The following is a 57,671-nucleotide window of genomic DNA, read 5'->3' as shown; positions in this document are numbered from 1 at the left end:
GCACTAATTACATATGTTTTGCATAGTCGGGACGTAGGCACACTAATAGGTAAATCAGAGCATTTGGAAAAACTTGCTGCCAGCCTTCTTCTATCCCCGACCTGTGCTTATGAGCACTTGAATCAATTAAGTCTTTTTGTAAGTACTGAAAAATTGGTCAACATCATCTTCCAATTGCGAGCCTTGGCCGCTACTTATGCAGCCAATAATCAGGAAAGGCAACACAGCCGCTTTGCCGAAAGAAGACAAATTTATTTGCATAAGTACGATGTGCTGGCAACTGCTCTAACCGTGCGGGCAACCAGTTCGAAAGTAGATTATGAGCATTTAATCTCCGATAACAGTGAATTGGCCAATATCTTATTTTCCAAGCGCCTTAAGGAACAAGGCAATCCAATTCAACAAAAAGAATTGCTTGCTGAGTTCTTTGAGCAGAACGACAAATACGATGTAACTGATCCTCAATTAAAAACAACCCTCTGCTTTTCTTTACTAGCGATTGCTGCCTATCTTCCTCATTCAGAGTTTACTATTTACTTTAAAAACTATGTTTCCATCTTTTGCAAGAAGAGCAGCAATGAGGATATTCGTTTTCTGGACGATTTATTTGACAAACACTTTGACCGAACACAAGTGTTTAGCTGTTTGACAGCAATTGATGATGAAGATAGAACAAAAACCATCAATTACATTACCTACAGCAAATCTCGTGACAACCTTTTAACCGAAGAATGCTTTAAATCGCTTACTGTCTCCCAGCTTATTAACCTGTTTGGGCACATCACAGCGCTGCGCCTAATTTTTCAGCAAGGTTTTGAATCACTATGTGACATTTATTACACTATTTTGTGTGAAAAAATGGTGGCTCTAAGTACGCCTGAGAAAGCCTTAAGTAATCTTGCTCAAATGATAAAAGTGTTTCCTGAAGAAGTAACGCGGGAAGCCATCCAAATTATCTTTAACCATTTTAAATCGCATTCTTCCCTTCGACAAAAATGGTTAATGACCCTCTTGGCCGAACAATTTCCAAAACACCATCTACTCCCTCACTGTCGAGAATTGTTAAAAGTCCTAAAATTACCCGAACAATTGAATGTACTTAAACATTTTAACAGTGATGAATTTCTAGCCTTTTATCTGGAGATGAATCGACTTCATGTTGCAGAGGCAGAATTCCAACCCCTTGTGGAACTATTAAAAACAACAGACAGACAGCCACTTTTGCTCTACCTGTTACTGAACACCCCACAATTCAATGAAGCTTTCCTCGATAAGTTAATGCCATTCATTGATGATAAAAATTTAATTACCTTAATCGAAGAATTGCTAAAAAAAACTCAAAGTGATTCCAATTATTCTTCCACCTTGAATCAGTTACTGAATTACTTTTGTCAAAGACTGCAAACAACCATGGATGAAAAAGCAGCAATCCATCAGTGGACCAGCTGTGAAAATCCTCAGCAACTGATTTCATTTTTACTGGAAAACCCGAGCTGTTTTTTTAATCTATGCTCACGCTCATCCCTGATGCAGGATTACACCCCATCCTTATTACAAGGTTTTGTTGTATTAAGCCCAGCAACGGATTTGAAATTAAGAGCCAATCGAATTTTAAATTTAGCTCATTGTGATGAAAACAATGCCGAAGCAATTGCTCTTAGGCTATTGGGACAATTTCATACCACCCCTAAAAAATTACAAACTTTATTTATCAATCTTGAAACCGCCCAGCAAAGCTTGACTGAGCAGGGAAAAAAAAATTATTTATGCTTAAAGCAAGCATGCTGGAATTTACTCTCTCCAAAACAGCCATTCGATGAAAAAAAAGCCTTTCAGTTCTTAACAACACAATTATGTTCAGCTCATTGTTTTGATCCTTTGCTGGCGAGACTGGCTAGTGATGTTGGGGGGGAACAAGACAGCAATCTGTGTGCACAATATTTAGTGCAAATTGATGTAGAAGCTCTAGAACATATGGACCCCTCCTCGCTGGCTAGAATCTTAGCCAGATCCCTTCAGGAAAACACCAAGGCTAACTGGTTGAAAGTAGCCATTTATTTACAGGGAAAAGAAAATGAACAAACTATTAAGCTGATTAAGCATCTGCTTTGTGAGGTAAGAAAAGCCAGCAATAATCCAGGTTTGCTCAATAAAAGTTTGAGTTTTATTCTTGGTTTGGCCAATCTTGATGCAGTCGTTCCTTTCCTGAGTAATGAAGAATTGCAATGGCTCTTTAAAGAATGCAAATCAGATGAACTCATTAAGCGATTGCCGTCCTGGTTAAACCAGTTAAGTTCAGTGCGTAAATTTGAAGACGTTGATTATGGGGCACTTTTAAGCTTGCTTCCTCAAAATCCTATCTTATTGGAAACAATTTATCAGCGCGAGGATCTACAACCTCATTTGGCAACCATTTTTATCATAATGGCCACCAATGCCAATCAGATGCCACACTCTCTTGCCATTTTCCAGCACTTAAGCAAGCAATCTAGCGCAAAGAAAATAGAATTTGTCCGATTGGTTCAACAAAACATTCAATCTAATCAGCTTACTATTACTGGCTTATTGGTAATTAATTTAACCTTGTTGAGCCTGAGTAACTGGCAGATAAGCCAGTCAGACAACATCAATTTAGTTTTAGAGCATCTGAGACTCATTAAAAACCTGGGTGAGAATCACGTGCAAGCCGAACATCTTTCTCGTTTTCCAGATGAATTACAGCAAATGGCATTAAACCTCCTTTCTTATCTGATTGCACAGGACAATCGCTGGGCCCATGCTGTTTTAGCCAGCCCAGTTTTCGCCCAATTGGCGTTAAGTTGGCTTAAAGAGTTGCGCATTAAATCAATGAGCAGGCACCCCTTAACCATCATTCTTCTGGAGCATGGGCATATAAACTTCCATCCGGAGTTAACCAATGCGAGTGAATATCAGGATTTCATCAAGCAAATTTTGAGCTCACCTCCAATTGATTTGAATGAAGATCAATTTATCCTTTTTTTTAATCAACTAACTGAAGAAAATAAAAAAAAATTAGCGCAGGAATTGCTTCAACGCCCCACATTGGGTGATGTTCAGTGGTCTTCTTTACTGACTTTAGCCCAAGTGCTGCCGGTAGAAGACTTGTATGAAATTTATAGCAAGAGCAAAACTCGCTTTGTATTTGTGGATTTGCTCGCGAGGCATCCCAGAGGCTTAAATAGCCTCAGCTCAACTCAACTCAACATTTTGTTTACTGATATGACGTCAGGAAAGCAGGTCTTAAGAATTCTGGATAGTTATAGCCCGCCAATCCGCAAAAAGGAATTCATTAAAGCCATTTTCGAATATCTTGAAAAGAAAAACATTTCACTAGCCCATTGGTTTGACATCATGAATATCGATGCGCAAACCTTGGCGGCGTTTAGCAATTACACGGTTGAGCAAAAACACTGCAAGCAACTCATGCAAGTTATTGATGAGAGTCATTATCTTAAGCAAGGAGTCATTGATTATTTGCAAAATCCCAGCCTTGATATGCAAGTGGATCCTGAAGGATTGTTGTTTCGCCTTTTGCAGCAGACTGCCTTGCATCCTTGGCGAGGAACTCCAGGCAAACCTCAATTAATTAAACATCTGGAGCCTTCTCTCATCCGTAAAATTGTAGGGGCGCAGTTTGAATTATGGAATACAGTCAATCTTCTACAACAGTTTTATGAACCGTTTATGTCATGTCATGAGGTTGCCCCGCAAATGCTTTGCGCAGCAAGGTGGCTGCAACGCATTCCGATTCTTACAGAAGCTTTATTTGAAATTATTAGAGAATATCTGCGAGCTGACGTTGCAGTTCGAGAAACCATTGAAGGCAGCCCTCTTTATCAGCAAGTGATTAAGCCGCTTTTCTGCGCAAGCAATTTAGACAGTTTTTATGATCTGCAATTTAATGACATGCAAACCATGCTTGAGGATTATTGTCGTAGAGTGGAGAGCTTAAACTCCCCTCATCAGCAAATCATTCGAGGTTATCTTGAATCCTACCAGAAACAAATTGCAACAATCGAATTTTTTTCTGAACCTAAATTAATCCAATTTTTCAGAGCGAATTCCTATCTCGCACGAATCAAGAATGGAGTCATTCATCAACTGCAATCTCAAGACATCGATTCTCTAGCCAATTCCCTCCAGACGCATAACTCTTGGCTTGAGCGAAAAGGAATTAACCCTTCTGTTCAATTTGAAAATCTTTTAAAAACCGTTGTCCCGCAGAAGAAAATCTTTACTCATGATGGCTTTAGGGAATGGTTTTTACAGGTTTGTCTCTTTTCCCCTCTGACGCAATCCATGAAATCTGAATTACTACAATCCATCCTGGCGCAGTATCCAAACGAGGAGTTGTTTAAACAAATTGAACAACTTCATCGAAGGCAAAAGCAACAACAGGCGGTATATAAGACCTTAAAGGAATATGAAAAAATTTCCTCTTTATCTATCCTTATTAAAGAGCTCTCTTCCCAGTCATTCGAAGAGCTTAAGCTTCAGCTCTCCATTTTAAGCCCCGATCAGCAGCCTTATCTCTATCACATTTTAATGATGGTTTTAAAAGCGAAAAGTATCCAGTTAGCAGAGGTTAAATTGCAGCAATTTTTATTACCTCCCTCTCTTGGCAATAATTTCGAAATGGATTGGCTTCGCCTTGAACTGATAAAACTGGCTGACCAAGGCCGTGTATATAGGCACAAACTTAATGAAATAACAAAGCTCGCCATGAGTTTTAATGATGATGCGCAGGATGAAACCAGAATAAAACAGTTAGCTTATTGCCATTTAAAAACCGAAAATACCGATGAACTAGCCTCTATCCTAAATTCTTATCTCCCCCTGTTCAGCAGACAAAAGACCTTGCTTTGTCATGAATTCTTAATGCAACTGCAGAAATTTTACTTTGAATCGGAAAAAACACAGACACTTATTGCAAAATTAAGTCCAACATTGGTTAAGCAAATGATGTCTTTTGCCGTTCAAGACAGCCAAGCCAATGAGAAATTAATTGAAGACACCATTCGCTCCGGTTTTGCTCAAGACTGCGAAACGATCATTCAACAACAGCTGCATGTGGTTCTTGGGCTTAAGGCTCGTGATGATATTGATAAGCCTCTGCTGGCTCAGCTCTCTCTTGAGGAATTTGCCAAGTTGAGTGAAATGGAATGCAAGCAAATTTTGGCTCTTCAACGCCTGTCTTTCCTGATTAAACCTTTACCAGAATTAGCCGCAGAAGCTTATAAAAATAAACAGGAGTTTCAACTGTTTAGTGCTGAGGCTTCTTTGTACAACATACTGCTTAACCAGCGCTCACAAATGATGAAACGGGCCAGGAGTGATTCTGTTGTTGAGCAGGCACAAAAAAATTTTGATGTTTGCCTTAAAGTTCTTTTTCAAAACAACAGAGGCTTTTATTACTACCCATTCATGGAAAAGCTTCAACAAGATACAAACATCCAGGCTCCAGGCCTTTACTTCCATTGGCTTTGCCTCACTTCTTTTTTAACTGAGGATAAAGAAAAATTAATTGCCGATTTTATTAATTGGCTGCAACAAATTTCTGAGAAAGAACTGTCAAATCAAATTTTTTTGGAGAGATTATTAACATACATCGTAGAGGAAAATTTACTGCAGAAACTTTGCCAGGGACTTGCCCTTAGCAAGGGAATCAGTGAAACCAAATCCACATGGCTATTTAACTGCATTTTGCAAATTAAAACCGCCGATCAAGCCCTATTGAAAAACATTGTTCTTGGATTTTCCTGGTCATGGATTCAAGCGCAAGTAAAGGAATCTCCTGAAAACCGAACTCTGTTTTTGCAATTGGCTTTGCAGCAAGAAAATCATCTTAAAGCCATTCGTGAGAATGCTTCTGGAAAACAAGCACTATTCAATTTACTCCGCGAGTGTCAAATTCCCATAAATGAGCTTATTAAACTGCAAAAGGCTGCCTCAGACGAGTTGGTGAGATCCATTATTGCTACGCATTTGGCTACTCGGAAAGACTATATTGATAATTTTTCAGGTGAAGAGTTTTTTAAGCAGATAAGCAAATCCGAAACCATTCAATCCTCCCGTTTACAAGGCATCATCGACCAGCTGCAAATTGCAGCTCTGGAACCAGAGTTCATCAAAGGATTACAGGCTGAAGCCGCAGCCAGTTTATTATGCTCTGTTAAGCATTTTCATCAACTCAGCACCCATACTGTTAATCTTTTGCTTCAACAAGTACATGAACAAATTCCTGGTCTAATCAAGTATTGGCTTAATCTTGCCAGCAGAATGCCAAATCGAGAGTTACCTTTGCTGGCTTTTATCCAGCTTCATCCTAACCTGGTGTTAGCGGAGGTAGCACAAATGCCTGAGGCTAAAAAAAATCAAATCATTTTATCTTTATTGCAAAATTTAGATCAATTACCAAGCAGCACACTGAAAATGTTATTGGCACTTTGCGATGAAGAACATTTAAACCAAATTTGTCATCTTTATTTTTACGGCCGTCAGGCAAGTGATAATGCCATACAATTCATCCGTAATTTAACCAATAAAATCCTTGAAAATAAAAAACCCCTAAAATCGCAAACCATTCAACTGCTAATGAGAATGGGCGAGCGGGATAATTTTTTACCTCTTCAAGAGCAAATTGGGCAGGCCACCAGCAATTACCTACGCAGCAGTGCGCTTTTCGCCGATTGTTCAATATTCTACGATGATGGCCAACTGAATATAAAGCGCTTGCAAAAACCCATACACTTAAGAACTGCGCCGACTGAAAAGCCACAAAGTTATGTTCAAATTTTTAGCAGATTTGCAAAAAAATTATTTTTGGCGGCTGATGAAACTCCCGAGCCAATTACCGATATCCACGTTAATCCCCTGATTAAAATTCTTTCTGAAGAACTGGATCAAATAACATCCATCGACTATTTTCTGGTTCATTATCATGGAAAAAAAGAACCTTTACAGCTTTGCCTTAGTGATTATTTTGACCTGATTGAGACAACTGGTGACCATAAGAAGTTGCAAACCACAGCCTGGCTGTTAACACGAGCAGAAATTGCTCCCAACACCCGGCAAATTCTATTCGATGAATTGCTAAAGCGCCCTGGCTTATTTAATGAAAGCATTTGTGGTTCACTTCTGGAATTTGCTCCCGAACAAGCCATTCAACAATTTACCTTGAAAAAAGATTATCACGGCCTTATTCAACTGTGCACTTTGGGATTAAGAAAATTGGATGCTGATTCCGAAAGTGCCACCATCGCAAAAAGGGCCCTAAGTGAAGCTGAATTTGAATTTTCCATCGCCAATATCTCAGGCTTTCTAGCAAATTTTCGCATCTGGTTAAAACGAAGTTTATTTTATGGCTGGCAAAGCTGGTTTGAACCAAGAGAGCCAAAATACGTACAACCCTTCAATGCTGAAAATCAACAGTTTTACCAGGCGCAAATTCCCACGGAAACACACGCCCCCCTCATTACAAGCACTGTAAAATCTGAGCAGGTTAAGAAACTCCCTGGGCGAGAAAATCTAGGCAGAATCCTTCATGAAGTAAATGCTGAGTCTGATTTGATTTCTTTAAAAATTTTAACAGATGCTCTGGCCATTTATGACTGGCAAATGCCCAATTCCAATGAGCTGAACATTAGAAAAACCGTAGACGAATTATTCGAAGGATTATTACACCGCAGTAAATCAGATAGAGCCATTGATAATTGGCTGCCTCAACAGCTTGAGGTATTTATAAATAATCGCAATAAATTAATTGGCTTATATATTAAACATCAGGAGCAAGAAAGCCTGAGGGCATTGTTGTCCCGCGCAATCAAAGGACCTGGTAATTTTTATCATGTGGCTTCCTTATTATCAGAGTCCAAAGAGCCGGAAACTATTGAGGTGAAAGCCTGTCCAACTCCTACAGAACCCCTGCCATCTGCACAGGCTTCTCTCATTACAAGGGTCTCAGGGACAATTTATTCTTGGTCTTCTTCTTTTTGGTCCTTGGGGAGACTAAATCAAAACACGGGGCCACAAGTCAGCCCTGATCCTTCAAGGCGAGGCTGGTTTCAAGGCATTCTCTACTAAGCTGATGCCCTGGTGCAAAATAGCGCTTTAGCCTTGAAATTTTTAAAAATGCCTCCATGCCTAACAATAGATTTGAATATTGACTTTAGATTCAAATTCAATAAAAACTGGAAATGATATGTTCCATGGGATCATTCAATCAGAACGTTAACAGGAGAGAAGCAATGAACATTATCAGACGTGATTTGTACCCATTGACCAGGGATTTTAATAGTTTCCTGGAAAATTTCTTCCGAAGCCAATCAGACGATTCTTCCTTTGTTGATACGGGTTCCTGGGCACCTGCAGTGGACATCAAGGAAGAAGAAAATCGCTTCCTTGTCATTGCCGATATCCCAGGGGTCAAGAAGGAAGACATGCATATTTCTCTGGAAAATAATATTCTAACCATCCAAGGCGAGCGGAAGTTCGAGAAGAAGGAAACGAAAGACAATTACTCGCGTGTTGAACGCATGCAGGGGCAATTCTATCGCCGCTTTAGCCTACCTCAAACAGTCGATGAGAAAAAAATAAGCGCCAAATGCAAAAATGGTGTTCTTGAAATTTCCATTCCCAAGAAAGAAGCCAGCATGCAAAAAAAGATTGACGTCAAAATCGAAGAATAACTGTCACTCAGCACTCTGTAGCCTTATGTCCTGGATCTCTGCACCGGGATCCAGATTTTTTATCTGAAATAAGCTCTATAAAGCAAATATAAACCTATGATTAGGTAAATTGCTGCAGCTATCCAAAAATAAACTGGCTTTCTAAGCCATGCCTGTGCAATTCTCACGCCGATTTCTGGAAAGAACAGTCTTAACAATCCACCAATAAGCATCAACCAACCCACAATAGTAATGATTACAGGCCATCCCATTACCCACACATTGTGACTGATTACGATCATAAGACCGAGAATCAGCGTAATAATTGCCATGAAAAACAGCAAAGCGCGATGGGCAATCGTTTCGGAGATAATGGCATTTGCCAATTCCTGCCGAATAACAATCCAGAGGGCAACAATGACAAAATACCAGCCAATTACCTTGCCCAGAAAGAGAGTTAATTCCATGATGCTCTCCCAAAAATTTCTTTCTATTTAAGTATAGGCGAAAGCGGATAAGCCGAGACCTTTTGGGAAATCAAATTTAAGCATCTAAATAGTGCTTGTTCCCTAGGAAAAGTATTTCTAATCGGCATTGGCAATCAATTAAATCCTGGATTCAGCCCAAAACAGCCCTTAGACAGTAAATGATAATCCTTTGGCAAATGCCGTTATATGAGGTATTTTGTTAAGGTTTTAGCAAATAATTGGTTGTTTGCTAATATTTTAATATGCCATGTCAAAATTATTTTACAATGCTTGAAAATAATGGAAAAAATACAGCAACCTTGAACGGATACCACCTTTGTGGATCTGAATTGCTTCCGGCAAAGGTTAAGGAGCCGAATGGATTCTATAGCCAAATGAATGGGACAAAACCCAACCCTTTTAATTTTATTTGTCAACCAAAGGCAATCAATCATACCAAATTACTTCAAATCCCTTTAAACTTAGCTGAAAACCAAATGGCATTCCTTGACCGCGATTTCAAAGATTCTCAAGTGAATCAGCTTTTTTTAAATTCAGGCAAAACTGGACCGGCATATGCTGAAATGGAAACAATTTTTGGTCTTTTACCAGGACAAAGCATTTATTCTACGGGAGGAGAGAGCAAGTTGAACAACATTAACAATGAATGCACTCCTCTTTCTACCTACAATGATGCCAAAACAACCAGCCGCATGTTCCTGGAGGAGATTTTGCCTTTTGATTATTTTGCGCAGGGGCGGGAAGGCTCACCTGAAACTTCAGCACAAACCAGGCAATCAGTAGACGAACGCAGCCTATTGCAACCGCAAATACCACATTTGCTTCTTGTGGAAGATAATATAATCGCCTTACGCCTCCTTGAATCCATTACCAAGCAGGCTGGCTGCGATTTCACTTCGACTTTGGATGGTGAGATGGCCTTGGAGTTAGCCAAAACCAAACAATTTGATTTAATTGTTACTGACATTGGTTTACCAGGGATGTCTGGGATTGAAATGACTATTTACATTCGACATTGGGAAAGGGGAAGCAAAAAAGCGCCTACCCCGATCGTAGGGTTAACCGCACATTCCCTGGCAAGTTCCGCAGATGAGTGTTTGGAGGCCGGGATGAATAAAGTCTTTGCCAAACCCATTAATTTGCAAACCATGAAAGATATTATTTCTTCCTTAGTCATTCCTAACGGCAAAGCCATACCTCGAGGGGTCGTTCCCGACCGAGACATGCCTGAAAATGAAGAAGAACTCTTTGCATTAGATGATTTTCCGCTGTTTAATTTGCAACAGGGAATCAATAACCTGGGAAGCATTGCCTTGCTTAAGGAACTCTTGAATCTGATGCTGATCGAGGTTATTCCCAAAGATGAGCATGAAATTGAACAGGCCTATATGCAAGGAGATTGGCCTTCCGTTGAAAAAATTGCTCATAAGATGAAAAGCGGTGCCCTATATTGCGGTACTACACGACTGCAGTACGCTTGCCAATATTTGGAGCGTTATAGCCAAGCAGGACACAGTAATCTTCTGGATAAGCTTTACCATCAATTAATTCAAGTCTTGGCCCAAACTAAAGAAGAAATCAGTCACTGGCTCAATCAAGAAAAGAATCAGAATCGCAGTTTATACTGATTCATGAAATCTTTTTAACCGCATTTAAGGTTTCGGCCTGATGGAATGGATGCAGTATGCTGCTGACAATTAAACTTTTCCCCCTAGATGGGTTGCATCTCTAACTGTTTTTCCTGCTTCTGTTCAGCTCCCGCTAAAGAACAAAGGCTAGCCGCTAAGCGAGTAAAAATACTTAGCATTCCTGCAGGAAGGGATATTAGAGTGGCTAAAGCAAGGCTCGGAATTAACACAAGACCAACGCCCCCTACTACGAGAGAAAGCTCTGCTGTATCCTGAACAGTTCGGGAAAGCGTGCTTGCCCCAAGCAAAGCAGCAGCCTTTCCAAAGGCGTAACTGACTGCATAAAGCAACAAGGCCATTGCCGTTAATGCAGTGCAGCAGACAGTCAAAAAGCCTAAAATAATGGGAGCGCAGAGGGGAGTACTTAAGGTGATGGCAGTATCTCTGATACTGCGGTAGGGTGTAAAAAATCCAGGTATTTGTCCATGATAAAATTTTCGGCTTTCATGCCAAATCAAATTAAGTGCTTCCCTAATAATTTTCATATTTCCAGCCATCATTATTCCTTAACAAGAGTAGCCGTTTTAAGCCAGGACAAGAAACATTAGCACGTTAGGGCTAAAATGAAAACGCTCCTTGAGGTATCAGTTAAACACCAACTCCCTTTTCCCCAAAATTTCTGGCCGAATTTCTCGAATTTTATTGTTCTCATCCACAAAAATTACCGTCGGCTCATGCTGCTGGCAACGATCTTCGGATAACTGGATAAATGAGGCAATAATAATGATGTCTCCAGGACTTACAAGATGGGCAGCAGCACCATTCACACAAATATTGGAAGAATTTTTTTCTCCCTTGATGGCATAAGTTTCGAAACGTGTACCGGCTGTAACGTTCCAAACATTCACGGCCTCATTGACCAGGATGTCCGAAGCCGCCAAAAGTTCAGGCGATAGGGTAATGCTACCCTCGTAATCCAAGTCAGCCTGAGTTACTCGAGCACGATGAATTTTTGACTTTAACATTTTTCTATATTGCATGGGAACAACCTGAAAACCAGAAAGAGCTAAGAGGAAGATTAAGCAAGCAATGATAACATGGAAGGCAATTGCAGACTATCCATCCGGCAAAGGATGCATGCTTTTGAGCGCTGCTTACCAGCAGCAATTTGATTGTTGCATCCTGCCGGCACAATGTTAATGTTTAGAAATTTCTTCTAGTGTTTCTCCTTTTAAATGATTTTCCTGGCAATTGACAGCAATATCGCCTAAGGACACTATCCCTGCCAATTTTTTATCTTTATTTAACACAATCAGACGACGGATTTGGTGATCTTTCATGCATTTTGAAGCTTCCTTGATATCGTCTGTTTCATAGCAGTAATAAACGCCTTTATGCATTACACTGGTTACTGGCGTATCCAGGCCCTTATCGTCAGCCAGAGCAGAAATGACAATATCTCTATCTGTAATTGTCCCTACGAGCTTATCGCTCCTTTTATCACCAATAGGTAAAAATCCTGTATCCAATTCCCGCATTTTTTTGGCAGCTTCTTTTATTGTTGAGGTGGCAAGTAGATATTCAGGATTAGGGGTCATAATTTCTTTAACTTCCATAATATTTCTCCTTAAATATAAGGTCATCAAAATAAATGACCTGCTAACCAAGTTGGACTTAATCCTTTAAAACTCCATCCCTTTAAGTATAACAACGATTCCAAAGATGGGAGGAAATTCTTTCATAGTCAGAAGATAATTACTTAGAAAAAATCCACTAATCCTGATTAATAGTTGTTCTATACTTAGGAAACACGGAAAGTAACAGAGTAAGAACATGAAGCTTCTCTGCCTTATCATCTTATTGATGATTAATCTTAATGTTTCCGCCAACCAAACCATCGTTTTTGCGGTGCCAAAGTATGATCCACCCTATGTAATGGGCGGAACCCCGGAAGTTCTTGAAGGTTTTGACATCAATTTAGTTAAAGAAATTTGCTCAAGATTGAGCTGGAACTGCAGTTTTAAGCGTTTTGCCATTCCCGATTTATTTGAGGCTCTGTTCAATAATGAAGCGGACTATATTATTGGCGGAATGGTGATTACCGCTGAACGACGACAGCAATTCCGCTTTAGTCTTCCTTACATGATTTGCTATGGCGGCTTTACAACCCTAAAGGAGAGTCCCATTCACGCTCCAGAAGATTTACTGGGGAAAAAAGTCGGGATAGTCAAAGAGCGGGAATATGGTCGCTATTTATCGGAAAATTTCGGCAACAAATTTGAACTCATCCCCTTTGACACCTATCCCGATATTTTCCTGGCTCTGAAAAACGGACAAATTGATGCTATATTTGGCAATTATTACAGCCTCTTATTTTTACAGCATCAATACCCTGATGAAGTGAATGTGCTGGATGTTCGCTATCCTGTGGGGGAGGGTTTAGGTATTGCCACTTTGCCAGCAAATGAAGAACAAATAAAGCAAATCAATCAAGTTTTACTGCAAATACAAGCCGACGGGACATTCGTAAAATTATATAATTATAATTTTGAGTTTTTCATTAATAACACTAATTAGAAGGTTCATTATCCACGTTCTTCAATTTCCAGCGCTTATGCAGCCAATGCCATTGTTCAGGATGAGCCAAAATAATGCGCTCCAAAGCTTGATTATATGCCAAGGTATTCTGATAAATGGATTCTTGAATTGTAGGATAATCCTGCCAATAAATGGGATCATGGAATTCAAGCACATGCCTGCCGTTTGGTAATCGGTAACCCGCAGCAGGTACTACCGGTACTCCTGTGTGGCGAGCCAGAGTGGCTAAGCTGCGGTAAGTTCCTGCCTTTTTACCAAAAAATTCAACGGCGACACCATCTCGATTGGCTAATGAAGCATGCTGATCCAAGACAAACACTACGGCATGATTTTGATCCAGTGCATTACAAACCTGATCCAGAGAATTTTTCTTGGGAATGACATTCAAGCCTGCTTGATAATAGCGACGAAACAACAAGCGCTCCAGGGCTTTACTCCCCAAAGTTCGACGAATAAAATGAAACTGCCCTTTAAACTCTTCAAAATTTAATATGCCACCTAAAGGAGCAAATTCCCAATTGCCAAAATGGCCGGTCAGTATCAACACACCGCGGTTTTGCGCGACAATGTCCAACAGACGTTGATAGCCTTTAACATCCACCCGTTCCTTCAGTTTTTTTTCACTCATAAAGCGTAATTGGACGATTTCTTTAATCGACATCGCCATATGCGAGTAAAATGCTTTGGCTAAACGCTTTTTTTGGGCAGCATTAAGTTGATGGCCGAAAACAAGATTAATATTAGCCTGGACAATGGAGCGACGATAAGGCAAAAAATGATAGAGAAATCGCCCCATTAAACTCACAGGCAAATTATTTATTCGTGAGGCAAGTTCAGTCACAGGATTTCATCACCAAACAAGAATTAATGCTGGCGAAGCCGCGATTGATAATCATAGCGGTTTTATGCCTATCTAAATGGCGATGCTCTTTGCTAAGATTCAACCGAGCACAACTAGGTGCTGGCTCAGATAAATTGGCAATGCCAGGCAAACATTTTTGCTGTAAAGCATAGCTGGTTAAAACCGCATCAAGAATACCAGAAGCGGTTATGGTATGTCCGGTAGACCATTTAAAGGCAGTCACTGGCGTATCACCTAGAACTTCATGGATTGCTAAGGCTTCACTTTCATCTGATTTAATATTGCCATTTCCATGAGCTACAACAAAATCGATGTCTGCACGCGAAAGTTGCGCCTCATCTAGTGTTCTGGTTAAAACTTCGGAAAGACTTTTTGCATCGGCTTCAAGTGAAAATAGGCCAGCCGCTTCACTGGCTGTTAACCCTGCTGCAACTTCAGCATAACATACGGCAGAACGCCTTTTAGCACTTTCTTCACTTTCTAATACCAATGCAGCCGCGCCTTCAGCTAAGATGGTGCCGTCATGTTCTTTATCAAATGGTTTCAAATGACGTGGGCTAATCACACCTAGCTTTTCGTAATAAAATAATGCTTGAGGTTCAAGCCCCATATCATAACCTACCACCACGGCACGCTCGGCTTGCCCCTGTTTGATGGCATGAAACGCTTCGAGAATAGCTTGAATGCTGCCTGCTGCATGATTGGTGATGTTGTGATTAGGTCCTTTAAACGAGTAGGTAATGCCGGTGTAAGCCAAAACATTATTTGGCAGAATTCGCAACAACCACATGGGATGTACTTCATTAAACAATTCTTTAGCAAAAGCTTTCATATCGCCATTGGTTTTTGCGACCAAAGGCAGAAAATCATCCTGTTGAAAGTATTTATTTCCTGGGGAACCAACAAAAACAGCCGTTTTATCATTGAATACACGGGTGGTATCTTCATCCAGAGACTCCCGGTAATTGAGAAGGCCACTATGATTCACTGCTTGCATGGCTGCATTGATACCCATTACGTCTTGTCGAGAGATGACTTTTAGTAATTTTCTATCTGGCAGCATTTTAGCCGGTTGAAAATTTTTAAGCTCAGCCCCAAGTCGATACTCCCAATGGGATAAATCCCATTGTTTAATTTCTTCAATGCCGCTTTGCCCTTGAAGAAGTGCACTCCAAGTGCTGTCTGCGTTCTCGCCAGTGGCGGTCAGGGCACCTAAGCCCGTTATATAAACTCGGTTAGAGCTCATGCTTTACTTCTCCCAAATTCAGGATGCTTAAAGAGGAGGCAACTGTTTGAACCGCCAAAGCCAAAGGAATTTGAGAGCACTACCCCTAAGGATTTTTCTCGGGGGCCATCACAAACGTAATCCAAATCGCATTCTGGGTCGGGCGTGGTTAAATTCGCTGTTTTGGGGATCTGTGCATGTTCTATGGCAAGAACGGACAGAACGGCTTCAAGAGCACCTGCAGCAGCAATCAAATGACCGGTTTGGCTTTTCGTTGAGCTAACTGGCAAGGATTGCGTATGTTCATTAAAAACGGCTTTAATGGCATTGGTCTCGCTAAGATCATTCATTTTTGTGGAGGTGCCGTGAGCATTGATGTAATCCACATGGGCAGGTTTCACTCCAGCATCTATAAGTGCACGTTCAATGGCTTGTATTGCCCCATCACCATTAGGATGAGAATCGGTAATGCGGTAGGAGCTTAATGAGTTACCCTCTCCGGCCAATTCTGCATAGATTTTAGCCCCACGTGCCTTGGCTTTGTCCCATTCCTCCAGTATCAGAAAAGCAGCCCCCTCACCCAGCACAAAGCCGTTTCGAGTTGCGTCAAAAGGTCTGCTGGCCGTTTCTGGGCTATCGTTGTAGGTGGATAAAGCACCCAATAAACAAAAACTGGATAAACCCAGAGGGCTAATCATTGAATCAAAACCGCCCGCCAACATGTAATCCGCATCACCCCGGCGGATCACCTGCATCGCAAGGCCCAAAGCCTGGCCGCCGGAGGCACAAGCAGTATGTACTGAAGAAGCATAACCTTGAATGCCAAATTGTTGAATCAATAAAGATAATCCAGTATTTGAAGTGGTTTTGCCAAAATCCACCAGACGATAAAATTGTTGAGACTGATGTTGGAGCGCACTCCAATCGATACGACCGTCTAATCCACAAGTACGCTGAAAACGTTGTAAATACTCAAATTCAGCAGTCATCATGCCACTTCCGGTTACCACTCCCCAGCGTCTGGATGTTTGCTCACTGGGTCGGATGCCCGCATCTTCCATCGCCTGGTAAGCCGCAGCCAAGGCAAATTGAGTAAAGGACATTGCAAAACGACAATGTTTTCCTTTTATGGCTTCAGGAAGTTTGAAACCCTTAACTTCTGCCGCAATGTGAGTCGGAAAAGAGCTGGCATCAAACTGTTGTATTTCAGCAATGCCGGATCGCCCTGCCATCAAATTAGTCCAGATTGACTGGACGTCATTTCCCAATGGGGAAACAGCGCCTAATCCGGTGATTGCCACTCGTCTATTGCTCATTTTTATTACCTTGTAGTCATGACCACATCGAGGACACAAACTCGTTTAGCCTCAACTTCACTGCGAAAACTTAGAATTAATTGCTCATCATTTTTTTCTTTTAGCTTCACCTGGCACTGCACCACGTCCCCTGGGTGAATAAAATCATTCATTTTTATTTTGCGAAGTTCACTAATGTGATAGCCAGTAAAACCCGCTCGCCTTATAAATTCCCGGGCCAAGTTCAGTTTGCATTCCAATAACACAGTCATGGGCAATACTGGTTTATTCGGGAAATGATCTGGAAAGTAAGGCGCTGCCCGGGTGATTCTTTTTTCCGCGATTAGACATACACCTGGTTCACAGCTAAGTATGTGCTCAAAGTTGAAGCAGGGCAGATTATCCTTAGAGGTCAAGAATGGGTTCAAAGCCAATTTTCTTGCTGTTTTATGCTGCGTTTCAGGCCATTCCCCAGGGCGATTGATTTCCTGGAATTGACGGCGGATTTCTTCATCACTGATGAAATCTTGCATAGGCAATAAAGGGCCTAAAGCCCCTTCAACGGTGAAAACAATATCCTGTCCCACCTTGGCAACGCTGTTATAGAGAACCGCGCTTTCATCCAAACGTTCAATGACTGATTCCAACTCCAGAGTTTCGCCTACATAAGCCGGTCGATGCAATTTCGCACTGGCTACGACTCCAGCAACAGGGCGCATGCTAAAACCATTAAACTGCATTACATTCCAAGCGGCCAATTGCCCAAGAGTTTCACCGATCAAGGAAGGAATGAAACAAAACTCCCCATTGTCAGCAATTTGAAGATAAAAATCATCTTGGGTTATGTGTTTGATCCCACGGGTTAATTCCCCTGGGATTAATTGCAAAACTCTGTCGACAAATAAAAACCGCATTAGGCTATACTTTCACAAGCTTTTTGTTCATTCACGGCAACCATCACCAGCTTACAAAAGGTTTCCACGGTAAATAGAGTCGGGATTTCGTTGACCTTCATATTGGCTTTAAAATGTTCAGCAGGCACTTCACTTAAGTAATTTCTAAGAGCTTGCATGCCTTTTGCTGTTAACACACCACCCTTTTCAAATTCATCCTCAGCCAAATCGCCACGGGCATTTTTTTCCAACTGACCACGAGGAATTTTGATGGAAAATTCTTTTTCAAGTTGAAAAACCAGATCAAGAAAATCAATGGATTCAGCACCTAAATCACTTATCAAGCGGCTGTTTAAAGAAATTTCTTCTTCATCAATAACCAGCACATCAGCGATAATTTCCCTCACCTTAGGGTACAGGCTTTCAACATTCATATTCATCCCCAGAACTCAATAATTCTTAAAAGCTCCAGAGTATATCATATCTTTTTTAAAGAGAGCTATGCAGAAAAAGCCAAAGCTCTATTTATCTTACCCTAACTTTCACCCAATTCTTTTTGCAATCATTCTTTGAATTTCTCACATGCTGGTGGAACTGCAAATGAGTTTAAAAATAATAATGCTAATCTATAAAAAAAGGCGATTATCCCCTATACTTTCGAGCTACTACAGCGACCTCAATGGTACCACTTGCATAAAACTTGGAACATAATGCATCAAAGAATAAAAACATTTGCCCTATTTCTTTTTATCTTCTCAACTTTTTTGCAAGCTAGCACCGCTTTCCAGGCACAAGGCCCAGATTCAACTCATGATAACCAACGATTTCGTGATGCAATCGTTTCTTATGTGAGAGCAGTCGCCAATCATAGCATTTTAAAAACGAAGCTAATCTCTAATCCCTTTAATGAATGGGAAGATCGCTACCAGGGTTCACGCTGGAGCGTGCAAGTTACAATTTTTAATCGGGGACAACCAATTGGTCAAGGAAGCTCGCAAGACGATCGCTTGCAAGAAGTCATTCGTAAAGCAACCGAAGAGGCCCTAAGTCATAGCAACTTGAAACCCATCACAGCGACAGATTTGGCGAATTTCCGCTTTGAAGTCGACTTCAGCTACTACCCTAAACAATATTATTCTTTTATTGAATACGCCGGCAAGGGTTTGGAGCTCAGTGGAAGTCGAGTTGCGATTCGCTCTTTGGATAATCAATTGCTGCTCAAGCAAATTCAAAATAGCCAACAATATTTGCTCCGAATGATGCATCCTACCCTTCATGGTTTTGCAAAGCATTATGACGCAGAATTGGATAAAACCGATCCAGTACTACGCACCATTTACTCCGCATCAAGCCTTTATACTCTTCTTAAGCTCTATGAATTCAACCATGATGAGCAACTTGAACAACAGTTCAGACCCATTGCACAATTTTTATTGTTTATGCAAATCGATACAGGGCCAAATGCGGGAGGATTTTATTATTCCTACAATTTGAAATCCAAGAAAAAAAGCTGTCGAGCGGTCGTAGGCACAGCCTCAAAAACCATATTCACTCTACTTGAATTGCATCGTTTTTATCATGATGAGCAATATTTATTGGCTGCGGAAAAAGCTGGGGATTGGTTGTTGTCCATGATTAAGGAAGATGGGCAAGTTACAGCCGTTGCAACCTGCAAAGCCAATGTCTGGCAATACAATCAAAACCAATCCTATTTGTATTCTGGTCAAGTATTATCCGCCCTCTCCCGCCTTTATGCAGCAACAAAAGAAGCGCGTTATTATCAAGGAGCCAGCAAAATCGCCCAGCGATTTAGCATAGAGGCTAAAAAACAGCATTTATTCGTTGGGGATGATTATCGGCCGAAAAACAGCATTTCCACGAGTTGGCTGCTAATGTCTATGATTGATTATGCCCAAATTAATGAGCAACCTCAGTACATTGAGCTCATCAAACAATTGGCCGCGGTGATCCTATCGATGCAAATTACTGACCGTCATGACGTTTATCTTTTTGGGCGCTATCGGGATACACGTAAAGCAAGTGGGAATGGTTGGATTACTGAAGTCATGGGTAATGTTTATGAATTTTGCAAGAATAAACACTTAACACATTGCGCTTCCTATCGAAAAGCAATGATTTTATCTGCACGTTGGTTGATTCAAAACTCCTACAGCCCCGCAAACAGCTATGATATTAGGAACCCAAGTCATGCGATTGGTGGTTTCATCAGCTTTTTTCCCAATAAATTAATTCGTACTGATGCAGTTTGTCATGGAATCAATGGTTTGTTGACGTTGGTCAAAGCCATAGGTAGTCCACATCAGCCGTTTTTAAATGTCCCTGAACGTCCTTTAGCCGATATTTTACCTTCTTTGCGTGCTGGGAGTGGTCTGCCCTCCTGATAGAGATAAAGCAATGAGGATTCAGAATTTTGCCATTGCACATTCATTTCATTGCGTTATTGACGCTGCTCCACTCCAGTATTGGCATTGAGCTCGCAGATTAGATTTAACCGACCCGACTGTAACCTGCATCAACAAATAGTGTATGGGCATTAATCATTTTTGCCTCGGGCAGGCATAATAGGTAGATTGCATCCGCAACGTGCGCAGGTGTTAAGGGCTCTGCCGATAGCGAGTGCGCTTGATACTCATCCAGCAATTGTTCACGGTTAGGGAAATGCTTCAATGCATCAGTGTCCACCACTCCAGCTGAAACCGTGTTAACAGTAATGCCCACTGGAGCTAACTCAAGACTCAGTGAGCGGACCAAAGCTTCAAGCGCGGCTTTAGAAGCACCAATAAAGGCATAATTCGGAATGGCTCTTGAGGCTCCCAGGCTGGATAATGCAATGACACGACTGTTGACTGGCATTAACTCTCGACCTTCTGAGACCAGATGGTTCAGTGCTAATGCATTGGTTTCCATGCACCAGCGCCAATGTTTTGTTGACATTTTTAAAGCCGGCTTTAACACTCCGCTGGCTGCATTACTGATTAGAAAATGAAGTTGATTAAAATGTTCGCGATATTGGGCAAACAGGTCTTTTACAGATTGATGATCAGCGACATTGGCTTGGATAGCTATTGCTTTACGACCCAATTGCTGAATTTCCTGAACTAAAGCCAAAGCCTCATCTGAGCTATTATAGTAGACAATCGCAACATCACAGCCGGCATGAGCCAATTTTAAAGCCGTTGCTTTACCGATACCACGCGCACCGCCAGTCACGAGCGCGACTTTATTAGCAAAAACCAAACTCATAGCTCTTCCATTGGACTAAAATGCAGCAAACTACAGCGATTTGCTTCTTCTGTCAATAATGATTGTCTTTCAGACAAGATATTCTTGTTTGTTGCACGCTAACTTTGTACCATCTGTGCATGAGATTATAAGTGCATTCTGTTGATGAAGTATTCTTGGTTACAAACAGTTTTCCCAATTGCCGCCATTTTTTCCTTTCGCATGCTGGGTTTGTTTATGTTAATTCCGGTATTTACCGTTTTAGCCAAACAATTAGAGGATGCTACACCCGCTTTAACTGGGTTGGCCTTAGGCAGCTATGGACTCACTCAAGGCTTATTGCAAATGCCTTTGGGCATGCTTTCTGATCGGTTTGGCAGAAAACCCATTTTGACCCTCGGATTACTGCTCTTTGCCTTGGGAAGCCTTCTTGGAGCATTTAGCCATTCAATTTATAGCATGATTATTGCCCGTACTTTACAAGGCACAGGGGCTATCGGCAGTGTTTTAATCGCTCTGATTGCCGATCTTACCCCGGATGAACAACGTACAAAAGCCATGGCAGTCATTGGTATGACCATAGGTTTATCCTTTAGTTTAGCCATGATTATAAGCCCAGCCCTGACTCATCATTTTGGCTTGGCTGGAATTTTCTATTTAACCGCAGGCTTAGCCTTGCTGGGTTTGCTTTTACTTCATTTAATCATTCCAACGCCTGCCAAAGAGCGTTTCCATGGTGACAGCGAGGCCAATCCAACTTATTTTAAAACGGTAATCTCCAATAGACATTTACAACGATTGAATTTGGGCATTTTTTTCCAGCATTTCATTTTAACTTCAACCTTTTATGCCATCCCTCTTCTTTTGCAACAGCAGATTAGGCTTGGACATTTGCATCAACAATGGCATTTTTATCTGCCAATCATGTTCATCTCCTTTATGCTCATGGTTCCTTTCATTATTCTTGCTGAGAAAAAAAGACAAATGAAAGTTGTTTTTTGCAGTGCTGTATTGCTAACGGCGGCAACGCAGTTTCTTTTAGTTTTCTATAATCTGTCCTGGTTCATCCTTTGTGCCTTAATGCTTATTTATTTCATCGCTTTTAATGTTTTGGAAGCAACGTTACCGTCCTTAATTTCAAAGCAGGCCAACCCAGGTATGAAAGGCACCGCTATGGGAATTTATTCAAGCAGCCAATTCCTTGGAATTTTTTTGGGCGGTACTTTTGCGGGCCTTCTATACCAGTTAACCGGTAGTGCTGGAATATTTATGATCAATGGTCTCCTTGGCGGTTTATGGTTGATTGTTGCTTTATTTATGAAGCCTAATATTTATCTGAGTAATCTGACTCTACCTTATTCCGCCAAGGCAAATGATATTGAGCTGATTGTAAGCCGCCTAAAAACGCTTAAGGGAGTAATCGATTTTAGCGTCGCTGAATCTGAACAAGTCATTTACCTTCGTGTGGATAAAACGCAATATGTTGATGGCAGTGCCGGGCAATTGCTGGCAGAATATTCAAACTCGACCAGCTGATTATATACTGCATTGCTACCCCTGTTCTTTGTCTACGCAATTCCGGGCAGATTCGCTATAATTCAGCTCTAACTTTCGCACAGGAGAAAATAATGGCACGTGGTATTAACAAAGTCATCTTAATAGGCAATGTGGGCGTGGATCCCGATGTGAGATACATGCCAAATGGCAATGCCGTCACCACGATATCGCTTGCAACCAGCGAGACATGGAAGGATAAACAAACGGGTGATAAACAAGAACGCACTGAATGGCATCGAGTAGTTTGCTTTAATCGCTTGGGTGAAATCGCAGGTGAATACGTGCGTAAAGGCTCTAAATTATACGTCGAAGGCAGTTTGCGCACCCGTAAGTGGCAAGACCAACAAGGACAAGATCGCTACACCACCGAAATAGTTGCCGCAGACATTCAAATGCTCGATGGCAAATCAGGCTCAGCAAGCTATGAGGATATGCCCATGGCGAACCAACAAATGCCAGCTCAAGGCAGCCGAAAACCTCAAGCTATGCCAGCAGCACAAGATGCTTTTGATGAGCTCGACGACGACATTCCTTTTTAATTTAAGTTGACATGAAAGGTACTTAAGCCAGAACAAATCTTCGGATGCGACCTGGCTTAACCGACAAAATTGCAGCTATGAGCAACAGATATGAGCGATTTGGTAACGATTAAGCAATTTAACATCATCGGGCAAGATGAAAGAGGATTGACCGCGGAATGTTTCTTAAGCCGCAAGCAGGATAAGTTTGTTTATATAAGCCGAAAAGCAGGAACTGTATCAGGAAATACTTATCATCAAGGTAAATCAGAAGGCACCCATCCGAAAATATTTGTTGTCCTCTCCGGGCGAATTAAGTTCTCCTACCGCAAAATTGGCACTGCTCATGTAAGCAGTATAGAAATTGCTGCTCCGGCCCAAATAGAGGTGCTTCCCTATGTCACTCATAAGGTAGAGGCCTTGGAACATTGTGTGATTTTAGAATGCAACTCCCTATCAGACATTAAAGAAGACCGTATACGCGAAGAGGTGTGATGTTTATCCGTTACCACTTGGCTGAGAGCTTCTGTTTAATAATTCCTTGATAGCTTGTACCCTCATTAAAATGCTCTTCAATTTATGTGCAGCAATGCCTATCTATGGTACTGCTTATCATCTGCTTAAGCCTTTAGTCGGCAAGGTAAGCATTTCAATATAAAGGCTTATGTCAAGATCGCTTCAATCAAAAAGTAGATTTTTACTTCTATTCGAAAACAGGCTCGCTTTGAATTTACTGCTTTAAGGGCATGAACGCTCACTGTTTATTCATCAGCAATTATTGAGGGGCAAACGGACTGGAATTGCAAGTTAGATTAGCTACTTTGCCTATGCATCGATGGGATAACTAAGCATAGATTTTCTGCTGTAATGGTTTGCAATTCAACGGGTTGAGTCATCAGGTTTAAGCCCAACATGGTAATATTTATTAAGACATAAGGGCAGAAGCTTTACCGTGGGCATAATTATCACGACAGGCAAAACATTCAATGTAATTGAACGCAAATACAGGGTTGTTACGGCAGCCTGCCAAGCTCCCCGAAGTATGTACTTTTGTAGATTAATTGAATCAGTTTGAGGGATAAAAAAATGCCCGCTTAGGCGGGCATTTTTTATTGGCTTATTCTTCCGAATCGCTATCCGCAACTGGTCTGTCAACCAACTCAACGATAGCCATTGGTGCATTGTCGCCAGCGCGATAACCACACTTTAATACTCTTACATAGCCACCTGGGCGCTCAACATATCGTGGACCTAAGATGGTGAAGAGCTTTCCAACAGCGCTTTTAGAACGTAGTCTATCAAAAACATAACGTCTGGAGGCAACTGAGTCGGATTTGCTCTTTGTGATAAGAGGCTCAATGTAAGTACGCAGTTCTTTTGCTTTAGGCAATGTAGTTTTAATCAACTCATGCTCAATAAGAGAGTTACACATGTTTGAAAACATGGCCTTTTTATGGCTGCTGGTTCGGCTAAAACTACGGCCTGAGTTACGGTGACGCATGACAAAACTCCTAAATATTATTCGCCAAGATTAGCTGGCGGCCAATTTTCTAGCTTCATTCCCAATGATAAAGAGCGTGAAGCGAGTACGTCTTTAATTTCAGTGAGAGATTTTTTACCTAAATTTGGTGTCTTCAACAATTCATTTTCGGTTTTTTGAACGAGATCACCAATATAATATATATTTTCTGCTTTCAGGCAGTTTGCAGATCGAACAGTTAATTCGAGATCATCTACTGGTCTTAACAAAATGGGATCAAATTCATTTCGCTCTTTATTGTCAGTTCGAGATTCCTCAAATTTCATATCTACGAATGCATGCAATTGTCGTTGCAAGATAGAAGCAGAGATGCGAATAGCTTCCTCTGGATCCAAAGTGCCATCCGTTTCCAGATCGATGGTTAGCTTATCGAGGTCAGTTCTGTTTTCAACACGAGCGCTGTCAACGAAATAAGCCACTTTTTTGACAGGAGAAAAGCTGTTGTCTACCTTTAACTTACCGACTGACTTGTGCTCAATTTCATCATCAAAATTACGAATGAAAGAATCAGTAGAATGGAAGCCAACACCCTTTTCAATCTTTAAAGTCATGTTCAGCTTGCCATTTTCATTCAATGTTGCAATAACAAGCTCAGGGTTAATGATCTCCTGGCCATGTGTTAGTTGAATGTCTCCGGCAGTAACCTGGCATGGACCTTCCTTACTCAAAGTCAGGAATGCTTCATTTCCTGTTGTAAGTTTAATAGCAACTTGCTTAAGATTTAAAAGAATGTCCACTACATCTTCTTGTACGCCTTCAATAGTGCTGTATTCATGCAAAACACCATCAATAGCTACTTCGGTAATCGCATACCCAGGCATGGAAGACAAAAGAATTCGTCTTAATGCATTACCAAGTGTATGGCCATAGCCACGCTCTAAAGGCTCAAGAACGACGCGTGAGTGGTAAGGCGACTTCGCATCTACTTTAAGCACAGATGGCGTCATCATTTCATGTATGTCCATTCGGTTTGTCTCCGAGCTTACTTAGAGTAAAGTTCTACTACTAAATTAACGTTATAATAACTAGCTAAGTCATTTAGAGTAGGCGTTGAGCTAAAGGTACCTTTCATCGCTCCTGAATCAACCGTTAACCAATCACAGGGAGCACGTTGTTCAGAAAGAGCAATAGCAGCCTGTACACGCCCTTGTCCTTTAGCCTTTTGACGAATAGAAACGACGTCACCAGGTTTAACCAGATAAGATGGAATGTTGACCACTTCATCATTAACCAGAATTGCTTTATGCGCTACCAACTGTCTTGCTTCGGCACGTGTGGAAGCAAATCCCATGCGGTAAACAACATTATCCAGACGACGTTCAAGAAGCATCATCAAGTTTTCACCAGTTGAACCAGCTTGACGTGAAGCTTTTTTGTAATAGTTGTGGAATTGTCTTTCCAAGACCCCATAAAGGCGTCTAATTTTTTGTTTCTCACGCAACTGAATACCGTAATCGCTTAAGCGCGGTTTATTTCCAGCATGTTGCCCAGGTAACCTTTCAATTTTACACTTGGATTTTAAATCGCGAACTCCGCTTTTCAAGTATAAATCAGCACCTTCTCTTCTTGATAATTTACATTTTGGACCAAGATATCTAGCCATTAAAAACTCCTGAATTTATACGCGACGTTTCTTAGGTGGCTTACATCCATTATGAGGTATGCCAGTCACATCGGTTATTTCAACAATTTTGAAATCCTGAGAAATAAGCTCACGAATGGTAGATTCGCGGCCTGGTCCAGGACCATCAATAAGTACTGCAACTGATTTCATGCCATACTCTTTAGCAACGGCAGAAGCTCGTTCAGTCGCTACTTGCGCAGCATAAGGTGTGCTTTTTCGCGAACCACGAAATCCAGAGCCACCAGCAGTAGCCCAGCATAGAGCATTACCTTGACGATCAGTAAAAGTAACAATGGTATTGTTAAAAGAAGCATGAATATGGACGATACCGTCAGATACCACGCGTTTTACTTTTTTTCTAGTTTTTTGCTGTTTTGCCTTATTTATAGCCATCTTTTGTTCCTACATAAAATTAGATATTGCTACCTTTACGTCGCCCTTTACGAGTACGAGCATTGGTTTTAGTACGCTGCCCTCGTAATGGCAAACCACGACGATGCCGTAGTCCACGGTAGCAGCCTAAATCCATAAGCCGTTTGATATTCATTGTTACAACACGACGTAAGTCACCTTCTACAGTCATCTTGGCAATTTCTGTACGTAGGGCTTCAATCTTATCTTCAGATAACTGAGATACTTTAGTTGCTGCATCAATACCTACAGCTTTACATAAATTGATTGCCGTAGTTTTACCAATACCATAAATGGAGGTAAGTGCTATCACGATGTGCTTATGATCCGGTATATTAACACCTGCAATACGAGCCATTAGTCTCTCCGAACGTTATTTTGCTCTGCCACAAAGGGACAGAAGAATACTATTATAATGAACTAAAATCAAGCAAAGCTTAACCTTGCTTTTGCTTATGCCTTGCATCTTTACAGATAACGCGGATAGTTCCATTACGCTTAATAATTTTGCAGTTACGACAAAGTCGCTTTACTGATGCTCTAACTTTCATTAAAAACTCCGATAAGAATCATAAAAGACCGGGCAACTTAGTCCCTTTTAAATTGGCTTTTTTCATCAAAGAATCATATTGTTGAGTCATTAGATGAGCCTGCACTTGCGCTACAAAATCCATAATTACTACAACTATGATTAATAGCGAAGTTCCGCCAAAGTAAAATGGTACATGCCAGGTATACATCAAAATTTGTGGCAGTAAACACACCAATACCAAATACAGTGCACCTATCAAAGTCAACCGCGTCATGACAGAATCAATATAACGGGTGGTTTGTTCACCAGGTCTGATACCTGGAATATAAGCTCCTGATTTTTTTAGATTATCGGCAGTATCTTTTGGATTGAAAACCAATGCCGCATAGAAAAAAGCAAAGAATAATATTGCAGCAGCATAAATGATAAGGTAAAGCGGTTGACCTGGTGATAACGCCATACCGATATCAGCTAACCAATCCATTCCTTTCCCTTTTGCAAAAAATTGTGCAAGCGTGGCAGGCAACAAAATAATGCTGGAAGCGAAAATAGGTGGAATCACACCTGACATATTAATCTTTAATGGCAGATGGCTTGTTTGGGCAGCATATACTTTACGTCCATGAGTACGCTGAGCATAGTTGACCCGAATTCGCCTTTGAGCCCTTTCCATAAAGACCACAAAGCCAGTAACAACCACGACAATTACACCAATTAGCAGCAAGGTTAATGCTTGCATTTGGCCTTCTCTAACCTGTTGAAAGACAGATGCAATAGCATGAGGCATGCTGGATACAATACCCGAAAAGATAATGAGGGAAATTCCATTGCCCACGCCCTTTTCAGTGATTTGCTCCCCGAGCCACATTAGAAACATTGTTCCTGTAACAAGAGTAACCACAGCGGTGAAATAGAAGAAAAGATCAGCATGCAAAGCAATTTGTTGACCCGCTAACCAACGAGCCATTCCAAGAGATTGGAAGATGGCCAGGAGTAGAGTCAGATAACGTGTATACTGATTAATCTTTCTTTTTCCAGATTCACCTTCTTTCTTAAGCTGCTCCAGTTTTGGCGAAACAACTGAAAATAATTGAATAATAATGGAGGCTGAAATATATGGCATTATCCCTATAGCAAACACAGTAACCCGAGATAAAGCTCCACCAGAAAACATATTAAACAAACCAAAAATGGTATTTTGCTGCTCACCAAAAAAATTGGCTAACTTCTGTGGATCTAATCCAGGAACCGGTATGTGCGCACCTAATCTATAAACCAAAATTCCAAGCACAACAAAAATTAGCCTGGACTTTAGTTCTGCCAATCCACCACGGGATTGGCTTGATGATTGCCTCTGGTTATTCATAGTCACTCTTCAATACTGCCGCCAGCTTTTTCAATTGCTGCACGAGCACCTTTAGTCACGCGCAACCCTTTTAGCTTAAGTGGAGTATCTATTTCTCCAGAAAAAATAACTTTGACTTCGCGAATTGATCGATTGATCAGTCCAGAGTCCTTTAGAGTTTGAAGATCAATACTCTCAGCACCTAAGGCAAGTAATTCATTCAAAGTGACTTGGTCGATAAAACGGGCAACACGTGATTTGAAACCCATTTTCGGCAAGCGGCGTTGAATGGGCATCTGACCGCCTTCGAAATTGATTTTATGAAAACCACCAGCTCGAGCTTTTTGACCTTTATGCCCTTTGCCGCAAGTTTTTCCTAAACCAGAACCTATACCTCTTCCAACTCGAGCTTTTGCTTTACGAGAACCTGGATCTGGTGACAGTGTATTCAAATTCATTTATGCACACTCCTCAACTTGCACGAGGTAATATACAGCATTGATAAGACCTCTAATACAAGGATTATCCTGCTGAATTACGCTGCTGTTTAATTTGCCCAAGCCAAGTTGCTTAACAATCTCGATATGCTTTGGCTTACGGCCAATAGTGCTTTTAACTAAAGTAATTTTAATTTGTTTGCTCATTATTAACCTGCCATCACTTCTTCAACTGACTTACCGCGTTTTGCAGCGACATAATCAGGTGTGCCAATATGGGTAAGGGCATTAATAGTGGCTCGCACAATGTTGCTTGGATTAGTAGAACCAATACTCTTAGCCAGAATATTTTGTACACCCAAAACCTCAAGTACAGCACGCATTGCACCACCAGCTATAATTCCGGTACCTTCGCTAGCAGGTTTCATGAAGACCTTAGACGCACCATAATTCCAGGTAATCTCATGATGAATGGTGTTACCTGACAATGGAATGTAGGTCATGTTCTTTCTAGCTTGATCCATCGCTTTTTGAATAGCAATTGGAACTTCTCTGGCTTTACCACGTCCAAAGCCTACCTTTCCTTTGCCATCACCCACTACCACTAATACGGCAAAGCCAAATACACGACCACCCTTTACTACTTTGGCGGTACGAGTTACAGATACCAACTTTTCTTGATACCCGTCACTTTTTTGGATTTCATCAAATGACATAACCGTTCCTTAAAAATTCAGTCCAGCTTCACGCGCGCCATCAGCCAGAGCTTTGACTCTGCCATGGTATCTATAGCCAGCACGGTCGAAGGAAACTTCAATAATCTTACTTGCTTTAGCTCTTTCACCAAGTAGTTTTCCGACTTGATGAGCTTGTTCAACTTTAGTGCCTGAGAGAGAGGATTTTAACTCTTTGTCCAATGTTGATGAGCAAACAACAACCTTATCACCATTTGCATCACGAACGACAATTTGGCAATAAATATGTGAGCTGCTTCTATGAACCACCAATCTTGGCTTTTCAGGATTCCGCCGTTGAATGGCTTTTGCCTTTAGACCACGTCTTATACGGGCATTCTCTTTATTCTTCATCTCTTACACCTTATTTCTTCTTGGCTTCTTTACGAACAATAACTTCGCCAGCATACTTAACGCCCTTACCCTTATAAGGCTCAGGAGGTCTGAAACCGCGGATTTCAGAAGCAACTTGTCCTAACAATTGCTTATCAATACCACGAATTACAATGGTTGTATTATTTGGTGTTTCAACAGTAACGCCTTGCGGTAAATGATACTCTACCGGATGCGAAAAACCCAAAGACAAGGTTATTGATTTACCACTGGCTTGGGCACGATAACCCACACCTACTAATTCCAGGGTCACATCGAAGCCGGTAGTGACACCTTTCACCATATTATTAACTAAAGCTCGTGTTGTTCCAGCATGAGCCCAAGCATTGGGATCATTGGAAGCCGGCTTAAATTCAATTGTGCTATCGCTTTTACTCACATTAACCAGCTTATTATAGTGCTGAACAAGTGACCCTTTTGGTCCTTTAACGGTTAGGTTATCTTTCCCTATTGTAAGTTCAACATTTGCAGGCAAATGAATTGGGGCTTTTGCTACTCTAGACATATCATTCCTCGCAAGTATTAGGCCACTTCACAAATAATTTCACCGCCAACACCCTGTTTTTTAGCTGCAATATGAGTCATTACTCCCTTGGAAGTAGAAAGAATTGCAACACCAAAACCTGGTACTGAAGATAAATCTTTAGATGATTTATACACTCTTAAACCTGGGCGACTAATACGCAGAATACGCTCAATGACTGGCTTGCCGTGATAGTATTTCAATTGCAATGTGATAGATTTAAGATTGTTCTCAAGAGGTTCTATCGTATAATCTAAAATATAACCTTCTTCTTTTAACACCCTAGCTATTTCTTCTTTCAACTTAGATGAATTCAGGGTAACGCTCTGATGTTTAGCTTGCTGACCATTACGAATTCTAGTCAACATGTCAGCAACAGGATCATGCATACTCACAGTTGTTCTCCATAGAATAAAATTTACCAGCTGGATTTGCGGCCGCCAGTGACATTACCAGTCATTAACTGTTGTCTTAAGCAAATCCTACATAGTTTAAATTTGCGATATACCGCATGAGGGCGACCACATTGCTGGCAACGCGTTGTAAGTCTTACAGGATTTGAATTAATTGGAAGCTTGGCCAACTGAGCTTGTGCTGCCATAATTTCATCAAAATCCGTAGACGATTTAATTAGAATTTTTAACTCTCTTCTTCGCTGAGCATGCTTAGCGACGAGCTTAGCTTTCTTTGCTTCTTTTGCGCGTGTTGATGTCTTAGCCACAATATTTACCCTTATTAGTGTTTTTCCCTGTCCTTCAAAGGCAGGTTGAAGGCTTCTAACAAGGCCTTCGCTTCTTCATTAGTTTTGGCACTTGTAGTGATACAAATGTCCAAACCACGGATTCCGTCAGTTTTATCAAAATCGATCTCAGGGAAGACGATTTGTTCATGGATACCCATGCTGTAATTACCAGTTCCATCAAAGGATTTTGGATTAAGACCACGGAAGTCTCGGACTCGAGGCAAAGTAATGCTAATCAGGCGATCTAGAAATTCATACATTCTTTCGCGTCTTAAAGTTACCTTGCAGCCAATCGGCCACCCTTCACGAATTTTAAATCCAGCAATGGATTTCTTTGCTTTCGTAACTACGGGCTTTTGTCCGGCGATAAGAGTCATGTCCTCTACGGCATGATTCATAATTTTTTTATCACCTACAGCTTCGCCAACACCCATATTTAGTGTAATTTTCAGAATTTTTGGTACTTCCATCACACTTTTATAGCCAAATTTCTTAATCATCATTGGCACGATGTCACTTTTGTAAAAATCTTTCAGTCTAGCCATTTCCGTCACCTAATTAGACAATGTCAATGATTTCATTATTCGATTTGAAATATCTGACTTTGTATTTCTTGCCGTCTTTCTCAATAAATTTAAATCCAATTTTATCTGCTTTTTTGGATATTGGATTGTACAAAGCCACATTGGAAACATCGATTGGGGCTTCGCGAGTGACAATGCCACCTTGCTGATTAATTTGAGGATTTGGCCTTAGATGTTTTTTAATAAGGTTACCACCCTCAACAACGACGGTATTGTCGAGGACTTTTAGTACCTTACCAATGTGATTCTTACTTTTGCCTGTGGTAATGACCACAGTATCACCTGTTCTAATACGCTTCATAACTAATCCTTCTCACAATACTTCAGCAGCCAGAGAGATAATTTTCATGAATCGTTCTCTCAGTTCGCGAGTCACTGGCCCAAAGATACGAGTACCAATAGGCTCATTTTGGTTGTTCAAAAGCACAGCTGCATTACCATCAAAGCGAATCAGTGAGCCATCATCACGACGCACACCTTGGCTTGTTCTTACAACTACGGCTCGCATTACGGCGCCTTTTTTTACTTTACTACGTGGTATTGCATCTTTAATGCTTACTTTAATCACGTCACCAACACGGGCATAGCGCCTATGTGATCCGCCAAGCACCTTGATACACATCACTTTACGTGCTCCGCTATTATCGGCTACGTCGAGCACTGTCTGCATTTGTATCATTATATTCTCCAGCTCTAAATTCGACCAGAAAAAGGCTGCTGATTATATCAGGCCTCTAAGTATTTTAAAAGTAATCAAAAGAATTCTTAGGAAATTACTTCAACTAATACCCAACTTTTCATTTTGGAGAGTGGTCGAGATTCGCGAATTCTTACAATATTTCCAATTTTTCCAACTTGGTTTTCATCATGAGCATGCAATTTGGTTCTGCGCTTCATAATTTTGCCATACTTTGGATGCTTTACAGTACGCTCGATCATGACAACAATGGTTTTTTGCATTTTGTCACTGACGACTTTACCGACTAATGTTCTGGCATTTGTTTCAATATTAGACATGACGCTTTCCTACCTTCTCAGTCAAAATTGTTTTCAGTCTTGCAATACCTTTTCTGACCTGGGTGATAAGATGAGTCTTATCTAAAGAGCCATTAGCTTTTTTCATCCGTAAATTAAATTGCTCTTTTCGCAGTGTGAGCAGTTCGGCTTGCAATTCATCAGGGGTTAATTCTCTTAACTCTTTAATGTTTTTCATTACATCACCTCACGCTCTGCAAAAATTACTTTGAAAGGTAATTTCGCTTTGGCTAAATTAAATGCTTCCATAGCCAACTCTTTACTGACACCTTCCATTTCAAACAAGACCTTTCCTGGTTGAATTTGGGCTACCCAATATTCAACACTACCTTTACCCTTACCTTGGCGAACTTCAAGAGGCTTTTGAGTGATTGGTTTATCAGGGAATACACGTATCCAAATTTTACCACCACGTTTGATGTGACGAGTCATTGCTCTACGGGCAGCTTCAATTTGTCGTGCAGTCAAACGACCTCTTTCCAGTGCCTTTAAACCAAATTCACCAAAGCTAATTTTTGAACCTCTTTGAGCCAAACCACGGTTTCGGCCCTTCATCTGCTTACGAAATTTCGTACGTTTTGGCTGTAACATAACTTAATTCCTCACTTACTTAGCGTTATCAGCTTTGCGATTCTTCTGAGGAAGAACTTCGCCTTTGAAGATCCACACTTTAACGCCAATAATTCCATAGGTGGTTTTTGCTTCAGCAGTACCATAGTCAACATCGGCACGGAAAGTATGTAGAGGAACTCGTCCTTCGCGATACCATTCACTACGAGCAATCTCGGCACCGCCCAATCGGCCACTAACACAGATTTTAATGCCTTTTGCACCAGCCTTCATTGCAGAAGTAACCGCACGCTTCATAGCCCGTCTGAACATAACGCGTTGCTCAAGCTGTTGAGCAATGCCTTCAGCGACTAAAGTTGAATCCAACTCTGGCTTACGCACTTCTTCAATGTTCAGATGAACAGGAACACCTAGCTTTGAAGCAATTTCATTTCTCAATGCTTCAATACCGCCACCTTTTTTACCGATAATTACACCTGGGCGTGCAGTTTGAATGGTAACTACCGCATTACTGGCAGGACGCTCAATGCGAATTTTGCTGACAGCAGCTGCCATTAACTTTTTCTTCAGGTATTTACGAAGATCGATATCTTGATTTAAAAGTTGGGCGTAATTCTTACTGGCGTACCATTTGGAATTCCAATCTTGAACGATACCTAATCTTATACCTATTGGGTTTACTTTCTGTCCCATCGCTATTCCTCGTCAGATACTTTGATTGTGATGTGGCAGTTGCGCTTACAAATGCGATTAGCTCGGCCTTTTGCACGAGGGCTAATACGCTTTAAAGTAGCAGCCTCATCAACGCAAACCATACCAACTTTCAACTCGTCGATATCTGCAGCATTATTATTCTCTGCACTGGCAATAGCAGATTCTAATAATTTAAGCATGAGCTGAGCACCTTTCTTGGGTGTGAACTTCAGGATATCAATAGCATCTGAAACGTCTTTTTTGCGAATCATGTCAGCGATCAACCTGCCTTTCTGCGCAGAAAGTGGTGCATTTTTTAGTTTTGCTGTTACTTGCATCTTTTGCCTCTTACTTACCTTTGGCTTTTCTGTCACCAGAATGGCCTTTGAATGTACGAGTCATGGCAAACTCACCTAATTTATGGCCAACCATATTATCAGTAATATAAACTGGTACATGATCTTTGCCATTGTGAACTGCGATTGTGAGATCAATCATCTCTGGTACAATCGTAGAGCGTCTAGACCAAGTTTTGATTGGTTTTTTGGACTTGGATTCAATCGCCGCTTCAACTTTTTTTAGTAAGTGGTGATCGACAAAAGGACCTTTTCTTATAGAACGTGCCACCTTGATATCCTCTTAGCTAATTATTTCTTCTTACGTCGTCTGACGATAAAACGATCAGTACGCTTGTTACTTCGCGTCTTATACCCTTTTGTGGGAATACCCCATGGCGTTACCGGATGGCGACCACCAGAAGTTCTACCTTCACCTCCACCGTGTGGGTGATCTACTGGGTTCATAGCAACACCACGAACTGTGGGTCGAATTCCTCGCCAGCGCTTAGCACCTGCTTTACCAAGAGCACGCAAGCTATGTTCGCTATTGCTTACTTCGCCAATTACCGCTCTGCAAGAACTTAAGACCTTACGCATTTCACCTGAGCGCAATTTTAAAGTTGCATAAGAACCTTCTTTAGCAACAATTTGACCACTGCAACCTGCGCTTCTAAGCATTTGAGCACCACGACCCGGCTTGAGCTCAACACAGTGAATTGTAGTACCTACTGGAATATTTCTTAACGGCAAGCAATTTCCAGTGCTAATGGGAGAATCTTCACCACTAACAATGCGGTCACCTGCTTCTAGTCCGGAAGGTGCGATAATGTAGCGTCGTTCACCATCTTTGTAAACTACTAATGCAATTAAAGCTGAACGGTTTGGATCATATTCAAGTCTTTCAACTCGCGCCTCAATACCATCCTTATCTCGTTTAAAATCGATTAAACGGTATTTAGAGCGAACACCTCCACCAATGTGGCGTACGGTGATGCGGCCTTGGTTATTACGTCCACCCGTTTTATTTAATTTTTCAACCAGGCCAGCATAAGGCTGTCCTTTATGAATATTGTGATGGACAACTCGAATTTCACCACGTTTTCCTGGTGATGTAGGTTTAGATTTTAATAATGCCATCTTAATCCGCCTTATTCAGTCACGGTAAAGTCAATGTCATAATTTTCTTGCAAAGAGACAAACGCTTTTTTCCAGTCGCTTCTTTTACCGGCTATTTGCTTAAAGCGTTTTCTTTTACCTTTCACATTCATTACTGACACAGATTTTACTTTGACATTAAAAAGCTGCTCTACAGCTTGTTTAATTTCTTGCTTAGTAGCAGTCTTTAGTACTTTAAAAGTAAATTGTTTGTACTTATCTGCCATTACAGTCGCTTTTTCAGAGGTATGCGGTGCACGCAGAACTGTTAAAATATATTCAGCATTCATTGTAACTGCTCCTCTAAAATCTTAATGGCACTTTCAGTCATTAACACTTTCTCAAAACGCAACAGACTTACTGGATCTAATGCTGCTACGTCACAAATATCAAACTCGATAAGGTTACGAGAAGCGAGGTATTCATACTCGCCAACTTCATGCATTACGATTAAGGCATTTTGTAACTCGAGTTCACCCATCTTTTTGAGAAAATCCTTTGTGCGATGAGATTCGCAATGAAAATCACTCACTACAACAAGACTTCCCGTACGATGAAGCTCGGAAATTATACTACGCAATGCGCGTTTGTACATTTTTTTATTAATTTTTTGGCTGTAATCTCTTTTTTTAGAGGCAAAGGTAACCCCACCAGAGCGCCAAAGTGGGCTACGAATGGTTCCAGCGCGAGCCCGACCGGTTCCTTTCTGACGCCAAGGCTTTTTCCCACCGCCACGAACTTCAGAACGAGTCTTTTGTGCACTATTGCCACTGCGAGCGTTATTCATGAAGGTTACTACCGCTTGGTGAATAAGACCTTCATTATAACGATAGCCAAATATCTCTTCGTTAACGTCTAATTTGGCATTTGTGTCTTTAGTTTGAATTTCCATCATTTGCCACCTTTCTTCTTAACAGCGGGCCGAACTTCGACTCTTGCACCAGGGCAGCCAGGAATAGCGCCTTTAATCAATAATAAATTTCGTTCTGAATCTACACGAACCAACTCTAAAGTTTGAGTAGTGCAGCGTACATTACCCAAGTGGCCGGCCATTTTTTTACCTTTAAAAACACGGCCAGGTGTTTGGTTCTGCCCGATAGAACCAGGAACACGGTGAGAACGTGAGTTACCGTGAGTGGCATCTTGCATACCAAAGTTATGGCGTTTAACTGTACCAGCAAAGCCCTTACCTTTGGATTTAGCAGCTACGTCAACAAACTGACCATCACTAAAAACATCTTGGACAGAGATGGTTTGACCCGCTGTAAATTCATCGATTGCGTCTACACGGAATTCACAAATCATATCACCGGCATCAATCTCAGCCTTAGCAAAGTGACCTGCTAAAGGTTTGGATACATTGCTGGCTTTTTTCATCCCACCAGTTAACTGAATTGCTGTGTAACCATCGTTTTCCATGGTCTTAATTTGTGACACGCGGTTAGGAAGAATCTCTACAACAGAGACTGGTATTGAAATACCAGCATCTGTAAACACACGTGTCATACCGATTTTACGGCCTAATAACCCAATCGTCATTCTAACACCTCGTTAATAACCTTTGCCCTGATGGCTTATTCATCATCCAGGCTAATCTGCACGTCGACCCCAGCAGCCAGATCAAGTTTCATTAGCGCATCCACAGTTTTCTCAGTTGGGTGCACAATAACAACCAAACGCTTGTGAGTTCGAATTTCATATTGATCACGCGCATCTTTATTGACGTGTGGCGAAATCAACACCGTAAATTTTTCTTTCTTAATGGGCAAAGGTATAGGTCCACGCAATTGTGCGCCTGTACGTTTTGCGGTTTCAACAATCTCACGAATTGAAGAATCAATTAGCCGATGGTCGAACGATTTAAGACGTATTTTAATATTTTGATTGTTGCTCATTATTATCACTCAATGATTTTTGCGACTACACCGGCACCAACTGTGCGGCCACCTTCACGAATCGCGAAACGTAAACCTTCGTCCATAGCAATGGGTGAATGCAAGCTGACAGTCATTTGGACGTTGTCTCCTGGCATTACCATCTCTACTCCACTTGGCAATTCGCATGACCCGGTCACGTCAGTCGTTCTGAAATAAAATTGGGGACGGTAACCATTGAAAAATGGTGTATGTCGACCACCTTCATCTTTTGACAATACGTATACTTCAGCCTCAAATTTCGTGTGCGGCTTAATTGTACCTGGTTTTGCCAATACTTGACCACGCTCCACTTCATCACGCTTCGTTCCACGTAATAAAACACCTACGTTGTCTCCAGCTCGACCTTCGTCCAGAAGTTTTCTAAACATCTCGACGCCTGTGCAAGTTGTCTTTTGTGTATCTCGTATCCCTACAATCTCAACTTCCTCACCAACTTTGACGATTCCGCTCTCAACCCGTCCTGTTACTACCGTTCCACGTCCTGAAATCGAAAATACGTCTTCAATTGGCAATAAAAATGGCTTGTCAATGTTTCTTACTGGCTCAGGAATGTATGAGTCCATGGTCTCAACCAGCTTCTCAATAGCCGGAACACCAATCTCACTCGTATCTCCTTCCAATGCCTTCAACGCAGAACCAACAACAATTGGAATATCATCACCAGGAAATTCATAGCTGCTCAGCAAATCCCGAACTTCCATCTCTACCAATTCCAACAACTCCGGATCATCTACCATGTCCGCTTTGTTCATGAATACAACAATGTAAGGTACACCTACCTGGCGTGACAAAAGAATGTGTTCTCTCGTCTGTGGCATGGGGCCATCTGCTGCTGATACCACCAATATTGCTCCATCCATCTGCGCAGCACCTGTAATCATGTTCTTTACATAGTCCGCGTGGCCTGGGCAATCCACATGAGCGTAGTGACGATTGGCTGATTCGTACTCAACGTGCGCTGTCGATATCGTAATCCCGCGCTCACGCTCTTCCGGTGCAGCATCAATTTGATCGTATGCTTTTGCTGTTCCGCCAAACTTCTTTGCCATAATCGTTGTAATAGCCGCTGTCAGCGTGGTCTTACCATGGTCTACGTGACCAATCGTTCCCACGTTTACGTGTGGCTTCTTACGCTCAAATTTTTCCTTCGCCATTTCAAATACCTCGTTAACTTTTATTGTTTCTTAATGATTGCTTCAGCAATGTTTGTTGGTGCTTCTGCATATCGCGAAAATTCCATAGAGTATGTTGCACGACCTTGAGTTGCAGAACGAAGATCCGTAGCGTAACCAAACATTTCAGCAAGAGGAACTTCCGCTCGTACGATTTTACCAGCGGGAGAATCTTCCATGCCTTGAACCATACCTCTTCTACGATTGAGGTCACCCATTACATCACCCATGTAATCTTCAGGGGTAACTACTTCAACTTGCATTATCGGCTCAAGTAAAACAGGCTTCGCTTTCAACGCACCTTGCTTAAAGCACTGTGAACCAGCAATCTTAAATGCCATTTCGCTTGAGTCAACTTCGTGGAAAGACCCATCAAACAGGGTAACTTTAACATCCACTACAGGATAACCAGCGATTACGCCATTTTGGAGTTGCTCTTGTACACCTTTATCAACCGCAGGAATGTATTCCTTAGGAATAACACCACCAACGATAGCATTTACGAACTCATAACCAGCACCTGGTTCCTGAGGTTCAATTTTTAGCCATACGTGACCATATTGACCACGACCACCAGATTGACGAACAAATTTACCTTCTTGTTCAACGGCACTTTTAATGGTTTCACGATAGGCAACTTGTGGTTTACCAACGTTCGCTTCCACATTAAATTCACGCTTCATGCGATCAACAATAATTTCAAGGTGCAGTTCCCCCATACCTTGAATAATTGTTTGTCCAGACTCTTCATCAGTATGAACGCGAAATGAAGGGTCTTCCTGTGCTAGCTTTCCTAAAGCTATCGACATTTTTTCCTGGTCAGCTTTAGTTTTGGGCTCAACAGCAACGGCAATAACCGGATCGGGAAAATCCATGCGCTCAAGAGTGACTACATGATTCACATCACAAAGAGTATCGCCGGTGGTCACTGTTTTAAGTCCCACAGCTGCAGCTATGTCACCTGCTTTTACTTCTTTAATTTCTTCACGAGAATTAGCATGCATTTGCAACAGGCGGCCAATTCTCTCTTTTTTGCCTTTAACAGGGTTGTACACGGTGTCACCACTTTTCAGCACACCAGAATACACTCTGAAATAGGTTAATGTCCCAACAAAGGGGTCCGTTGCAATCTTGAAAGCCAAAGCAGCAAAGGGTTCATCATAAGATGTTTTACGATGAATTTCATTACCATCTTCATCCACACCACGGACATCTGGAATATCTACAGGAGAAGGTAAATATTCAATTACCCCATCAAGAACAGCCTGTACGCCTTTATTTTTAAAGGCTGAACCACAGAATACAGGAACAATTTCATTATTAATGGTTCTTTGACGCAGTGCTGTTTTAATTTCCTCTTCGGTAAGTTCCTCACCTTCGAGGTATTTTTCCATTAGCACTTCAGTAGCTTCAGCAGCGGCTTCAATGATTTTGGCACGATATTCTTTGCATTGAGCAAGCAATTCCGAAGGAATGTCTTTGTACTCAAAACTCATTCCCTTGGATTCTTCGTCCCAGTGAATGGCTTTCATTTTAATTAAATCGATCACTCCAAGAAAGGAATCTTCTGCACCAATGGGTAATTGCACAACAACCGGATTGGAGCCTAAGCGTTGCTTAATTTGCTCAACAACTCTTAAGAAGTTTGCACCCATTCTATCCATCTTGTTAACAAATACGATGCGTGGGACACCATATTTATCAGACTGACGCCATACTGTTTCTGATTGAGGCTCTACGCCAGAAACAGAATCAAATACCACAATAGCCCCGTCGAGAACACGCAATGACCGCTCCACTTCGATCATAAAATCAACGTGACCAGGGGTATCAATGATATTAATACGATGGCGCTGGTAGTTCTTATCCATACCTGACCAGTAGCAGGTTGTTGCTGCTGAAGTAATGGTAATGCCGCGCTCCTGCTCCTGAACCATCCAGTCCATAGTTGCAGCACCGTCATGCACTTCACCCATCTTGTGCGACATGCCTGTATAAAACAGAACGCGCTCAGTAGTGGTGGTCTTTCCAGCATCAACGTGAGCGGCAATACCAATGTTTCTGTATAGTTCTAATGGAGTAGACACGACTTACCTCACTTTAATTCCATCTAAAATGTGCAAATGCCTGGTTCGCTTTTGCCATTTTATGAGTATCTTCACGCTTCTTAACAGCAGAACCTTTATTCTCATAAGCGTCCATCAATTCTCCGGCCAGACGCAACATCATGCCTTTCTCTCCGCGAGAGCGGGCAGCTTGAACAATCCAACGCATTCCCAATGCAATGCTTCTGTCGGTACGAACTTCAACAGGGACTTGATAGGTTGCTCCGCCTACACGACGTGAGCGTACTTCAACACTGGGTCTTACATTATCAAGAGCTTGCTCAAAATAACGAAGAACAGTTTCACTGCTTCTGCCAGTGCTGCCTTCTTCACCTTCTTCATCAGCTTTACGACTCTTTTTCACGCGCTCATTCATCAGTTCCAAAGCACCGTAAATAACTTTTTCGGCGATAGACTTCTTACCACTGATCATGAGCACATTAATAAACTTGGCAAGCAATTCACTATGATGCTTTGGATCGGGCAAAATCTCGCGTTTGGGGACTTCTCTTCTTCTTGGCATATCTAGTTCCTACAATCAGATTATTTCTTATCTTTTGGTTTCTTTGTACCGTACTTAGAACGACCTTGTTTACGATCGTTAACTCCGGAGGTATCCAAGCTACCGCGAACGGTGTGATAACGCACCCCAGGCAAGTCTTTTACCCGGCCGCCACGAATCAGCACTACAGAGTGCTCCTGCAAATTATGTCCTTCACCGCCGATATAAGATGTAACCTCGAAACCATTAGTCAAACGAACACGAGCAACCTTACGCATAGCTGAGTTAGGCTTTTTAGGTGTAGTGGTATATACACGGGTGCAAACACCACGGCGTTGTGGGCATGATTCCAATGCGGGGACGTTACTTTTCTTTTTAGCATCCACACGAGGCTTTCTTACTAACTGGTTAATAGTAGCCATTTATTCTTAACTCCGAACTTTCACTTGTCTATATTTCGAATGCATAAGGAGGCCGGATTCTATATAGGTACGGCGGGTTTGTCAAGTTTAGACCCGCCGTAAACATAGATCTCATTAATGATCGTGGTGATCTGCATTAAGCGCTTCACTTAATGCATGCTCCACATCACTAGCAGTCACCGTATGCGTGCTATGCTCAGTACTTGCAGCTCTAGCGCGTTTTGCCTTACGACCTTGATGGTAAGCGTAGCCTGTTCCAGCTGGAATTAAGCGTCCCACCATCACGTTTTCTTTTAACCCACGTAAATCATCGACTTTTCCACTTACAGCCGCCTCCGTCAGAACACGAGTAGTTTCCTGGAATGAAGCAGCAGAAATGAAGGATTCCGTCGCCAATGATGCCTTGGTGATACCAAGAAGTATGGGCGTACCTTGAGCAACTTGTTTGCCTTCAGCGCTAAGCTTATCATTTTCTTGCAACATTACGCTTTCTTCAATTTGCTCACCAACCAAGAATTTGGAATCGCCAGCTGAGGTAATGATACGCTTACGCAACATTTGTCTCACTATGACTTCAATGTGCTTATCGTTGATTTTAACCCCTTGTAAACGATAAACGTCTTGAACTTCATTTACAATGTAATTGGCCAAGGCTCCAACACCCAGCAAGCGTAGAATGTCATGCGGATTCAATGGACCATCAGCAATTACTTCCCCACGTTCAACATGCTCACCCTCAAATACAGAGATATGACGCCATTTTGGTATCAGTTCCTCATGAGATTCATACTCGGATGCAGTGATAATCAACCGTCTCTTACCTTTAGTCTCTTTACCGAAGTTGACTAAACCAGAGATCTCGGCCATAACGGCTGCATCTTTGGGTTTTCTTGCTTCAAACAGGTCAGCTACCCGAGGTAGACCCCCGGTAATATCACGTGTTTTAGAACGTTCTTGAGGAATACGTGCAATAACATCCCCAACACCTACCGCACTGCCATCTTCAAAATTAATAATGGCATCAACCGGCAAATAATACTGTGCAGGGACATTTGTACCGGCAAGATAAATATCATCACCGTCATCGGAAACCAATTTCACCATCGGACGCAAATCACGACCGGCAGAAGTGCGTTGCTTAGCATCGGTAACTACGATGTTGCTCAAACCTGTTAATTCATCCGTTTGGCGGTTCATCGTCATGCCTTCAATCAAATCGACGAATTTCAACCTACCACTTACTTCAGAAATAACTGGGTGAGTATGCGGATCCCAGGTGGCAATTATTTGGCCTGCTTCGGCGGACGTATTGTCATGTACAGATAAGACGGCTCCATATGGCAGCTTATAGCGTTCACGCTCACGGCCAAAATCATCAACGACAGACACTTCTCCTGAACGAGATACGGCCACTAAGTTGCCGCCCTCTTGCGACACAGTCTTGATGTTATGCAGACGAATAATACCTTTATTCTTAATCTGAATGTTATTTGCTGCAGTTGCTCTAGATGCTGCACCTCCGATATGGAAGGTACGCATGGTTAGCTGAGTTCCTGGTTCCCCGATGGATTGCGCTGCGATAATACCGACGGCTTCACCCGTATTCACCAAATGCCCGCGGGCCAGATCACGACCATAGCATTTGGCACAAAGTCCAAATCGGGTTTCACAGGTAATTGGAGAACGGACATGGACTTGGTCCACACCAAATCTCTCAAGTTTTTCCACCCAATCTTCATCGAGTAAAGTACCTGCTGTAACAATTGGTTCTTGTTGATTTGGAATGTATACATCCGTTGCCACAACTCGTCCCAGTACCCGTTCGTGTAACGGTTCAACGATGTCACCGCCCTCAATGAGAGGTTGCATCAGGATACCATGTTCTGTGCCGCAATCGTCTTCGGTAATGACAACGTCTTGGGCAACATCCACCAAGCGGCGGGTCAAGTAACCTGAGTTTGCCGTTTTTAACGCGGTATCAGCAAGACCTTTACGAGCACCGTGAGTGGAAATGAAGTATTGGAATACATTCAATCCTTCTCTAAAGTTCGCAGTAATTGGTGTTTCAATAATTGAGCCGTCTGGGGCTGCCATCAATCCACGCATTCCAGCAAGCTGTCTAATCTGCGCTGCAGAGCCCCGCGCTCCTGAGTCTGCCATCATAAAGATAGGGTTAAATGACTCTTGTCTTACTGTTTTACCATCGCGGGTAGCCACTTCTTCCGTAGCAATTTTGGCCATCATTGATTTAGCAACCATTTCATTGGTACGTGACCAAATATCGATGACTTTATTGTAGCGCTCGCCATTGGTTACCAAACCTGAACGATATTGAGCTTCAATCTCACGAACCTCATTGTCAGCTTGCTCAATAATGGCGGCTTTATCATCAGGAATTTCCATATCTTCAATCCCAATGGAAGCACCGGCGCGCGTAGCAAATTTAAAGCCGGTGTACATCAATTGGTCTGCAAAAATAACCGTTTCCTTCAAGCCAAATTTTCGATAGCAAGTGTCAACCACTTTAGAAATGGCTTTTTTCGTCATTGGCCTGTTAATTAAGGTGAATGACATGCCCTTAGGTAAAATGTCTGAAAGAATCGCGCGACCGACGGTGGTATCAACCAAGTGATAGCCTTCAGCATCTTCACGCGGCATCCGTATTTTTACCTTGGCATGAATATCAACATAGCCCGCTTCATAGAAATTTTGCGCCTCTTGAGGGCTGGCAAATATTTTGCCCTCACCTGGAGCATTGATTCTTTCGCGAGTGAGATAATAAAGTCCTAAAACAACGTCCTGACTGGGAACAATAATCGGCTCACCGCTTGCAGGAGAAAGAATATTGTTCGTTGACATCATCAATGAACGCGCTTCCAGCTGGGCCTCAAGGGTAAGGGGTACGTGTACTGCCATTTGGTCACCATCGAAGTCAGCGTTATATGCTGTACAAACCAATGGATGAAGTTGTATGGCTTTACCTTCAATCAAGACGGGTTCGAATGCTTGAATACCCAGTCTGTGCAATGTTGGGGCTCGGTTTAATAAGATTGGATGTTCACGAATGACATCATCCAAAATATCCCAAACGACTGGGTCTTCGCGCTCCACCATTTTCTTGGCAGCTTTAATGGTCGTTGCCAAGCCTCTAAATTCCAGCTTGCTAAAGATAAACGGTTTAAACAGCTCAAGAGCCATTTTCTTCGGCAATCCGCATTGATGCAATCTTAAAGTTGGACCAACTACGATTACTGAACGCCCTGAATAATCCACGCGTTTACCAAGAAGATTTTGACGGAACCGACCCTGCTTACCTTTAATCATGTCAGCCAGAGATTTCAATGGACGCTTGTTGGTTCCTGTAATCGCACGACCACGGCGGCCGTTATCCAGCAATGCGTCTACTGACTCTTGCAGCATGCGTTTTTCATTACGCACGATAATATCAGGCGCATTTAGATCAAGCAGTCTTTTGAGGCGATTATTTCGGTTAATGACACGGCGGTACAAATCATTCAAATCCGATGTTGCGAAACGTCCGCCATCCAAAGGTACCAATGGACGTAAGTCAGGCGGTAGGACGGGCAAGACATCCATAATCATCCACTCTGGCTTATTGCCAGACTCTTGAAACGCTTCAAGCAATTTCAATCGTTTAGTGATTTTCTTGATCTTGGTCTCTGAATTAGTCGTTGGAAGTTCCTCGCGTAATGTGCGGATTTCTTCTTCCAAGTCAATTTGCCGAAGCAGATCGCGAATGGCTTCTGCACCCATGCGGGCATCAAATTCATCACCATACTGCTCCATGGCGTCAAGATAAGCTTCGTCATTTAACAATTGGCCGCGTTCGAGTTCAGTCATTCCAGGATCGACGACTACAAATGCTTCAAAATATAAAACGCGTTCAATGTCACGCAGCGTCATATCAAGCAGCAAACCAATACGAGAAGGCAATGACTTAAGGAACCATATATGAGCAACCGGGCTGGCTAACTCAATATGGCCCATACGCTCACGACGTACTTTTGCCAGCGCCAGTTCAACACCGCACTTCTCACATATGACACCACGATGCTTAAGACGCTTATATTTACCGCATAAACATTCGTAGTCTTTGATGGGACCAAATGTTTTAGCGCAGAACAATCCATCACGCTCGGGTTTAAATGTACGATAATTAATCGTCTCAGGCTTCTTAACCTCGCCATAGGACCATGAGCGAATTAAATCAGGTGAAGCAAGAGCAATTTTAATAGCATCAAACTCTTCACTTTGGCCTTGCTGTTTGAGAATACCAAGCAAATCACTCATCACCGGTGGTTTTTTCATTGGTTCTAGATTAGCCAAGTCTATGTCTCCAAAAATTAGTTGTCAGAAATTATCGTTGAACGAATTAGTCATGTTCGAGTTCAATATCGATGCCCAAAGCCCTAATTTCCTTCAATAACACATTGAAAGATTCAGGCATACCAGGATCCATACGATGGTCGCCATCAACTATATTTTTATAGATTTTTGTGCGTCCCCCGACATCATCTGATTTAACTGTTAACATCTCTTGTAATGTATAAGCAGCACCATAAGCTTCCAGGGCCCAAACTTCCATCTCCCCGAATCGCTGTCCACCGAACTGTGCCTTACCGCCTAGAGGTTGTTGGGTTACCAGGCTGTAAGAACCCGTTGAACGAGCATGCATCTTATCATCTACTAAATGATTGAGCTTAAGCATATACATATAGCCGACAGTCACAGGATTATCAAATGGCTTACCTGTCCTGCCATCAAAGAGAATTGTTTTACCATCTGGTCGCAATCCAGCCAATTCCAGCATGGCTTTAATTTCTTGTTCGTTGGCACCGTCGAAGACTGGTGTGGCCATTGGCACGCCATCTTTTAAGTTATCAGCCAGAACTTTAATTTCATCGTCAGATAAGGCTTCGAGATGAATTCGCTTTTGCTCATCATGATTGTAAATCTTATCAAGATAGGCTCGCATTTCGGCAATTGAGCGTTGATTTTCAATCATATCAGCGATTCTTTGTCCAAGTCCTTTTGCGGCCAAGCCCAGATGAGTCTCTAATACCTGTCCAATATTCATACGTGAAGGCACACCCAGCGGGTTGAGAACGATATCTACTGCAGTACCGTCTTCCATATAAGGCATATCTTCAACAGGAACAACAATGGAAATAACCCCTTTGTTACCGTGACGTCCTGCCATTTTATCTCCTGGCTGGATACGTCTCTTGACAGCGAGATACACTTTAACAATTTTCAACACGCCGGGAGCCAGATCATCGCCTTGGACAATCTTTTTACGGCTGTCGTTAAATCGTTTTTCCATTTCTTTGCCGAGCAGATCCATTTGCTTGGAAAGCTGTTCCAATTGCTGGCTAATAGCATCATCATCGACGCGGATATCAAACCACTTAGTACGATCAATTGTATTGAGATAATCCGAAGTGATTTTTGCACCGGGTTTAATGCCACCTGGTCCACCAGTCACGGTTTTGTCCAGCAATAAATTGCTAACACGATGGAAAATATCTTCTTCACGGATTCGACGCTCGTCAATTAAGTCTTTACGAACTCGAGCCAAATGCTCTTCTTCAATGCTCTTGGCACGCTCATCCTTCTCAAGACCATCACGAGTGAAAATTTGAACATCAATCACAGTCCCATTCATGCCTGAGGGAACACGAAGTGATGAGTCCTTCACATCAGAAGCTTTTTCACCGAAGATGGCTCGGAGTAATTTTTCTTCTGGAGTAAGTTGCGTTTCTCCTTTAGGAGTAACCTTACCGACTAAAATATCTCCAGCGCTTACCTCAGCACCAATGTACACCACTCCAGACTCATCCAAATTCGCCAGGGCGGATTCACCCACATTAGGAATGTCCGCAGTAATTTCTTCAGTTCCCAGCTTGGTGTCTCGGGCTATACAAGTGAGCTCTTCAATATGAATGGTTGTGAATCTGTCCTCTTGAACGATTCGTTCAGAAATCAGAATAGAGTCCTCGAAGTTATAGCCGTTCCAGGGCATGAATGCCACCAGCAAATTTTGGCCGAGAGCAAGCTCACCCATATCTGTGCAGGGACCATCGGCCAAAATATCACCGCGTTGAATTCGATCACCGGTTTTAACAATTGGCCGTTGGTTAATGCAAGTGTCCTGGTTTGAGCGAAAATATTTAGTTAAGTTGTAAATATCAACGCCTGCCTCACCAGCAGTGGTTTCATCATCATTCACGCGAACAACGATCCGTGAAGCATCAACCAAATCAATGATTCCACCTCGTCTGGCCACTACAGAAACTCCAGAGTCTGAAGCAACAGTTCGCTCCATCCCTGTACCTACCAAAGGCTTTTCTGAGCGAAGGGTTGGCACAGCTTGGCGCTGCATGTTTGAACCCATCAAGGCGCGGTTCGCGTCATCATGTTCCAGGAAGGGGATTAATGAAGCCGCAACTGACACGATCTGTTTAGGAGAAACATCCATATAGTTGATTTTATCAGGCGTGGTCAGTGAAAACTCATTTTGATGACGGCAGGGTACTAAATCTGCCAGAATGTTGCCCATTTTATCAACAGGTACATTGGATTGAGCAATGTATTGATCAACTTCTTCAATGGCTGACAAGTATTCAATGTCATCCGTTACCCGACCATCAATGACTTTACGGCAAGGGGTTTCAATAAAACCATACTCATTAGTCCTTGCGTAAACAGAGAGTGAATTGATCAAGCCAATGTTTGGACCTTCGGGTGTTTCAATTGGACAAACACGACCATAGTGAGTGGTATGAACGTCACGAACTTCAAATCCAGCACGTTCACGCGTTAATCCGCCTGGACCAAGAGCTGATACACGGCGTTTATGGGTTACTCCAGATAGTGGATTAACCTGATCCATAAATTGGGAAAGCTGACTTGAACCAAAGAACTCTTTGATTGCCGCTGAAACGGGTTTTGCATTAATTAAATCTTGTGGCATAAGATTTTCAGATTCAACAAGACTTAAGCGTTCTTTGACCGCTCTTTCCACACGGACTAAACCCACGCGGAATTGGTTTTCAGCCATTTCACCTACGCTTCTTACACGGCGGTTACCCAGGTGATCGATGTCGTCAACCATACCAATACCGTTGCGGATATCAATCAGCGTTTTTATAACAGCTAAAATGTCTTCTTTGGTCAGAGTTCCAGGACCTGTGTCTTCTTTTCTTCCGACACGACGGTTAAATTTCATGCGTCCAACGGCAGACAGGTCGTATCGATCCTCAGCAAAAAATAAATTTTTAAATAAGGCCTCTGCTGCTTCCTTGGTTGGTGGTTCACCTGGTCGCATCATACGATAGATTTCGACCAAAGCTTCCAATTGGCTGGCGGTTGGATCAATTCTTAAAGTGTCAGAGATATAGGAACCATGATCTAAATCATTGGTGTAGATCATGTCAAAACTGAGAATGCCATTTTCAGGCAGTTGGTCCAACAGTTCAGCGCTAACTTCGTCATTAGCTTGAGCTAAAACTTCACCGGTCTCCGTGTTGATGATATTTTTAGCCAGTACCTTACCAATCAAATAATCAGTTGGAACGACTAAATCTTGCATATTGCTCTTTTCCATCATTTTGATATGGCGAGCAGTGATGCGGCGACCCTGTTCAACAATGAGTTCACCGGTTTCGGGAGAGACAATATCAAATGACGCAATTTCGCCACGCAATCTGGCCGGAATTAAATTGATATGGAATTCGCCATTTCTTAATTGGCAAGTAGTTCTTTCAAAGAACTGGGCAAGAATGTCTTCTGTTTCATAACCCAGCGCACGCAATAAAATAGTGACAGGCAATTTTCGTCGTCTATCAATTCGGACGAAAACGCAATCTTTTGGATCAAATTCAAAATCAAGCCATGAACCACGGTAAGGAATAATTCGAGCTGAGTACAGCAACTTACCAGAAGAATGGGTTTTTCCTCGATCGTGTTCGAAAATCACACCCGGAGAACGGTGAAGCTGTGAAACAACAACACGCTCGGTACCATTCACAACAAAAGTGCCGACATCCGTCATTAAGGGAATCTCTCCCATGAACACGTCTTGTTCACGAATGTCTTTAATTGGTTTTGGCTCACCAGTAGCATCTTTATCAAGAACAACCAACCGAATTTTCACACGAAGCGGAGCAGAATAGGTCAGGCCGCGAAGTTTACACTCTTTAACATTAAATGCTGGCTCGCCCAGCTTATAACTGACGTATTCAAGTCTGGCATTACCGGAAAAACTTTCAATGGGAAATACGGATGAGAATGCGGCATTCAAGCCTGTTTTTTGTTGCCCATTGCCTTTGGAATCAGTTTCTAAAAAATCTCGATACGATTTGAGCTGGATCTCAAGCAGATTTGGGATTTCCATTTTATCTGCCTGCCTACCAAAGCTTTTGCGAAATCGTTTTTTCTCAGCATGCGAATATTGAGGTTTAGTTTCTGCAATTGCCATGGTGGTTCCTCTGTAAAATTATTGGATATTTTCAAACACGCAAACCCAGCCATGAAACCATGGCTGGGTTTGTGAACTTTTCTACAACGATATTACTTAACTTCGACAGTCGCGCCAGCTTCTTCAAGCTTCTTCTTGATTTCTGCTGCTTCGTCTTTTGAAACGCCTTCTTTAACTGTTGAAGGAGCGCCTTCAACTAAGTCTTTCGCTTCTTTTAGACCAAGTCCAGTGATTTCACGAATTGCTTTGATGACGCCAACTTTGTTTGAACCAAAGCTGCTCATTACAACGTTGAATTCAGTTTTTTCTTCAGCGGCAGCAGCACCTGCAGCGGCTGGAGCAGCAACTGCAACTGCAGCAGCAGCAGCAGAAACGTTGAATTTTTCTTCCATCGCTTCGATAAGTTCGACGACTTCCATTACAGTCATGTTAGAGATTGTTTCAAGAATCTCGTTTTTTGATACGGCCATTACTAGCTCCTAGGTTAAAAATTATAAAGATTATGTGGCTTAATTCTCTTTTGCATCTTTGATTGCAGCAACCGTTCTGACCAATTTGGCATGAGGTTCTGCAAGAGTGCGAACGAATTTCTCGATTGGGGCTTTCATCACAAACATCAGTTTGGCCAGAGCCTCATCACGAGTTGGCAGGCTTGCAACAGCATCAAGTTGATTAGGTTCATAAACCTTACCACTTACGGCCAAAGCCTTGATTTCAAGCTTATCGAATGTTTTGACAAACTCCTTCAACATTCTTGCTGCATCGCTAGGTGCATTAAGCGACAGGGCAATGAATAAAGGACCAACTAATCGGTCGCTCAAACATGCAAATTCAGTGTCTTCGAATGCTCTTCGAGTCAATGTGTTTTTAACAACTCGAAAATAAACACCTGCTTTGCGTGCTTCGCTTCGCAGTTGGGTCATATCGTTAACAGATAAACCACGATAATCAGCAACGACTGCCGAAACAGCCTTAGAAGCAACTGCAGCTACTTCTTCTACAACGGCTTTTTTTGCAGCTAAAGTTAATGTCACGTTACTGACCTCCTAAGTTGCGCAAATCTAAACAATTTGCGAGTTATGGTGGCCGTCTCAGAGAATTCCCGGAGCCGGTTCACCGTCTACGCAGGGTATTAAGCATGAGCACCTGCGGTCTTCGACGGCAACGAACCATGTCTTTGCCGTGAAAGCGTTTTAAAAGGCGATATATATTACACAGGTATTGAGGCGATATCAATAGGTAAGCCAGGACCCATGGTAGAAGACAGCGAAATCTTCTTAAAGTATATACCTTTTGCTGAACTTGGTTTTGCCTTTCTCAAATCGGCAATTAAAGCAGCAATGTTTTCAATTAGATCATCTGCAGAAAACGTCAGTTTTCCTACTGTGCAGTGAATAATACCATTTTTGTCCGTTCTATATCGAACCTGACCTGCTTTGGCATCATTAACAGCGGCTTCTACGTTTGGAGTAACTGTACCTACTTTAGGGTTAGGCATTAATCCACGTGGGCCTAATATTTGTCCCAATTGGCCTACAATTCTCATAGCATCTGGTGTTGCTATAACCACATCAAAATCCATCTCACCAGCTTTAATTTTTTCGGCCAAGTCTTCAAAACCAACAATGTCTGCACCAGCATTCTTAGCTTTGGTAGCATTCTCACCTTGTGCAAACACTGCCACACGTACCTTTTTGCCAGTTCCTTTCGGCAGATTGGTTGAAGAGCGTACAACCTGGTCGCTTTTGCGTGGGTCTACACCCAGGTTCACGCTAATATCGACACTTTCGTCAAATTTTTTACTGGCAAAATCTTTTAAAATTGATATAGCTTCAGCTGCATTATACAACTGATTCGGTTTCACCGTTTCGCGGATTTTCCGTTGTTTTTTACTAATAGCCATTGCCTACCCCTTATTCCAAACCTTCAACTTCAATACCCATGCTTCTCGCGGTTCCGGCAATACTACGCACGGCCGCGTCTAAACTTGCTGCAGTTAAGTCAGGCTGTTTAATTTTAGCGATGTTTTCCAGTTGAGAACGTTTTAGTTTAGCAACTTTCTTGGTATTTGGGGTACCGCTGCCACTTTGAATACCAGCTTCTTTCTTCAACAAAGTGGATGCTGGTGGAGTTTTTGTTATAAAAGTAAAACTGCGATCAGAGTAAACCGTAATGATAACTGGTGTTACCAAGCCTGGTTCAATATTTTGAGTCGCAGCGTTAAACGCTTTACAGAATTCCATAATATTAACACCGCGCTGACCAAGGGCGGGCCCTACTGGGGGACTTGGATTCGCCTTGCCGGCTGGAATCTGCAATTTTACATATGCTTCAACTTTCTTAGCCATTATTACTCCTCTAGGGTGATAACGCTGGTTCATACATCTGTAAGCAGATGCATTACTAGAGCTTCCCGGTTACAAAAATCAGTTAGGTTTTCTCAACCTGACTGAACTCTAACTCAACAGGTGTTGAGCGACCAAAGATAAGAACCGCCACTCTAAGACGATTCTTTTCATAGTTAACTTCCTCAACAACTCCATTGAAATCAACAAATGGTCCTTCTTTAACGCGAACCACTTCGCCTGGTTCGAAAAGAATTTTAGGTTTAGGCTTAGTTACGCCCTCTTCAACTCGTTGCAAGATCGCTCTTGCTTCTTTATCAGTAATCGGTGTTGGAGTTTGACTTGTTCCGCCAATGAAACCAAGAACATGCGGAATCGCACGAATCATATGCCATGTTTCATCATCCATAATCATGTTGACCAAAACATAGCCAGGGAAGAATTTTCTTGTGCTTCTTCTTTTTTGTCCAGCTCGCATTTCAACAACTTCTTCGGATGGGACAACTACTTCGCCTATTTTATCTGCCAGGTGACGATGTTCAGCGCGAGATTTAATTTCACGCATCACAAAGTTTTCATATCCTGAAGCGACATGAACAACGAACCATTGTTTAATTTTTTGATCTTCCACCGTATTTTCAACCCAAATGTGTTAATTTAGCGATTACCCACATCATTGCGGAGTCTATTCCCCAAAGAACAAAACCAGTTATGGCAACCATAGCCATAACAATTGACGTGGTCTGAACAGTTTCTTGCCTTGAAGGCCAGACAACTTTTTGCAATTCTATTTTAGCACTTTTTGCAAATGCAAAGACCTCTTTACCTTTGGATGTAAAAAATCCTAATACAGCTGCCAAGATAAACCAAGAAATCCAGATAATAGCTTTTATCGGTGCTGAGAAATCAAAATAGTAAGTCCCAAAAAATGCCAAAATTGTGATTAGCAAAATGCCAAACCACAATGCAATTTCTTTTAATTTCATTTTGGAATCACTTGAAGTATTCATATTATCTAATGTGTTGGCAGGCCAGGAGGGAATCGAACCCCCAACCTGCGGTTTTGGAGACCGCCGCTCTGCCAATTGAGCTACTGGCCTAACACTAAAATTTGGTGCGAAGATCACTTCGCACCATAGAATCATTATTACTCAATGATTTTTGCGACTACACCGGCACCAACTGTGCGGCCACCTTCACGAATCGCGAAACGTAAACCTTCGTCCATAGCAATGGGTGAATGCAAGCTGACAGTCATTTGGACGTTGTCTCCTGGCATTACCATCTCTACTCCACTTGGCAATTCGCATGACCCGGTCACGTCAGTCGTTCTGAAATAAAATTGGGGACGGTAACCATTGAAAAATGGTGTATGTCGACCACCTTCATCTTTTGACAATACGTATACTTCAGCCTCAAATTTCGTGTGCGGCTTAATTGTACCTGGTTTTGCCAATACTTGACCACGCTCCACTTCATCACGCTTCGTTCCACGTAATAAAACACCTACGTTGTCTCCAGCTCGACCTTCGTCCAGAAGTTTTCTAAACATCTCGACGCCTGTGCAAGTTGTCTTTTGTGTATCTCGTATCCCTACAATCTCAACTTCCTCACCAACTTTGACGATTCCGCTCTCAACCCGTCCTGTTACTACCGTTCCACGTCCTGAAATCGAAAATACGTCTTCAATTGGCAATAAAAATGGCTTGTCAATGTTTCTTACTGGCTCAGGAATGTATGAGTCCATGGTCTCAACCAGCTTCTCAATAGCCGGAACACCAATCTCACTCGTATCTCCTTCCAATGCCTTCAACGCAGAACCAACAACAATTGGAATATCATCACCAGGAAATTCATAGCTGCTCAGCAAATCCCGAACTTCCATCTCTACCAATTCCAACAACTCCGGATCATCTACCATGTCCGCTTTGTTCATGAATACAACAATGTAAGGTACACCTACCTGGCGTGACAAAAGAATGTGTTCTCTCGTCTGTGGCATGGGGCCATCTGCTGCTGATACCACCAATATTGCTCCATCCATCTGCGCAGCACCTGTAATCATGTTCTTTACATAGTCCGCGTGGCCTGGGCAATCCACATGAGCGTAGTGACGATTGGCTGATTCGTACTCAACGTGCGCTGTCGATATCGTAATCCCGCGCTCACGCTCTTCCGGTGCAGCATCAATTTGATCGTATGCTTTTGCTGTTCCGCCAAACTTCTTTGCCATAATCGTTGTAATAGCCGCTGTCAGCGTGGTCTTACCATGGTCTACGTGACCAATCGTTCCCACGTTTACGTGTGGCTTCTTACGCTCAAATTTTTCCTTCGCCATCGAAAGATCTCCCCATTCAAAAGTTGATAACTGTATGGTGCCCACAACTGGACTCGAACCAACGACCTCTTCCTTACCAAGGAAGTGCTCTACCACCTGAGCTATGTGGGCTTTAACTACAGTCTGCACTATTTACAGGCTGTTATAAAAACATGGAGCGGGTGATGGGAATCGAACCCACGCTATCAGCTTGGAAGGCTGAAGTTCTACCATTGAACTACACCCGCTTGTCATTTACCTCGTCTTCGTAATACTGGTGGAGGGGGAAGGATTCGAACCTTCGAAGGCAGAGCCGTCAGATTTACAGTCTGATCCCTTTGACCGCTCGGGAACCCCTCCTCAAAAGTACGCCATTTTCTGTCATGGTATGACTAAAGTCAATAGCTTTAGCCCGTTTGAGGACTAGATCTAGATGGTGCTGGCACCAGGAATCGAACCCGGGACCTACTGATTACAAGTCAGTTGCTCTACCTACTGAGCTACGCCAGCATTACTCTTTCACCGAGTGCATTCAGCTAATGCTAAAGCACAACATCCGCAATGGCGGATAATTACTCAAAATAAAGCCCTGGCGATGACCTACTTTCACATGAGGAAGCCTCACACTATCATCGGCGCTGGTCTGTTTCACTTCTGAGTTCGAGATGGAGTCAGGTGGTTCCAAACCGCTATGGTCGCCAGGAAAAACGTTGTCCTGCTGAGCAAATACCCATGTTAGGGGATATTCATTCATCAGGCTGGTAAAGATAAATATTAGGGCAACACAAGCTTGCCAAGCCTTGTCTTTGACTTGCCACATAAAAGCCATTCAGGTTATATGGTCAAGACAATCAGCCAATTAGTACGAGTTAGCTTCACACATTACTGCGCTTCCACACCTCGCCTATCAACGTCGTAGTCTTCAACGGGCTTCATGGGAAAACTCATCTTGAGGGAGGCTTCCCGCTTAGATGCTTTCAGCGGTTATCCCGTCCGAACTTAGCTACCCGGCAATGCAACTGGCGTCACAACCGGTACACCAGAGGTTCGTCCACTCCGGTCCTCTCGTACTAGGAGCAGCTCCTCTCAATTTTCCTACGCCCACGGCAGATAGGGACCGAACTGTCTCACGACGTTCTAAACCCAGCTCGCGTACCACTTTAAATGGCGAACAGCCATACCCTTGGGACCTGCTTCAGCCCCAGGATGTGATGAGCCGACATCGAGGTGCCAAACACCGCCGTCGATATGAACTCTTGGGCGGTATCAGCCTGTTATCCCCGGAGTACCTTTTATCCGTTGAGCGATGGCCCTTCCATACAGAACCACCGGATCACTAAGACCTACTTTCGTACCTGCTCGAGCCGTCACTCTCGCAGTCAAGCACCCTTTTGCCTTTACACTCTTGGTACGATGTCCGACCGTACCGAGGGTACCTTTGTGCTCCTCCGTTACTCTTTGGGAGGAGACCGCCCCAGTCAAACTACCCACCATACACTGTCCTCAACCAGGATTACTGGTCCAAGTTAGAACCTCAATAATGACAGGGTGGTATTTCAAGGTCGGCTCCATGCGAACTGGCGTCCGCACTTCATAGCCTCCCACCTATCCTACACAGTCATCATCAAAGTCCAGTGCAAAGCTGTAGTAAAGGTTCACGGGGTCTTTCCGTCTAGCCGCGGGTACACTGCATCTTCACAGCGATTTCAATTTCACTGAGTCTCGGGTGGAGACAGCGTGGCCATCGTTACGCCATTCGTGCAGGTCGGAACTTACCCGACAAGGAATTTCGCTACCTTAGGACCGTTATAGTTACGGCCGCCGTTTACCGGGGCTTCGATCAAGAGCTTCTCCGAAGATAACCCCATCAATTAACCTTCCGGCACCGGGCAGGCGTCACACCCTATACGTCTTCTTTCGAATTGGCAGAGTGCTGTGTTTTTAATAAACAGTCGCAGCCACCTGGTCTCTGCGGCCCTCACCAGCTTCATTTCGCATGGAAACTAACCAGCAAGGGCGTACCTTCTCCCGAAGTTACGGTACCATTTTGCCTAGTTCCTTCACCCGAGTTCTCTCAAGCGCCTTAGTATTCTCTACTTGTCCACCTGTGTCGGTTTGCGGTACGGTTCTCTATAAGTTATGGCTAGCAGCTTTTCCTGGAAGCTTGGCATCAATGACTTCCCTGCACCCCGAAGGGTCAGGACCACTCGGCACCTCAGCGTTAATGAGAAACCGGATTTGCCAAGTCTCTCCGCCTACATGCCAGTACCGGGATAACCAACGCCCGGCTCACCTAGCCTTCTTCGTCCCCACTTCACCACTTATAAAAAGTCCAGGAATATTAACCTGGTTCCCATCGACTACGCTCTTCAGCCTCGCCTTAGGGGCCGACTCACCCTGCTCCGATTAACGTCGTGCAGGAAACCTGGGACTTCCGGCGAGAGGGTTTTTCACCCTCTTTATCGTTACTCATGTCAGCATTCGCACTTCTGATACCTCCAGCACACTTCTCAATGCACCTTCATCAGCCTACAGAACGCTCCCCTACCACGTGCACTAAGTGCACATCCGCAGCTTCGGTGTATGGTTTTAGCCCCGTTACATCTTCCGCGCAGGCCGACTCGACCAGTGAGCTATTACGCTTTCTTTAAAGGATGGCTGCTTCTAAGCCAACCTCCTGGCTGTCTGGGCCTTCCCACATCGTTTCCCACTTAACCATAA

Annotated in this window: 59 protein-coding genes, 5 tRNA genes and 2 rRNA genes (2 of these 66 cut by a window edge); 8 read left to right on the top strand and 58 right to left on the bottom strand. The window is 42.5% G+C overall.

Going from position 1 to position 57,671, the window contains the following annotated elements; genetic code table 11:
- Positions 1-8,103 carry the 3' portion of a hypothetical protein gene (locus tag EL203_RS01480; protein WP_058471343.1) on the top strand. Its footprint begins 465 nt before the window's first position, so only the last 8,103 of its 8,568 coding nucleotides appear in the window; its start codon lies off the left edge, out of view; the stop codon is at positions 8,101-8,103.
- A 164-nt stretch (positions 8,104-8,267) separates the two neighbouring features.
- A complete protein-coding gene (locus tag EL203_RS01475; RefSeq protein WP_058471344.1) occupies positions 8,268-8,708 on the top strand; it encodes an Hsp20/alpha crystallin family protein in 441 nt (146 codons plus the stop codon).
- A 59-nt stretch (positions 8,709-8,767) separates the two neighbouring features.
- Here the strand turns inward: EL203_RS01475 and EL203_RS01470 are convergent, their stop codons facing one another.
- The gene (locus tag EL203_RS01470) at positions 8,768-9,154 is read right to left on the bottom strand and encodes a hypothetical protein (RefSeq protein WP_058471345.1); all 387 of its coding nucleotides are present in this window, start codon (positions 9,152-9,154) and stop codon (positions 8,768-8,770) included.
- A gap of 497 nt (positions 9,155-9,651) precedes the next feature.
- On the opposite strand from EL203_RS01470, the gene EL203_RS01465 reads away from it, so the two are divergent.
- The gene (locus tag EL203_RS01465) at positions 9,652-10,803 is read left to right on the top strand and encodes a response regulator (RefSeq protein ID WP_165481232.1); all 1,152 of its coding nucleotides are present in this window, start codon (positions 9,652-9,654) and stop codon (positions 10,801-10,803) included.
- An 83-nt stretch (positions 10,804-10,886) separates the two neighbouring features.
- Here EL203_RS01465 and EL203_RS01460 read toward each other — a convergent pair whose 3' ends face one another.
- From EL203_RS01460 to EL203_RS01450, 3 genes are all read right to left on the bottom strand, one after another.
- Positions 10,887-11,360: a hypothetical protein gene (locus EL203_RS01460; protein ID WP_058471347.1), complete on the bottom strand. Its 474-nt coding sequence runs from the start codon at positions 11,358-11,360 to the stop codon at positions 10,887-10,889.
- An 87-nt stretch (positions 11,361-11,447) separates the two neighbouring features.
- Positions 11,448-11,843 (bottom strand): aspartate 1-decarboxylase, encoded by a 396-nt coding sequence (gene panD / locus EL203_RS01455; RefSeq protein WP_058471348.1) that lies wholly within the window; start codon positions 11,841-11,843, stop codon positions 11,448-11,450.
- Between the two features lie 156 nt (positions 11,844-11,999).
- On the bottom strand, positions 12,000-12,419 hold the full coding sequence (locus tag EL203_RS01450) for a CBS domain-containing protein (RefSeq protein WP_058471349.1): 420 nt from the start codon (positions 12,417-12,419) through the stop codon (positions 12,000-12,002).
- A gap of 217 nt (positions 12,420-12,636) precedes the next feature.
- Between EL203_RS01450 and EL203_RS01445 the strand changes: the two genes are divergently transcribed.
- Positions 12,637-13,380 carry a transporter substrate-binding domain-containing protein gene (locus EL203_RS01445; RefSeq protein WP_058471350.1) on the top strand — a complete coding sequence of 248 codons (744 nt, stop codon included), beginning with the start codon at positions 12,637-12,639 and terminating at the stop codon, positions 13,378-13,380.
- Here the strand turns inward: EL203_RS01445 and EL203_RS01440 are convergent.
- From EL203_RS01440 to EL203_RS01420, 5 genes are read right to left on the bottom strand one after another with little or no spacing between them, the layout of a single operon-like run.
- Positions 13,373-14,197, bottom strand: a complete 825-nt coding sequence (locus EL203_RS01440) for a lysophospholipid acyltransferase family protein (protein ID WP_375232627.1) — start codon at positions 14,195-14,197, stop codon at positions 13,373-13,375. The two genes, EL203_RS01445 and EL203_RS01440, sit on opposite strands and share 8 nt — an antisense overlap.
- 37 nt (positions 14,198-14,234) lie before the next feature.
- Positions 14,235-15,509 (bottom strand): beta-ketoacyl-[acyl-carrier-protein] synthase family protein, encoded by a 1,275-nt coding sequence (locus EL203_RS01435; protein ID WP_058471352.1) that lies wholly within the window; start codon positions 15,507-15,509, stop codon positions 14,235-14,237.
- On the bottom strand, positions 15,506-16,804 hold the full coding sequence (locus tag EL203_RS01430; RefSeq protein ID WP_058471353.1) for a beta-ketoacyl-[acyl-carrier-protein] synthase family protein: 1,299 nt from the start codon (positions 16,802-16,804) through the stop codon (positions 15,506-15,508). Before EL203_RS01430 ends, EL203_RS01435 begins: the two co-directional genes overlap by 4 nt.
- Before the next feature lie 5 nt (positions 16,805-16,809).
- Positions 16,810-17,697, bottom strand: a complete 888-nt coding sequence (locus tag EL203_RS01425) for a hydroxymyristoyl-ACP dehydratase (protein WP_058471354.1) — start codon at positions 17,695-17,697, stop codon at positions 16,810-16,812.
- On the bottom strand, positions 17,697-18,110 hold the full coding sequence (locus EL203_RS01420) for an acyl carrier protein (RefSeq protein WP_058472226.1): 414 nt from the start codon (positions 18,108-18,110) through the stop codon (positions 17,697-17,699). Before EL203_RS01420 ends, EL203_RS01425 begins: the two co-directional genes overlap by 1 nt.
- 276 nt (positions 18,111-18,386) lie before the next feature.
- On the opposite strand from EL203_RS01420, the gene EL203_RS14545 reads away from it, so the two are divergent.
- Positions 18,387-20,078: a glycoside hydrolase family 76 protein gene (locus EL203_RS14545; protein ID WP_058471355.1), complete on the top strand. Its 1,692-nt coding sequence runs from the start codon at positions 18,387-18,389 to the stop codon at positions 20,076-20,078.
- A 106-nt stretch (positions 20,079-20,184) separates the two neighbouring features.
- On the opposite strand, the gene fabL is transcribed toward EL203_RS14545, so the two are convergent.
- Positions 20,185-20,940 carry an enoyl-[acyl-carrier-protein] reductase FabL gene (gene fabL / locus EL203_RS01410; RefSeq protein ID WP_058471356.1) on the bottom strand — a complete coding sequence of 252 codons (756 nt, stop codon included), beginning with the start codon at positions 20,938-20,940 and terminating at the stop codon, positions 20,185-20,187.
- A gap of 144 nt (positions 20,941-21,084) precedes the next feature.
- Here fabL and EL203_RS01405 point away from each other — a divergent pair, with 144 nt between their 5' ends.
- The 3 genes from EL203_RS01405 (at position 21,085) to EL203_RS01395 (ending at position 23,489) form a co-directional block, all read left to right on the top strand.
- Positions 21,085-22,455, top strand: coding sequence for an MFS transporter (locus tag EL203_RS01405; RefSeq protein WP_058471357.1), 1,371 nt, complete (start codon positions 21,085-21,087; stop codon positions 22,453-22,455).
- Positions 22,456-22,547: 92 nt separating this feature from the next.
- On the top strand, positions 22,548-23,015 hold the full coding sequence (gene ssb / locus EL203_RS01400) for a single-stranded DNA-binding protein (RefSeq protein ID WP_058471358.1): 468 nt from the start codon (positions 22,548-22,550) through the stop codon (positions 23,013-23,015).
- Positions 23,016-23,105: 90 nt separating this feature from the next.
- The gene (locus EL203_RS01395; RefSeq protein WP_058471359.1) at positions 23,106-23,489 is read left to right on the top strand and encodes a polysaccharide biosynthesis C-terminal domain-containing protein; all 384 of its coding nucleotides are present in this window, start codon (positions 23,106-23,108) and stop codon (positions 23,487-23,489) included.
- A 622-nt stretch (positions 23,490-24,111) separates the two neighbouring features.
- Here EL203_RS01395 and rplQ read toward each other — a convergent pair.
- The 48 genes from rplQ to EL203_RS01155 form a co-directional block, all read right to left on the bottom strand.
- Positions 24,112-24,495 (bottom strand): 50S ribosomal protein L17, encoded by a 384-nt coding sequence (gene rplQ, locus EL203_RS01390; protein ID WP_058471360.1) that lies wholly within the window; start codon positions 24,493-24,495, stop codon positions 24,112-24,114.
- A 17-nt stretch (positions 24,496-24,512) separates the two neighbouring features.
- The gene (locus EL203_RS01385; RefSeq protein ID WP_058471361.1) at positions 24,513-25,499 is read right to left on the bottom strand and encodes a DNA-directed RNA polymerase subunit alpha; all 987 of its coding nucleotides are present in this window, start codon (positions 25,497-25,499) and stop codon (positions 24,513-24,515) included.
- Between the two features lie 17 nt (positions 25,500-25,516).
- A complete protein-coding gene (gene rpsD / locus EL203_RS01380) occupies positions 25,517-26,137 on the bottom strand; it encodes a 30S ribosomal protein S4 (RefSeq protein ID WP_058471362.1) in 621 nt (206 codons plus the stop codon).
- Positions 26,138-26,152: 15 nt separating this feature from the next.
- A complete protein-coding gene (rpsK, locus tag EL203_RS01375) occupies positions 26,153-26,551 on the bottom strand; it encodes a 30S ribosomal protein S11 (RefSeq protein ID WP_058471363.1) in 399 nt (132 codons plus the stop codon).
- Positions 26,552-26,570: 19 nt separating this feature from the next.
- The gene (gene rpsM, locus EL203_RS01370; RefSeq protein ID WP_058471364.1) at positions 26,571-26,927 is read right to left on the bottom strand and encodes a 30S ribosomal protein S13; all 357 of its coding nucleotides are present in this window, start codon (positions 26,925-26,927) and stop codon (positions 26,571-26,573) included.
- Positions 26,928-27,006: 79 nt separating this feature from the next.
- Positions 27,007-27,120: a 50S ribosomal protein L36 gene (rpmJ, locus tag EL203_RS01365; RefSeq protein ID WP_081778074.1), complete on the bottom strand. Its 114-nt coding sequence runs from the start codon at positions 27,118-27,120 to the stop codon at positions 27,007-27,009.
- 18 nt (positions 27,121-27,138) lie between these two features.
- Positions 27,139-28,467: a preprotein translocase subunit SecY gene (gene secY / locus EL203_RS01360; RefSeq protein WP_058471365.1), complete on the bottom strand. Its 1,329-nt coding sequence runs from the start codon at positions 28,465-28,467 to the stop codon at positions 27,139-27,141.
- 2 nt (positions 28,468-28,469) lie between these two features.
- The gene (gene rplO, locus EL203_RS01355; protein WP_058471366.1) at positions 28,470-28,904 is read right to left on the bottom strand and encodes a 50S ribosomal protein L15; all 435 of its coding nucleotides are present in this window, start codon (positions 28,902-28,904) and stop codon (positions 28,470-28,472) included.
- Complete coding sequence (gene rpmD / locus EL203_RS01350) at positions 28,905-29,090, bottom strand: 50S ribosomal protein L30 (RefSeq protein WP_058471367.1); 186 nt, start codon at positions 29,088-29,090, stop codon at positions 28,905-28,907.
- Between the two features lie 2 nt (positions 29,091-29,092).
- Positions 29,093-29,599 carry a 30S ribosomal protein S5 gene (gene rpsE, locus EL203_RS01345; RefSeq protein WP_058471368.1) on the bottom strand — a complete coding sequence of 169 codons (507 nt, stop codon included), beginning with the start codon at positions 29,597-29,599 and terminating at the stop codon, positions 29,093-29,095.
- 9 nt (positions 29,600-29,608) lie between these two features.
- Positions 29,609-29,971: a 50S ribosomal protein L18 gene (gene rplR, locus EL203_RS01340; RefSeq protein ID WP_058471369.1), complete on the bottom strand. Its 363-nt coding sequence runs from the start codon at positions 29,969-29,971 to the stop codon at positions 29,609-29,611.
- A gap of 10 nt (positions 29,972-29,981) precedes the next feature.
- Positions 29,982-30,515, bottom strand: coding sequence for a 50S ribosomal protein L6 (rplF, locus tag EL203_RS01335; protein ID WP_058471370.1), 534 nt, complete (start codon positions 30,513-30,515; stop codon positions 29,982-29,984).
- Between the two features lie 17 nt (positions 30,516-30,532).
- Positions 30,533-30,922, bottom strand: coding sequence for a 30S ribosomal protein S8 (gene rpsH / locus EL203_RS01330; protein ID WP_197723128.1), 390 nt, complete (start codon positions 30,920-30,922; stop codon positions 30,533-30,535).
- A gap of 29 nt (positions 30,923-30,951) precedes the next feature.
- Positions 30,952-31,254 (bottom strand): 30S ribosomal protein S14, encoded by a 303-nt coding sequence (gene rpsN / locus EL203_RS01325; RefSeq protein WP_058471372.1) that lies wholly within the window; start codon positions 31,252-31,254, stop codon positions 30,952-30,954.
- A gap of 14 nt (positions 31,255-31,268) precedes the next feature.
- Positions 31,269-31,820, bottom strand: a complete 552-nt coding sequence (rplE, locus tag EL203_RS01320) for a 50S ribosomal protein L5 (protein ID WP_058471373.1) — start codon at positions 31,818-31,820, stop codon at positions 31,269-31,271.
- Positions 31,821-31,833: 13 nt separating this feature from the next.
- Positions 31,834-32,160: a 50S ribosomal protein L24 gene (gene rplX / locus EL203_RS01315; RefSeq protein WP_058471374.1), complete on the bottom strand. Its 327-nt coding sequence runs from the start codon at positions 32,158-32,160 to the stop codon at positions 31,834-31,836.
- Positions 32,161-32,172: 12 nt separating this feature from the next.
- Positions 32,173-32,538, bottom strand: coding sequence for a 50S ribosomal protein L14 (gene rplN / locus EL203_RS01310; RefSeq protein WP_028373288.1), 366 nt, complete (start codon positions 32,536-32,538; stop codon positions 32,173-32,175).
- An 86-nt stretch (positions 32,539-32,624) separates the two neighbouring features.
- Positions 32,625-32,876, bottom strand: coding sequence for a 30S ribosomal protein S17 (gene rpsQ / locus EL203_RS01305; RefSeq protein ID WP_058471375.1), 252 nt, complete (start codon positions 32,874-32,876; stop codon positions 32,625-32,627).
- Positions 32,869-33,072, bottom strand: coding sequence for a 50S ribosomal protein L29 (gene rpmC, locus EL203_RS01300; RefSeq protein ID WP_058471376.1), 204 nt, complete (start codon positions 33,070-33,072; stop codon positions 32,869-32,871). Before rpmC ends, rpsQ begins: the two co-directional genes overlap by 8 nt.
- Complete coding sequence (gene rplP / locus EL203_RS01295; RefSeq protein WP_058471377.1) at positions 33,072-33,485, bottom strand: 50S ribosomal protein L16; 414 nt, start codon at positions 33,483-33,485, stop codon at positions 33,072-33,074. The genes rpmC and rplP overlap by 1 nt, the downstream gene beginning before the upstream one ends.
- Before the next feature lie 15 nt (positions 33,486-33,500).
- Positions 33,501-34,157, bottom strand: a complete 657-nt coding sequence (gene rpsC / locus EL203_RS01290; RefSeq protein ID WP_058471378.1) for a 30S ribosomal protein S3 — start codon at positions 34,155-34,157, stop codon at positions 33,501-33,503.
- 2 nt (positions 34,158-34,159) lie between these two features.
- Positions 34,160-34,495, bottom strand: coding sequence for a 50S ribosomal protein L22 (gene rplV / locus EL203_RS01285; protein WP_058471379.1), 336 nt, complete (start codon positions 34,493-34,495; stop codon positions 34,160-34,162).
- Positions 34,496-34,505: 10 nt separating this feature from the next.
- Positions 34,506-34,784: a 30S ribosomal protein S19 gene (gene rpsS, locus EL203_RS01280; protein WP_058471380.1), complete on the bottom strand. Its 279-nt coding sequence runs from the start codon at positions 34,782-34,784 to the stop codon at positions 34,506-34,508.
- Between the two features lie 20 nt (positions 34,785-34,804).
- Complete coding sequence (rplB, locus tag EL203_RS01275) at positions 34,805-35,632, bottom strand: 50S ribosomal protein L2 (RefSeq protein WP_058471381.1); 828 nt, start codon at positions 35,630-35,632, stop codon at positions 34,805-34,807.
- Positions 35,633-35,643: 11 nt separating this feature from the next.
- Entirely contained in the window at positions 35,644-35,940 is a 297-nt protein-coding gene (rplW, locus tag EL203_RS01270; protein ID WP_058471382.1) for a 50S ribosomal protein L23, read from the bottom strand.
- On the bottom strand, positions 35,937-36,542 hold the full coding sequence (gene rplD / locus EL203_RS01265) for a 50S ribosomal protein L4 (protein WP_058471383.1): 606 nt from the start codon (positions 36,540-36,542) through the stop codon (positions 35,937-35,939). Before rplD ends, rplW begins: the two co-directional genes overlap by 4 nt.
- Positions 36,542-37,189 (bottom strand): 50S ribosomal protein L3, encoded by a 648-nt coding sequence (gene rplC / locus EL203_RS01260; protein WP_058471384.1) that lies wholly within the window; start codon positions 37,187-37,189, stop codon positions 36,542-36,544. The genes rplD and rplC overlap by 1 nt, the downstream gene beginning before the upstream one ends.
- 35 nt (positions 37,190-37,224) lie before the next feature.
- Entirely contained in the window at positions 37,225-37,545 is a 321-nt protein-coding gene (rpsJ, locus tag EL203_RS01255; RefSeq protein WP_058471385.1) for a 30S ribosomal protein S10, read from the bottom strand.
- 5 nt (positions 37,546-37,550) lie between these two features.
- Positions 37,551-38,741, bottom strand: a complete 1,191-nt coding sequence (gene tuf / locus EL203_RS01250; RefSeq protein ID WP_064108440.1) for an elongation factor Tu — start codon at positions 38,739-38,741, stop codon at positions 37,551-37,553.
- 20 nt (positions 38,742-38,761) lie between these two features.
- Positions 38,762-40,846 carry an elongation factor G gene (gene fusA / locus EL203_RS01245; RefSeq protein ID WP_058469923.1) on the bottom strand — a complete coding sequence of 695 codons (2,085 nt, stop codon included), beginning with the start codon at positions 40,844-40,846 and terminating at the stop codon, positions 38,762-38,764.
- Between the two features lie 13 nt (positions 40,847-40,859).
- Complete coding sequence (gene rpsG, locus EL203_RS01240) at positions 40,860-41,387, bottom strand: 30S ribosomal protein S7 (RefSeq protein WP_058469922.1); 528 nt, start codon at positions 41,385-41,387, stop codon at positions 40,860-40,862.
- Between the two features lie 20 nt (positions 41,388-41,407).
- Entirely contained in the window at positions 41,408-41,788 is a 381-nt protein-coding gene (gene rpsL / locus EL203_RS01235) for a 30S ribosomal protein S12 (RefSeq protein WP_045098305.1), read from the bottom strand.
- A gap of 114 nt (positions 41,789-41,902) precedes the next feature.
- Positions 41,903-46,099, bottom strand: coding sequence for a DNA-directed RNA polymerase subunit beta' (gene rpoC, locus EL203_RS01230; protein ID WP_064108438.1), 4,197 nt, complete (start codon positions 46,097-46,099; stop codon positions 41,903-41,905).
- A gap of 82 nt (positions 46,100-46,181) precedes the next feature.
- Entirely contained in the window at positions 46,182-50,288 is a 4,107-nt protein-coding gene (rpoB, locus tag EL203_RS01225) for a DNA-directed RNA polymerase subunit beta (RefSeq protein WP_058469921.1), read from the bottom strand.
- A gap of 92 nt (positions 50,289-50,380) precedes the next feature.
- Positions 50,381-50,758, bottom strand: a complete 378-nt coding sequence (rplL, locus tag EL203_RS01220; RefSeq protein WP_058469920.1) for a 50S ribosomal protein L7/L12 — start codon at positions 50,756-50,758, stop codon at positions 50,381-50,383.
- Positions 50,759-50,797: 39 nt separating this feature from the next.
- Positions 50,798-51,322, bottom strand: coding sequence for a 50S ribosomal protein L10 (gene rplJ, locus EL203_RS01215; protein WP_058469919.1), 525 nt, complete (start codon positions 51,320-51,322; stop codon positions 50,798-50,800).
- Between the two features lie 176 nt (positions 51,323-51,498).
- The gene (gene rplA / locus EL203_RS01210; RefSeq protein WP_058469918.1) at positions 51,499-52,191 is read right to left on the bottom strand and encodes a 50S ribosomal protein L1; all 693 of its coding nucleotides are present in this window, start codon (positions 52,189-52,191) and stop codon (positions 51,499-51,501) included.
- Between the two features lie 10 nt (positions 52,192-52,201).
- Positions 52,202-52,636 (bottom strand): 50S ribosomal protein L11, encoded by a 435-nt coding sequence (rplK, locus tag EL203_RS01205; protein WP_058469917.1) that lies wholly within the window; start codon positions 52,634-52,636, stop codon positions 52,202-52,204.
- A gap of 82 nt (positions 52,637-52,718) precedes the next feature.
- A complete protein-coding gene (nusG, locus tag EL203_RS01200) occupies positions 52,719-53,264 on the bottom strand; it encodes a transcription termination/antitermination protein NusG (RefSeq protein WP_058469916.1) in 546 nt (181 codons plus the stop codon).
- Between the two features lie 7 nt (positions 53,265-53,271).
- A complete protein-coding gene (gene secE, locus EL203_RS01195) occupies positions 53,272-53,619 on the bottom strand; it encodes a preprotein translocase subunit SecE (protein ID WP_064108437.1) in 348 nt (115 codons plus the stop codon).
- Between the two features lie 38 nt (positions 53,620-53,657).
- Positions 53,658-53,733: transfer RNA gene (locus EL203_RS01190), tRNA-Trp, on the bottom strand.
- A gap of 47 nt (positions 53,734-53,780) precedes the next feature.
- On the bottom strand, positions 53,781-54,971 hold the full coding sequence (gene tuf, locus EL203_RS01185) for an elongation factor Tu (RefSeq protein ID WP_064108440.1): 1,191 nt from the start codon (positions 54,969-54,971) through the stop codon (positions 53,781-53,783).
- Between the two features lie 35 nt (positions 54,972-55,006).
- Positions 55,007-55,082: transfer RNA gene (locus EL203_RS01180), tRNA-Thr, on the bottom strand.
- A 42-nt stretch (positions 55,083-55,124) separates the two neighbouring features.
- Positions 55,125-55,198: transfer RNA gene (locus tag EL203_RS01175), tRNA-Gly, on the bottom strand.
- A 27-nt stretch (positions 55,199-55,225) separates the two neighbouring features.
- A tRNA-Tyr gene (locus EL203_RS01170) sits at positions 55,226-55,310 on the bottom strand.
- Between the two features lie 74 nt (positions 55,311-55,384).
- Positions 55,385-55,460: transfer RNA gene (locus tag EL203_RS01165), tRNA-Thr, on the bottom strand.
- A gap of 77 nt (positions 55,461-55,537) precedes the next feature.
- A 5S ribosomal RNA gene (gene rrf / locus EL203_RS01160) occupies positions 55,538-55,653 on the bottom strand.
- Between the two features lie 135 nt (positions 55,654-55,788).
- Positions 55,789-57,671 (bottom strand): 23S ribosomal RNA (locus EL203_RS01155); it runs 1,015 nt beyond the window's last position.

The organism is Legionella jordanis (assembly GCF_900637635.1).
Lineage (GTDB): Bacteria > Pseudomonadota > Gammaproteobacteria > Legionellales > Legionellaceae > Tatlockia > Tatlockia jordanis.
This window is presented reverse-complemented; position numbering and strand designations above follow the sequence as displayed.

Coding starts and splice junctions, on each gene's coding strand:
- tuf (WP_064108440.1), bottom strand. CDS start 54,971: ATGGCGAAGGAAAAATTTGAGCGTAAGAAGCCACACGTAAACGTGGGA.
- rpsM (WP_058471364.1), bottom strand. CDS start 26,927: ATGGCTCGTATTGCAGGTGTTAATATACCGGATCATAAGCACATCGTG.
- rplB (WP_058471381.1), bottom strand. CDS start 35,632: ATGGCATTATTAAAATCTAAACCTACATCACCAGGAAAACGTGGTGAA.
- EL203_RS01450 (WP_058471349.1), bottom strand. CDS start 12,419: ATGGAAGTTAAAGAAATTATGACCCCTAATCCTGAATATCTACTTGCC.
- EL203_RS01425 (WP_058471354.1), bottom strand. CDS start 17,697: ATGCGGTTTTTATTTGTCGACAGAGTTTTGCAATTAATCCCAGGGGAA.
- ssb (WP_058471358.1), top strand. CDS start 22,548: ATGGCACGTGGTATTAACAAAGTCATCTTAATAGGCAATGTGGGCGTG.
- rpsE (WP_058471368.1), bottom strand. CDS start 29,599: ATGTCATTTGATGAAATCCAAAAAAGTGACGGGTATCAAGAAAAGTTG.
- rpsL (WP_045098305.1), bottom strand. CDS start 41,788: ATGGCTACTATTAACCAGTTAGTAAGAAAGCCTCGTGTGGATGCTAAA.
- rplV (WP_058471379.1), bottom strand. CDS start 34,495: ATGCAAGTAACAGCAAAACTAAAAAATGCACCACTTTCTGCGCAGAAA.
- rpsD (WP_058471362.1), bottom strand. CDS start 26,137: ATGGCTAGATATCTTGGTCCAAAATGTAAATTATCAAGAAGAGAAGGT.
- fabL (WP_058471356.1), bottom strand. CDS start 20,940: ATGAGTTTGGTTTTTGCTAATAAAGTCGCGCTCGTGACTGGCGGTGCG.
- rplR (WP_058471369.1), bottom strand. CDS start 29,971: ATGAAGAATAAAGAGAATGCCCGTATAAGACGTGGTCTAAAGGCAAAA.
- rplP (WP_058471377.1), bottom strand. CDS start 33,485: ATGTTACAGCCAAAACGTACGAAATTTCGTAAGCAGATGAAGGGCCGA.
- rplO (WP_058471366.1), bottom strand. CDS start 28,904: ATGAATTTGAATACACTGTCACCAGATCCAGGTTCTCGTAAAGCAAAA.
- rpoB (WP_058469921.1), bottom strand. CDS start 50,288: ATGGCAATTGCAGAAACTAAACCTCAATATTCGCATGCTGAGAAAAAA.
- EL203_RS01430 (WP_058471353.1), bottom strand. CDS start 16,804: ATGAGCAATAGACGAGTGGCAATCACCGGATTAGGCGCTGTTTCCCCA.
- rpsJ (WP_058471385.1), bottom strand. CDS start 37,545: ATGAGCAACAATCAAAATATTAAAATACGTCTTAAATCGTTCGACCAT.
- secE (WP_064108437.1), bottom strand. CDS start 53,619: ATGAAATTAAAAGAAATTGCATTGTGGTTTGGCATTTTGCTAATCACA.
- rplW (WP_058471382.1), bottom strand. CDS start 35,940: ATGAATGCTGAATATATTTTAACAGTTCTGCGTGCACCGCATACCTCT.
- EL203_RS01385 (WP_058471361.1), bottom strand. CDS start 25,499: ATGGACATACATGAAATGATGACGCCATCTGTGCTTAAAGTAGATGCG.
- EL203_RS01465 (WP_165481232.1), top strand. CDS start 9,652: ATGGCATTCCTTGACCGCGATTTCAAAGATTCTCAAGTGAATCAGCTT.
- rplE (WP_058471373.1), bottom strand. CDS start 31,820: ATGGCTAGACTGAAAGATTTTTACAAAAGTGACATCGTGCCAATGATG.
- rpmJ (WP_081778074.1), bottom strand. CDS start 27,120: ATGAAAGTTAGAGCATCAGTAAAGCGACTTTGTCGTAACTGCAAAATT.
- rpoC (WP_064108438.1), bottom strand. CDS start 46,099: ATGAGTGATTTGCTTGGTATTCTCAAACAGCAAGGCCAAAGTGAAGAG.
- rplK (WP_058469917.1), bottom strand. CDS start 52,636: ATGGCTAAGAAAGTTGAAGCATATGTAAAATTGCAGATTCCAGCCGGC.
- EL203_RS01440 (WP_375232627.1), bottom strand. CDS start 14,197: ATGGGGCGATTTCTCTATCATTTTTTGCCTTATCGTCGCTCCATTGTC.
- rplD (WP_058471383.1), bottom strand. CDS start 36,542: ATGGAAATTCAAACTAAAGACACAAATGCCAAATTAGACGTTAACGAA.
- rplQ (WP_058471360.1), bottom strand. CDS start 24,495: ATGCGTCACCGTAACTCAGGCCGTAGTTTTAGCCGAACCAGCAGCCAT.
- EL203_RS01475 (WP_058471344.1), top strand. CDS start 8,268: ATGAACATTATCAGACGTGATTTGTACCCATTGACCAGGGATTTTAAT.
- EL203_RS14545 (WP_058471355.1), top strand. CDS start 18,387: ATGCATCAAAGAATAAAAACATTTGCCCTATTTCTTTTTATCTTCTCA.
- EL203_RS01460 (WP_058471347.1), bottom strand. CDS start 11,360: ATGGCTGGAAATATGAAAATTATTAGGGAAGCACTTAATTTGATTTGG.
- rplL (WP_058469920.1), bottom strand. CDS start 50,758: ATGGCCGTATCAAAAAACGAGATTCTTGAAACAATCTCTAACATGACT.
- rpsH (WP_197723128.1), bottom strand. CDS start 30,922: ATGCATGATCCTGTTGCTGACATGTTGACTAGAATTCGTAATGGTCAG.
- panD (WP_058471348.1), bottom strand. CDS start 11,843: ATGCAATATAGAAAAATGTTAAAGTCAAAAATTCATCGTGCTCGAGTA.
- rpmC (WP_058471376.1), bottom strand. CDS start 33,072: ATGAAAAACATTAAAGAGTTAAGAGAATTAACCCCTGATGAATTGCAA.
- rpsC (WP_058471378.1), bottom strand. CDS start 34,157: ATGGGACAGAAAGTAAACCCAATAGGTATAAGATTAGGTATCGTTCAA.
- rpmD (WP_058471367.1), bottom strand. CDS start 29,090: ATGAGCAAACAAATTAAAATTACTTTAGTTAAAAGCACTATTGGCCGT.
- EL203_RS01420 (WP_058472226.1), bottom strand. CDS start 18,110: ATGAATGTTGAAAGCCTGTACCCTAAGGTGAGGGAAATTATCGCTGAT.
- EL203_RS01435 (WP_058471352.1), bottom strand. CDS start 15,509: ATGAGCTCTAACCGAGTTTATATAACGGGCTTAGGTGCCCTGACCGCC.
- EL203_RS01445 (WP_058471350.1), top strand. CDS start 12,637: ATGAAGCTTCTCTGCCTTATCATCTTATTGATGATTAATCTTAATGTT.
- EL203_RS01470 (WP_058471345.1), bottom strand. CDS start 9,154: ATGGAATTAACTCTCTTTCTGGGCAAGGTAATTGGCTGGTATTTTGTC.
- rpsK (WP_058471363.1), bottom strand. CDS start 26,551: ATGGCTATAAATAAGGCAAAACAGCAAAAAACTAGAAAAAAAGTAAAA.
- rplF (WP_058471370.1), bottom strand. CDS start 30,515: ATGTCTAGAGTAGCAAAAGCCCCAATTCATTTGCCTGCAAATGTTGAA.
- rpsQ (WP_058471375.1), bottom strand. CDS start 32,876: ATGTCTAATATTGAAACAAATGCCAGAACATTAGTCGGTAAAGTCGTC.
- secY (WP_058471365.1), bottom strand. CDS start 28,467: ATGAATAACCAGAGGCAATCATCAAGCCAATCCCGTGGTGGATTGGCA.
- rplX (WP_058471374.1), bottom strand. CDS start 32,160: ATGAAGCGTATTAGAACAGGTGATACTGTGGTCATTACCACAGGCAAA.
- EL203_RS01395 (WP_058471359.1), top strand. CDS start 23,106: ATGAGCGATTTGGTAACGATTAAGCAATTTAACATCATCGGGCAAGAT.
- rpsG (WP_058469922.1), bottom strand. CDS start 41,387: ATGCCAAGAAGAAGAGAAGTCCCCAAACGCGAGATTTTGCCCGATCCA.
- EL203_RS01405 (WP_058471357.1), top strand. CDS start 21,085: ATGAAGTATTCTTGGTTACAAACAGTTTTCCCAATTGCCGCCATTTTT.
- tuf (WP_064108440.1), bottom strand. CDS start 38,741: ATGGCGAAGGAAAAATTTGAGCGTAAGAAGCCACACGTAAACGTGGGA.
- rplC (WP_058471384.1), bottom strand. CDS start 37,189: ATGACGATTGGGTTATTAGGCCGTAAAATCGGTATGACACGTGTGTTT.
- rplA (WP_058469918.1), bottom strand. CDS start 52,191: ATGGCTATTAGTAAAAAACAACGGAAAATCCGCGAAACGGTGAAACCG.
- rplN (WP_028373288.1), bottom strand. CDS start 32,538: ATGATACAAATGCAGACAGTGCTCGACGTAGCCGATAATAGCGGAGCA.